Source organism: Fictibacillus sp. 26RED30 (genome assembly GCF_015903845.1).
Lineage (GTDB): Bacteria > Bacillota > Bacilli > Bacillales > Fictibacillaceae > Fictibacillus > Fictibacillus phosphorivorans.
This window is the reverse complement of sequence record NZ_JACZDV010000008.1, coordinates 1-57,671: the sequence shown is the minus strand read 5'-3', so window position 1 is coordinate 57,671 and position 57,671 is coordinate 1. Positions and strand designations below refer to the sequence as shown.

Genomic DNA, 57,671 nt, shown 5'->3' with positions numbered 1-57,671 from the left:
AATCAAAAAGCCAGCACAGTGCTGGCTTTTTGATCTTAACTATTTCTCAGAATGACGCATTTGCGGGAATAATAGTACGTCACGAATGGATGGTGAGTTTGTTAACAGCATCACTAGACGATCGATTCCGATTCCTAGTCCACCTGTAGGAGGCATACCGTATTCAAGTGCTTCTACAAAGTCTTCATCCATCATATGCGCTTCATCATTACCTTCAGCGCGTTCTTTTAATTGTTCTTCAAAACGCTCACGTTGATCAATCGGGTCGTTTAGCTCAGAGAATGCATTCGCATGCTCACGGCCAACGATAAATAGTTCAAATCGATCAGTAAAGCGAGGATCTTCAGGATTCTTCTTCGCTAAAGGTGAGATTGCAACTGGGTGACCGTACACGAATGTAGGTTGAATCAGTTTTTCTTCTACAAAGTGCTCAAAGAATTCATTTACAACATGACCGTAAGACATGTTCTCCTTTACAGGTACATTATGTTCTTTAGCTAGAGCGCGTGCTTCTTCATCTGTCATTTCTGGCCAGAAGTCTACGCCAGCTGCTTCTTTAATCGCATCGACCATGTGTACTCTTTTCCAACGCGGCTTAAGATCTACTTCATAATCTCCGTAAGTTACAGTTGTTGTGCCTAAGACATCTTCTGCGATGTGTGCGACTAAATTCTCCGTTAATTCCATGATATCAAGGTAATCTGCATATGCTTCATACAGCTCGATCATCGTAAATTCAGGATTATGACGAGTTGACACTCCTTCATTACGGAATACACGGCCGATTTCATACACTTTCTCTAGTCCACCCACGATAAGGCGCTTAAGGTGAAGCTCGATTGCGATTCGCATGTAAAGCTCCATATCAAGTGCATTATGATGCGTAATGAATGGTCGTGCTGAAGCTCCTCCAGGGATTGAATGCATAGTTGGTGTTTCTACTTCTAGATAACCATTGTCGTCTAAATAACGGCGCATTGAACGAATGATTTTAGAACGAGAAATAAACGTATCTTTTACTTCCGGGTTCATAATCAGATCTACATAACGTTGACGGTAGCGCTGTTCAACATCTTTTAGTCCATGAAACTTATCAGGCAGTGGACGCAGGGATTTTGTTAGTAACTGAAAGTCCTTCGCTTTAATAGAAAGTTCTCCTACTTTCGTTTTAAAGACAAGTCCTGTTACGCCTACCCAGTCACCAATATCGATCGTATTGAATAGTTCGTATTGCTCATCACCAACAGCATCTAATCTTACATAGATCTGAATCTTTCCAGACAAGTCTTGAATGTGAGCAAATCCAGCTTTCCCTTTTCCGCGTTTTGTCATGATACGACCCGCAAGAGTTACTGAGATCTCTTCATTATCAAGTTCTTCTTTTTCTTTTTCTCCGTATTCAGAAACAAGATCCGCTGCAGTATGTGTACGGTCGAACTTTGTACCGAAAGGATCTACTCCTTTTTCAGTTAATGCAGCTAATTTTTCTCTTCTAACACGAAGCAAGTCATTTAATTCTAATTCTTGGCTCATGGGAACACTCCTAGCTTTTAGCAGTTTTGAATATCAAGTATGGTATAAGATAAATCTTCGCCGAAAGGAACAGTAACAGTAAATGTCGCGTGTACAGTTTTTCCAATCGCAGCTTTTGCAATGAGAGACTGAACAGAAATCATATTTTCACGGGGGTCAGCTTCAAAAGGATGTACGATCGTATACGTGTACCGTTCTTTGTAAACTGTATCTTCTATAGTAATGGTTGAGCCGGGTTCTACATGGTAACCCGGTTCCCTAACCATTGGCCATGTGACAGATTGAGCTAAAATATCTTTTATCTCAGACACCCGCTTATGAATGAATTCTTTTTCTGACGTGTTTCGGCATTCCTTTTTACGTTTTGATAGGTATTGTAGTTCTTTTTCTAGATTCCTAGTGCCTTCTTGGGTGAGTTTGAGCATAGCCATAAGCTATTCCTCCTCCATTATAATAAAAAACACCGTATGCTGAATCTGTTGTATTTAAGCAAACAACAGCCAGTCATCTGATGATCTGGCTGTATGTTGCTAGTGTTAGCTGATTTTTTGTATTTCTTCTAATTGATCTACATAACCAAACAATAGTTTACTCATTTCTTCACGAGTAGTCATCTGGTTGATCTCATTTCGAACAGAACCCGTTTGAGGCAAGCCTTTAAGATACCAAGCGGCATGCTTTCTCATCTCTCTCGCAGCAACATCTTCACCTTTAAGGTCGATTAAACGATCCATATGAAGCATGCAGATGTTCATCTTTTCACGAGCAGTAGGTTCAGGTGCGATGATTCCGTTCTCTAAATATTGAACGGTGCGATAAAGCATCCACGGGTTACCAAGTGCAGCTCTTCCGATCATAACTCCGTCTACTCCATATTGATCCATGCGGTCTTTCGCTTCTTGAGGGGAAGAGATATCACCATTACCGATAACCGGAATAGATACATTCTTCTTCACTTCACCGATGATGTCCCAATCCGCTACTCCTTCATACATCTGAACACGCGTACGGCCATGTACAGCAACAGCGGCTCCTCCGGCACGTTCAACTGCTTGAGCATTTTTAACAGCATAGATATGATCTTCATCCCAACCGATACGCATTTTAACAGTTACCGGTTTTTGAACAGCATCAACCGTAGCCGCTACCATCTCATAAATCTTGTCTGGGTCCAGCAGCCACTTTGCTCCCGCATCACATTTTGTGATTTTCGGAACCGGGCATCCCATATTGATATCTATAATGTCTGCGTTCGTATTTTTATCTACGTATTTAGCCGCAGCAACTAAAGATTCACGTTCTCCTCCAAAGATCTGCAGGCTAAGTGGTTTTTCACGTTCATCTACATAAAGCATCTTTAAAGATCTTTCGTTCTCATGGAGAATCCCTTTGTCACTTACCATTTCTGCGCAAACGAGCCCGGCACCGAACTCTTTTGCGATCAAACGGAAAGCAGGATTACACACACCAGCCATCGGTGCTAAAACTACTGGATTCTTCAAAGTAATATCTCCGATTTTCAAGTTAACGATCACCTCGTTCCTTTTACTGTCTTTATATATCGATTACTTATTGTAATTCTTCTACGTTAATGCTGAATTGATCTGCTATTCTTTTAAGCAGATCTCCTTTAGGCTTTCGGCTGCCCCTTTCCACCTCACCAAGAACCGAAACTGAGATTCCGATGTCTTTAGCAAGCTGTTCTTGGGTATAACCTTTTAACTTTCTGAACGCACGGATGCGTCTTCCCAGTCGGTCTTCTTCCATATGCGTACACCTTCTTTATCTCTTTGTTCGCAAAGGACTTGATGTAACGAAATTGAATTCTCCGGGTAAATATCATCTGGAGCAATTTCACTTAGAGGTATGAGAACAAACGCCCTTTCAAGCATACGTGGATGCGGAATGGTTAACTCTTCCGTCTGTATACTTACACTATTATACAATAAAATGTCAAGGTCTATTGTTCGCGGTCCCCATTTTTGAACCCTTTTCCGGTCTAGTTTCGTCTCTACGTCTTGCAGTTTACTCAAAAGCGCCTGTGGAGAAAGGGAGGTTTTGAGTTTTAATGCTAAATTTAAGAATAATGGCTGATCAGTCACACCTACTGGATCTGTCTCGTAGATCGAAGAAACAGATTCAATACTTATGTCGGCAAGCTCTTCTAATAGAGAAATGGCTTGTTTCAGCAACCCTTCTCTATCTCCCATATTGGAACCGACAGATAGATAAGCAATGTTGTTACCGACCATCTATACACGTCCCCTTGTGATCTCAACGGCTACCGATTCATAATGCCCAGGGATCGGAGGATCTGGTTTGATCACTCTGACCATCACTTCGTCAACCATAGTAAACTTTCCAAGTATAGAAGCAGAGATCGCTTCAGCCAATGTTTCTAAAAGCTTGACCGGCTCACCTTCTACCATTTCTTTAACAGCTTCGTACACTTCTCCATAGTTGACTGTATTGTCTAGTTCATCGGACAGTCCCGCTTGGGAAAGGTCCATTGATAATACTACGTCCACATTAAAACGCTGTCCAAGCTTTTGCTCTTCCTTAAACACACCGTGATAGCCATAAAACTTCATACCGTTCACATACATTTTATCCATGAGACACCGCTCCTTTTTTGAGCATGATGTCCATCATCTTTGTCATTCTGCTCATTTCTTTTACATCATGAACACGAACGATCGAACAACCGCGTTCAATACCGAGGCAAACTGTCGCACCTGTTCCTTCCACGCGCTCTTCCACTGGCAGATCAAGGGCCTTGCCGATCATCGATTTACGTGAAGTTCCTAATAAAACAGGATAGCCCATCTGAACAATTTCATTCAGTCTTCTAATCGTTTCAAGGTTTTGTTCGAACGTTTTCACAAAACCAACACCTGGATCTAGGATGATATTGTCAGGATTAACGCCTGCCTTAACCGTAATCGCAATACTATGCTCTAAATCTGCAATTACATCCGGCATGAATTCTTGGTAGTTCGTATCAAAACGATTATGCATGAGGATGACTGGAACATTCGTCTCGGCCATCACACCTGGCATATCCGGATCAAATTTGGCTCCCCACACATCGTTGATGATATGAGCACCTGCTTTTATCGCTTGATAGGCAGTTTCTGCTTTATACGTATCAATCGACAACGGAACGTTCACTTCTTTTCTTAATGCTTCTATCACAGGAATCACACGTTCCAACTCTTGTTCGAGCGGAACTTTATCTGCACCCGGCCGAGTAGATTCTCCACCGATATCAATCATATCAGCGCCGTCTTTCACCATCTGCTTCGCGTGCTGGATTGCCTGTTCGATTCGGTTGTGATGCCCGCCATCTGAAAACGAATCCGGAGTTACATTAAGAATACCCATCACATATGTTTTTTTTGAAAAATCAAGTACGTACTCACCGCAGTTCAGTTTTTGCTGCTTTAGCATCATTTCGTGCATGGAGGATCTATCCTTTCAAAAAACATCAAATACTTCTATATTGTTTCTTCGTATGTTTCATGTAGAGTTCCCTAAACTTCTGATACATTTCACCTTCAGCTCCAGAGAACGTTGTATCTTGAAAATGACTGACCGGAACGAGCTCTTGTATCGAGTTCGTCAGGAATACTTCATCGGCTTCCGTTAAGGTCTCTATAATATAATTCCCCGTTTCTAGAGGAATGTTCAACAGTTTAGATGCGTGCATGACCCATTTTCTTGTAATCCCCTCTAAAATCCCAGTGGACGTGTGGGGGGTAAAGAGCATGTTATCTTTGTACCAAAAAAGGTTAGAAACTGTCCCTTCACTGATATAGCCTTCTCGAGTCAGGAAAATGCCTTCTTGATTCATGTTAGAAAGCTCTCTTTTGCCCAAGATACTGTTTAAATAATGATGAGACTTCAGCCGCTTTTCACCTTCTGGCGTATTGCGTCTCGTTTTAAGAAGAACCAGCTCTTTTTCGGCTACTGCACTAGTTTTCATGAGAGGCTTTGTATACAGAATAACAACAGGTTTCATATATGGCTCCGTCTGCAATCCGATATCACCCACGCCCGCTGATACATTAAGTCTAAAATAAGCGTCATTCATCTTATTTTTAGCGAGGAGTGTCTCCACCATCCCAATAACTGTGTCTGCATCTAGCACAAGGTCGATATTCAACTCGTCTAACGCTTCACACAGCCGGTTCAAGTGTTCGTCGATTAAAAAAGGAAAACCGTCATACGTTCTAAAGGTTTCAAACGCTCCTAAACCATACATGAAGCCATGATCATATGGTGAGATCATAGCATCATCTTTGGAAACCACTACTCCGTTTAAATAGATGTACATGAAACTTCCTTGCCTTTATAGTAATCAATAAAATTTCTAAGCAATTTCTTTCCGTCTTCCGTTAGGATGGACTCCGGATGATATTGAACGCCTTCGATTGGAAGCTCTTTATGGCGAATCCCCATGATTTCTCCTTCACTTGTCCAAGAAGAAATCTCAAAGCAATCAGGAAGTGTTTCTCTTTTTACGATCAATGAATGATAGCGTGTTGCTGGGAACTCTTGCGCGAGTCCGTTATATACCGTCTTCCCGTCATGAAGGACAGGGGACACCTTACCGTGCATTAATCGCTCTGCACGCACCACATCTCCGCCGAATACTTGCGCGATCGACTGATGACCTAAGCAAACTCCGAAAATGGGAATCTTCCCTGCAAAATGGGAGATCGCTTCTAGGGAGATACCTGCTTCATTCGGAGAACATGGTCCCGGAGAAATCATTAAGAAATCCGGATTCAATTGCTCGATCTCCTGAATTGTTATCTCATCGTTACGTTTTACGACTAATTCCTCACCCATCTCACCTAAATACTGAACGAGGTTGTACGTAAAAGAATCGTAGTTATCAATCATTAAAATCATCTCGTCTCATCTCCTCTCATGTGCTGTCTTATACCAAAATTGACCCGAGCTCACTCTGCTCTTTGGCACGCCACAGCGCCTCTGCTTTTTTTAGACTTTCCTTGTACTCACTTTCAGGTATGGAGTCAATAACGATACCCGCACCCGCTTGAACGTGTGCAGTTTCATTTTGACATACCATCGTCCGAATTGCGATATTCATTTCCGTATCGCCGTTAAAACCAATCCATCCGATACTTCCAGTGTATACACCTCTTCGCACGGGTTCTAACTCTTCGATGATCTCCATCGTTCTCACTTTTGGAGCGCCCGTGATCGTACCACCTGGGAATGTCGCTTTGATGCAATCAAACGCATCAAATTCTGGCCGTAATGTGCCCACTACATTCGAGACAATATGCATCACGTGTGAATACCTTTCGATCACCATGAACTCATCTACATTCACACTTCCATATACCGAAACTTTACCAAGATCGTTTCGTTCAAGATCGACGAGCATCACATGTTCAGCTCGTTCTTTTTCATTTTGGATCAGCGTATTTGCAAGCTCGATATCCTCTTCTTCTGTTCTACCGCGTGGTCGTGTTCCGGCGATCGGACGGGTGCTGATGTGATCACCTTTTTTCTTTACTAAAAGTTCAGGTGAAGCACTAACAAGCTGAAAATCTGGTGTTTCTAAGTAACTCATATATGGAGAAGGATTGATTCTTCTCAATTCTTCATAAATGTTTATAGGCGTTGTTCGTAGCGCCTTTGACTGACGAACAGAAAGGTTCACTTGGAACACATCGCCATCAGAAATATATCTTTGAATCTTTTTAACCGCATCTACAAAAACATCTTCTGTCATTGAAACGTGTTTAAAATCTTCAATTGAATAGTTCTGAATGTCTTCATTTCTGTCTGAAGCTGCAGATAACGGGGTTTCCCACATTTCTCTATATGCACGAAGCTTGTCTATGCTGTAAGAATCATCCTTGTTCTCAGTTAAAGTTACAATCCATAACATACTCGATTCATGTTCATAAACGAACACATCTCTAAACAGCAGGAAGTATAAATCCGGAAGACCTAGATCATCTTCTGATGTGACGGGCAGTTTTTCAAACTCGCGCGTCAGGTCATAACTTAAGTAACCGATTGCTCCTCCAGTAAAGTCGGGCAACCCTTCAACTCGCTCCACATCAAAATCTTTGAACCAGTTCTGAAACTGCTCATATATAGGGCCTTGTAAAACAGTCGAGCCTTCATCTGTTTTTATTGTTAATACTTCTTGTTTTCCAGTGACTTCGGCAAACGGAGAAAGTCCGATGATGCTATACTTTCCTGTTCTCCCGCTCTCCAGCAAAACGTGGCGAGGTTCAGTTGCCGCTAATGATTTATATTTGTAAAACCACTCTTCTTTAGATAGAGGTATACATGAATGCATGACATGCCATTTTTTGTTCATCCCCATACGGTCACTCTCCCAAAAATCTTCTGCTTACATTGTACATGAGGTGTTTCACTTTGGCACACCTTTCTCCCAATTTCCTGCATTTACATGGGTATTATCTCCACTTCGAATGTCTTTAAGAATGATGACCATGTATAGTAAGGAAAAAAATGTGAATTGTTTTAGAAAAAAGGTCTATTAATGAGTGAAAGATATCAAAAGTATGAGTTTGCGGACTGATAACACAAAATTAATGTGCTTTTTGAAAGATATGATTGTTTCAAGTCTATACAGGTCGGGGTATACTAGCCGCTAATTCAAAAAATCTTAGCCACAATTCAAGAAATTTTGGTGTTAATTCAGCGAGTTTCCCCATTAATCCGGCGAGTTTTGAACATATATCGGCGAGTTGACAATATTCGACTACCTTCAACCACTCATATACCCCACACATAATAAAAAAGCCCCCCAAAAAGGGAGGCTCACTTAAAGAATTAGTCTTCAAATTGGTATAGCGGCGTACTTAAATAACGTTCTCCGTTACTTGGGATGATGGCTAATACCTTTTTGCCTTTACCAAGCTTTTTCGCAACTTTTAACGCTGCCGATATGGCTGCACCTGAAGAGATGCCACCCAAAAGCCCTTCTTCACGAGCTGCTTTTCTCGCCCATTCGAAGGCTTCATCGTTTGAGATGGTTAACACTTCATCATAGATGTCTGTTTTTAAGATATCCGGCACAAAACCTGCACCGATTCCTTGAATCTTGTGCGGACCTGGCTTTCCGCCAGACAACACGGGAGAATCCGTCGGTTCAACCGCATAGATCTTGATGTCTGGGTATTTCTCTTTTAAAACCTGACCTGCACCTGTGATTGTTCCACCCGTGCCGATTCCAGAAACGAACGCATCAAGTCCATCTGGGAATTGTGAGACGATCTCTTGACCTGTCGTGTTTCGATGAATAGCAGGGTTCGCTTCATTCTTAAACTGCTGTGGCATGAAGTAGCCTTTTTCTTTCGCTAATTCTTCTGCTTTTCTAATCGCTCCACCCATACCCTCAGGTCCCGGTGTTAGGACAAGCTCTGCACCATAAGCTCTCAAAAGGTTTCTTCTTTCTAAACTCATCGTTTCAGGCATGACAAGAACTGTTTTGTATCCTTTTGCTGCAGCAACCATCGCTAAACCAATTCCTGTGTTACCGCTAGTAGGTTCAACGATCGTATCTTCTGCTTTTAAATTTCCGCTTTTCTCTGCCTCATCAATCATTGCTAATGCGATACGGTCTTTTACGCTGCTTCCCGGGTTCATGAACTCTAACTTCAAATAAACATCTGCCATATCCTCTGATGTGATGCGATTCAATTTCACTACAGGTGTTTGACCGATCAAATCTGTAATCGATTGTGCCACTCTTGCCATTTGCCATCACTCCTAAAACCGAGTATTTTTATTGGATTAATTGTAGCAACCCTGGAAATACTCTGTCAATTTTATTGCATACGTAGATCGTCTATTACCATGGTACGCAGATATTTTTATTTCATGTATAAAACAAAACCCGGAGAAAAGTCCGGGTTTACGCTTTTGCTTGATCCAGCAAGGTTTGAAGTTCTTCTTTTGTAAAGATATATGTGGCGTTACAGAATTGACAGTTCGTTTCTGCTTGGCCATCTTCTTCTATAATATCTGAGATTTCTTGTTCACCCAGACTTACAATCGCCTGTCCAAAGCGCTCATGTGAGCACGTGCACTGAAAACGTACCGGAGATTTCTCAAGGATTTGGACTTGATCTTCTCCTAAAAGCTCAAATAAGATTTCTTCTGGTGTCATTCCTTTTTCAATCAATCGAGAAATAGGAGGAATCGCGTTGATTCTTTCTTCTAGCAAGTCAACGATTGCATCCGAAGCGTTCGGCATCACTTGTACGATAAAACCACCAGATGCTTTTATCGAATTATCGGGATTCACGAGAACACCAACACCTACTGCAGAAGGTACTTGTTCTGAAGAAGCAAAGTAATACGTGAAGTCCTCTCCTAGTTCACCTGAAACCATCGGCACTTGTCCTGTGAACTTTTCGCGCATTCCGATATCTTTTAGAACTGATAAGTATCCGTCTTTTCCTACCGCTCTTGCTACATCCAGCTTTCCTTTGCTGTTCAGTTCAAAGTGAGTATGCGGATTCGTAACATAACCACGTGTCTCACCTTTTGTATTGCTGTCTACGATGATTACTCCGATTGGGCCGCCGCCTTCAACCTTCACCGTTATGCTGTTGTTCTCACCCTTTAACATCATACCCATCATGGTCGATGCAGTCATCGCTCTTCCTAAAGCAGCCGAAGCTGTCGGCCATGTGTCATGTCTTCTCTGTCCTTCACTTACCATCTCAGTAGAAGAGATCGCATAAGCGCGGATCTGCCCATCATACGCAAGGGCCTTTATTAAATAATCATTCATTAAAACTCACCCTTTAACCATTCTTATTTTTATCGTATATCATTAATAGACCTTTTAATGTTAAAAATGAATCAACGTGATCAATCACATTGCTTTCCGCTGCAATTAAATTTGCAAGTCCTCCGGTCGCAATTACTTTCGGTTCAACCTCAGACTGTTCTTTCATTCTTTTTACAATACCCTCTACTTGTCCTACATATCCATATAGAATACCTGCTTGCATAGCGTTAACCGTGTTCTTCCCGATTACACCTTCAGGCTTAGCGATCTCAATACGCGGCAACTTTGCAGCTTTCGTATAAAGAGCTTCTGTAGAGATATTTATTCCAGGCGCGATCGCTCCACCCATATACTGTTTGTTTTCATTGATATAACAATACGTAGTAGCTGTCCCGAAATCAACGATGATCAGTGGTGAATCATATTCATGAATAGCAGCAACTGCGTTAACGATCCGATCGGCTCCAACTTCTCTTGGGTTTTCATACTTAATATTAAGACCCGTTTTAATTCCAGGTCCCACCACTAATGGACGCTGGTTAAAATATTTCACACACATGCGTTCTAAGGCAAACATGATTGGTGGTACGACTGAAGATATGATGATTCCTTCAATCTGTTCTTTATGGATATTAACGTGACGGAACAGATCGAGTATAAGCATGCCATACTCATCCTCTGTTTTTTCACGTGATGTATGAATTCTCCAATGATGCTTTAATTCATCATTCTCGTAGAGTCCTAAAACAATATTCGTATTTCCGACATCAAACACAAAAATCATGGAATTTGTCCCCGCTTCTTATCTTAAGTTTCTATAATAGTTATAACACAAAACGTATAGGAGTAAAGCAAGGTGGCTTATTGGGAATTTTTCGCTTATTCAAGGGGGCGTTGAAAGTGGTTGATTTACGTTACAGGTACTCGCTTTCCGCGGGGCAGACGGTGAGCCACATTCGTACGTTTCACGTATAAGTGTCTCACCTGCCCGCCTGTCCCGCAGGAGTCTCGCACCCTACACTCCAATCAACCTGTCAGTGGAGGAAAAGAACAAAATAATTCAAAATACCCGCTGCCTCTCTAGTAGTATCAAATCTTTCACTCCTATTAGCTTATCCTTGCAGATAAAGGACAAAAGTACGAAATCATAAGAGTTAAACTTTCTTTTAAAAAGATGTTTTCTAAAGGGTTGTTGCTTATGGATGTTTTCACATTATCTTCATTGACAAGTTGATTGAAGTGGAAGGTTGCCTGCCTGCCACATGAAAAGCTTACCTGCAAGGCATGCGACGAGGAAGCTCACTACGAAAGCATTAACATGTAGACGCAGGAGCAAGGATGCAACCTTGAAGCGGTCAGGTGAGACCCTTAAGGGCGCAAAGCGGCAAGGGGCTCACCGGTCGCCCCATGGAAAGCGTGCAACCTGGAGCGGAAATCAACTACTATCAAGAGCACAAGTAATACAAAAAAGGACACCTCATCACTGAGGCGTCCTTTTAGAAATTAATCTTGTTTTGGCTCTTCATCTTTTTTGTTAAGTGTTACTTTAACATCATCAGATGGGTTAGAAATCGTTTTTCTGTCAGGTAGTTTACCTGTTTTAACGAGTTCTTTGATTTGTTCTTCATCAAGCGTTTCTACAGTTAGCAATGTTTGAGCGATGATTTCTAACTTAGAATTGTGCTCAGTAAGGATCTGACGGCAGCGCTCGTAAGATTCTTTAATGATACGCTGAACTTCTAAATCAATTTCATGCGCGATTGCATCACTATAGTTTTGCTCGTTATTGAAGTCTCTTCCTAAGAAGACTTGACCGCCTTGTGATGAACCGAACTGCATCGGCCCTAGGCGTTCACTCATACCAAACTCTGTTACCATGCGGCGAGCGATTCCAGTCGCACGCTGGAAGTCATTATGAGCTCCTGTACTAACTTCCTTGAACGTGATCTCTTCAGCCACACGGCCTCCAAGAAGTCCAACGATCTTATCTTCTAATTCAGGTTTTGTCATAAAGTAACGATCTTCTTTCGGAAGCATTACTGTGTAACCACCTGCTTGACCACGAGGGACAACGGTAACTTTATGAACAGTGTCAGCTCCTTCAAGAACTAAACCGATAACAGTGTGACCTGCTTCATGATAAGCAACAATGTTCTTTTCTTTTTCAGAAATCACACGGCTCTTTTTCGCAGGTCCTGCAATAACACGGTCGATCGCTTCATCAACGTCATCCATATCGATCTTCTTCTTATTCGTACGAGCGGCTACTAACGCAGCTTCATTCAATAAGTTTTCTAGATCCGCACCAGAGAAACCTGGAGTGCGCATCGCGATCGTTTTCAAATTAACATCTTCTGCAAGCGGCTTGTTGCGCGCATGCACTTGAAGTACTTCTTCACGTCCTTTTACATCTGGGCGGTTAACCGGAATCTGACGGTCAAAACGTCCCGGACGAAGAAGGGCTGGATCTAGAATATCAGCACGGTTGGTAGCTGCGATAATGATAATTCCTTCATTAGCACCGAAACCATCCATTTCAACTAGCAATTGGTTAAGTGTCTGCTCACGCTCGTCATGACCTCCGCCAAGACCAGCTCCACGCTGACGACCTACCGCATCAATCTCATCGATGAAGATGATACAAGGTGCGTTTTTCTTAGCATTTTCAAACAAGTCACGAACACGTGATGCACCGACACCGACGAACATCTCAACGAAATCAGAACCTGAGATCGAGAAGAACGGAACGCCAGCTTCTCCAGCTACTGCACGTGCAAGAAGTGTTTTACCAGTACCCGGAGGTCCTACTAAAAGAACACCTTTTGGAATACGTGCACCTAGCGCAGAGAATTTACGCGGATCTTTTAAGAATTCTACAACTTCAACTAGCTCTTGTTTTTCTTCATCTGCACCAGCTACGTCTTTAAACGTAACCTTTTTCTTTTCTTCGTTGTAAAGTTTTGCTTTACTCTTACCAAAGTTCATTACTCGGCTTCCGCCGCCTTGTGCTTGGTTAAGCAAGAAGAAGAATAAGATAAAGATAATGACAAACGGAATTATTGAGGTGAAGAACGTCACCCAGCCACTCGTCTGTTCTTGCTGTTTAAATTCTACGTTTGATGAATCAGCAAGCTTTTCAATCTCAGCCAGTGTGTTGCCAGTCAGCGGAGCATTCGTTTGGAATACTTCTCCTTCTTTAGCTCCTTCAAGCTGGCCGCGGACAACATATACGCCACCCTCAGGCTGGTAAACGATGCTTTCCACTTTGCCTGATTCGATGTACTTAGTCAGCTGATCATAACGAATTTCTTTGACTTCGTTGTTGTTGCCGTTAAAAAAGCTGACAACCCCAACCACAACTAAAAAGATTAATAAATAAAATATAGTATTACGGAAGATGCGATTCATTCCTTACCTCCTTAGGCGAACAATCAAATCTTATGCGGTTTTTTAGTCTTTCTTTTCGTAGATCTCTGGCTTTAAAACGCCAATGTAAGGCAAGTTACGGTATCTCTCGATGTAGTCCAACCCATAACCAACAACAAAAGCATCAGGAACGATGAAGCCAGCAAGATCTGGAGCGATATCAACCTTACGTCCTGTAGGCTTATCCAGTAAAGTTACGATCTTAACCGATTTTGCTTTACGCGCCTTAAACAGTTGAACGAGATAACTGAGCGTTAAACCACTGTCAATAATATCTTCTACAATGATAACGTCTCGACCTTCTAAGGAAGTATCTAAATCTTTAACAATTTTAACTTGACCAGAAGAAACGGTAGATGCACCATAGCTGGACACTGCCATTAAATCGATCTCAAGATGGATATCCATACGTTTGATCAAGTCTGCCATAAAAGGTAGAGCACCCTTTAAAACTCCGACCACCAATGGAAAGCGTTCCTTATATTCCACAGAAAGCTCTTTTCCAAGTTCTTTAATCTTGTTTTGAATAGCTTCTTCGGAAATAAGTGTTTCTAAAATTTCATCATGCATGTTCAACAAGCCTCCTAGACGTCATGGCGATTTTTTATGAAAGCGTAGGATAACCCAAAGTTCTGATGGATTTATTTGATGACGTGTAATGTGTTTTAGCTCCGGAAGCCAAATGATCTTTCCGTTTGCATCAACAACAACCGGCCAAACGTTTCTTTCTTCCTGCGGCACTTTAGCATCAATAAATATATCTTTTAATTTCCGAGAACCGACGCCGGCAATCGCCATCCGGTCACCTGGTTTTCGGGTGCGAACTCGTAACGGGAGATCTACCTCTTTCATTGAAAACACAAAAACATCTTTTCCTCTTTGTAGAGCGGGTTCACAATCTGTTATTTCAGCAGTTATACGTCCATTCGGCAGTTCTACATAACCGGGCAGCTCTAGTGAAAAGTCATATGACTCTTCCTCATTTTTGACGACGATATGCTCAAAACTTAACAAACATCTGTCATAAGTTCGGCTGACAACTAAACCTGACGGAAAATGCAACATTCCGGATGGATGCTCACTTCCGAGCAAACTAAGAAAGTTTTCCTTATGTACAGAGGAAAGAGATGAAGGATTAATTTTATACAGATAGTTCAATATTAGTGTAATTCCTCTTTTTTGTAAAGGAATAGGCATCTTGTTAAAAGCGGATACAGATAACTCTATTTTCCCCTCTGTTTGCCTGATTAAAACCTTTTCTAACTCTATTTCAGCCAGTTTCAATATATACGCTTCATCTTCTGAAATAGTTTCACTTAAATACTGAAATCTTTCATGCACGTTAGGGTTTTCTTGTTTTAAAAAAGGCAGAATTTTTTTTCTGAAACGATTTCGAACATATTTGTCACTTTCATTGCTCGAATCATAAACAGGAAACAGGTTTTCTACTTTACAATAATGCTCGATTTGGTCTTTTGTTATTCCTAAAAATGGACGAATTATTTTACCGGTAGCAAACGGCCGTTTCACAGGAATCCCTGCTGCACTAAAACCTTCGCTGCCCCTCGTCATTCTCATGAGCATCGTTTCCACTTGGTCATCACCATGGTGCGCCAATGCAAGCGCTTCTGCATGATGTTCTGTCATCACTTTTTCAAAAAAGTTGTACCGACAGATTCTAGCGGCGGTTTGTAAGGACAGGCTATGTTCTTTTTGAAACCTTGCAACATCCGCACTGTCACTTTCAAAAATAATATCTCGTTCGTCACAAAAACTTTTAACAAATGCAACTTCTGATGCCGACTCGTCGCCCCTTAAGCGATGATCGAACGAAGCTGCCACGATCTTGATTTTGTAATACGAAGACCTTCTCCATAAAAAATGAAGCAATGCCAAAGAATCTGGTCCTCCGGAAACACCGATCACAACAGTTTGGGCGGCTGAAAGAAGCTGGTGTCTTTTAATAAAATTCTCCACTTCCTGCAACGTAAACCGCTCCTTCATTTTCCGTATTTTAATAAGGCCTGTTTCGTTGACTTGTTAATCCAAAAGACTAGGCTGAATATAAATATTCTTCTCTGTTAGATCGTTCATTTGGTCTCTTTAATAACAAGTTGATTGAAGTGAAAGGTGCGAGACTCTTGGGGAATCAGCGGGACAGGTGAGACTCTTAACAGCGCATAGCGCTAAGAGGCTCACCGCACGCCCCCCGGAAAGCGAGCAACCTGTAACGGAAAGCAACCACTACCAAGAGCAACGAAGTTCTACGAAAATGCCTTTTAAAATCATAACAAAGAATTGCAGGAACGAACACTATTTACATCGTTTGACCGAGCATGTAAAAAAAGTACACAACAAAAACAAACGTGAATACTAAAAATGTTTCTACGATAAAGCTGCTTTTCTTTTTCTTTTGCGCTTGTCTTGATGCAGGTTTTTGCGTCGAATTCCTATGCGCTTGAGGAGTTTTCGCTTTATCGTTAGCATTCAACAAAAGAACAAGCTCGTTTCTCATCTCTTCTGCATATCGGTATTTTCCGTTCCATGCTTTTTGTAAGATAGGTGCATACGGTTTAAGCATTGGATTGCCTGCAATTTTGGCTTGAAACTGTTTATCAGCATCTCCATTTTTCGTAAATCGGGAAGGATAACCTAAATTCACCATCACCATGCCTGCTGAAAATAAATCATACGATGGCTCGGCTTTTCTCGTTCCTTTCCCCCAATATCCTCGATCATAGAATTCGGTATATTCTTTGATCGATCTGTCCATCACCGTTGTTCCTCCGACATCGATCCAGCGAATTCGGTAAGGAGGGCCAGTCACAAGAAGGTTATCTGGCTTTAAGTCACCGAACGCCCATCCCGCTTGATGAAGGGTATGCAGATCCGTAAGCAGCTGTACGAGAAGGATTCCAGCCCATTCTGGAGATTTTGTCTTCATAAAGTCAAAGAGCGTCTCTCCTTTTAAATACTCCATCGCATAAAAAGGGTATGTGGTACTTTGCTTTACCCAGTCATCCACATCGATTAAAGAAGGTCCAAGGACTTTCCCCTGGACCTTAGAAAAACGCTTCAGTACATTTACTTCAGATGTGATCGACATCTGATCATGCCCGATCTTAAGAGCAACCACTCCTCGATCTGAATCAGCTAAATAGACGGCACCTGTTGCTCCATAACCTAAACGGCGCCGAATCCGATATCTGGAGTGATTCCACTTACCGCGTATTTCTTCACCAGCAACTAAGTTACATACCGGACTCGTTCGAATATCCTGGGGCATCATCGGACAAGAATCTCCTTTTTGACGATCGTTTACGACCAAAAGCCGCTATAGCTTCTTTTATAGCTGGACCTGTCGGTGTGATCCCGCCAAGTGATATCTTTGAAAATGTTTTACCGATCGATTCTAGTTTAGAAGACCAGCTTAAAAGTTCTTCTGCCTCTGTTCTCTTGCCCGGAAAAACATAGAGTGCAAACTCGTTATCTCCAATTCTCGAGTTCAACGAGATAGACAGATCAAGCAGAGACTCTTGAACCGTTAGCATCTTGTCTTCCATCGATCCTGAAGCATCAATCAAAACTAAGATCTCAAGGTTCATGGTCTCTCCCATCTCATCGACAACTTCAATAACTTCTCCTCGTTTGTCTGGAGGGAGGTCTTCCATCGAAGACTGACTTCCAAGTATCTGTTGCAGCTCTGCATTTACAACACCTTTTATCGTTTGAGCCATCGCTTTTTGAGTCACCATCTTAACCGTATGTGCGAGTTGCTTCGTATAAACAACCTGACTTATGCCACCGCCAGCCATCGCGATCTCTTCTACTTCTTTTAGACCTTGTCTATGATACTCAGGTGCATTCTCATTCAGTACGCCAATCACATTTACAGCTATTCCTTGTTCGTTAGCAAGTGCCGCCATTGCGATCGGATCTTCACCTTGGTTCGAGCACCCATCTGTAATAAGCAAAATTTGACGCAGCGTTCCTTTGTTTCGCATAACGCTAACCCCTCTCAAGTACGAATTTTAACTATTACCATCTTCGTCAAGAAAGCGGTGGTTTATACGCAGAAAACCCCGCGAAACATAATCACTAAAGGAAGTCGGATTGTGAATACTGTCTACTTTTACATAAATACTGTCCAGTCTTCCCCATTTACTGTCCACTTATTGAATTTTACTGTCCACTTTTGCCAAAATACTGTCCACTTACAACAGCGAGGGACTACAAACAAAAAAGACCGCTCTTTTTTCACATAAAAGAACGGCCTCTTATTCTCATAAACTATTGAGCTTTCTTCCGGTTGATCGCGACTTTCGGATATTGAGGAACAGTTGCCCACTTTGGAATGTTCTTTTCAATCTTCGTCACAGCGACCGTCATGTCATCCTCGATCCCGTTATTCCCTGAACGAATCACTTCTTCCATGATGATATCTGCTATCTCTTGCGGGTCTTCGGTGTCGATCTCTCTGATCTTACGCTTTAGCCAAGCATCGATATTCTCGATATGACGGGGAGCTTCGTAGATTCCGTCACTCATCATAATGAGTATATCTCCCGCTTTTAGCTGTTCATCGACAACGTCTACATCAAAATCCCGAATGATGCCCATCGGAAGGTTGCTTGCTTCGACTGTCTTGATCTGGTCTCCTCGTTTAATAAAACTTGGTGTCGAACCGATCTTTAAGAACTTAGCAGATGCATCTTGCAGATCGATCATCGCAAGGTCTAGTGTTGAGAAGATTTCATCTGTTGTACGTAAGGAGAGTACAGAGTTAACTGACTTAATAGCAACTTCCTCTTCAATTCCGGATTGAAGAATCTTTTGAAGAAGCTGCAGCGTTTCATTGCTTTCGATGAATGCTCGTTCTCCGTTACCCATTCCATCTGCAATGGCAACAGCAAACTTTCCAGCACCGATCTCTATCGTCGAATGGCTATCCCCCGAAAGCCATGCCCCGCCTTTAGCTGCTGAAGCAATTCCTGTCTCAACCACATATTCTCGCGCTGAATGAAAGGATAGATGACAGAAGCCAGTCGGATAGTTCGCGCAATCTTCATGCGTCACAAGAATCGTCTCTTCCAAAATGTCAGATAAGATCGGTGCGATCAGCTTCTCAGCGATTCCGGAACCATTGCAAGAAGGAATCGTCATTTCAATATCGACGTTAGATGTTTCAAGACTGTAAATATCCACGTGACCTATATCAATTCCAGCTTGAGCAAGAGAGTCTTTGATCTGCTCTTCTTGAATTTGATGGTTTGCTTGTTCACGTTGGATCTCTTTTGCAAAATCACCCATCACTTGTGAAACACCCATCAGCTGATCTGCGACTAACCGGCGGCTTTCTTGAACTTGTATCTTCAATTTTTGAGAAGCTCGATATTGCGTTAGTTCTTTTTTCATTAAGTCGGTTATCTTTTCTGGCTTGATACAATGCTTTTCCCATTCTCGCTTTAATTTTCGATCCTTAATGTCACTATAATCTTCTTGTTCCACCATGAGCCTTGTCATAAGGTCGTAAGTCGTTGTGAAATTCTGCGCCCAGCATTGTTCCTTCTTAAAACAAGTCTGGCACGTTTTCTCTGTAATATTACTTAAGAAAAGATCCACCTCACGCGTACTATCCTCCTCATTTAAAGAAGAACCGACAGATTGGAACGAATGTGAGAGCGCTTGGAAGAGGCTTGAGAACCGTTCAACGCGACTCGCGGTAACATCACGAATCTTCTTCAAATATTGCTGTTGGTGCATGGAATGTTCTCTTGTACCTGGTACATATTTTGAAATATTGCTGATGGCCGTCTTCGGTGTTAACAAGAAGAGCAGAACAGCAAATCCTGATTCCATCAATGTGGATGTAATCTCAGATCTTCCTTCACCATACAAACCGATCATGACGGTTCCGATGATAAGACCGAGACTTACACCGAATCGTTTCCCCTCTTTCAAAAGTCCGCCAAGAAGACCAGAAAATGCTAATAAACTCATCTGAGACAAGCTTGCTACTTGCGCGAGGCTCAGGATAAGACCTGTCACGACACCAACAGTAGAACCGATCGCTGCTCCTCCTACAAAGGCGAACAGCAACACTAAGTAACGAGAAACTACATGCTCTACGGCAACGTCATTGATCTGCCAGCCGATCGTCCCGGTCATGACAGAAGCAAGAAGGATCATCAAGCAGACAATCTCTTCGTTTTTTAATGATTGTGGAATCTTTTTATTCGTTAATAGCGGTATGCTTTGAAGAAAGATTAACGTAAGGACTAAGCTTAAGCCTCCTTCAACTAACGCAAGCATCGTATCGACCCGCTCTAATCCTCCTTCACCAAACATGGAGAACACGGTTCGCGTGATTAAGGAAGAACCGAAAACCAATAGAGGAAGACTTTGCATCCGATTCTTTATGAATAAATCTGCTCCTTTTTGAAGACTTGCATAGACGAGTAATGCACTAATAAAAAACAAAGCGTTCATCGGTTGGTGTGACATCGCCCCTGCCAAAATGGCAAAGACAGCAATGCCTGTCCGCTCTTTTCTCAAAACGAATACACTAGCTGCAAAAGGTAAAGCAAATGGAGACATCTCAGCTAGAATCATAGCTCGTCCTAACAAAAAACCAATTCCAAACAACAGCATTCTCCAGTTAAAAATGCTCTGGTTCAAAATCTGAAGCCATCTCTTACTCGTCTTCGTTACCGCCTGCTGGCTCTTTTCTACCCATACCATTCCTCTAATCGGTTCGAGTACTTCTTGTTCCACCTTTTGCCACATCCCATACACCACCCGTTTCCAATTTGTGTAACCATTATAAACAGGTTTAGAACAAAGATTTTGTCAAAAGAGCAGTTAAGGTTTTAAAAACTTATCGACGGACTTCTCCACTATTTCACGAAAGAAGAGCAAAAGCGGACAACATTTTTACAAAAAGAGAAAAGGAAGTTTCATTTTTGAAGTTATTAAGGAGAATTATGAAGAAAAAAATAAAAGGATAGATGTTTAAAAAATTATTGAAGGGAAGCAAATAAACAAAATAAAAAAGAGCACCCGCTAGCGGATGCTCTTGTACGTTTGTATGTAGATGTCAAAATTAAAAATGGTAGCGGCGGAGGGAGTCGAACCCACGACCTCACGGGTATGAACCGTACGCTCTAGCCAGCTGAGCTACACCGCCATTTGTAAAAGACACAAGTAGTATATTACATCTATCCGGATACTCTGTCAACGGTTCTTTGAAAATTTGTCGAAAAAGTTTTTTGACGCGTTTTTTCAAGACTGTTTTAGTACGCTTTGTTGCTCTTGAAAGTAGTTGATTTCCGCTCCAGGTTGCTCGCTTTCCACGGGGCGTGCGGTGAGCCTCCTGCCGCTTTGCGCCATTAGGAGTCTCCACCTGACCGCTCGTCCCGTAGGAGTCTCGCACCTTGCGCTCCAACCAACTTGTCAAAGAAGAGATTTTTAAACATTCGTAAGCAAAAATCTTTGAGAAAAACTGGCTTCGTAAACTTTGTTACTTCTAGAAGCAGAGGTTTCCGTCCCAGGCTACTCTCTTTCCGCAGACAGAATCTTCGCACCTTCCACTACAATCAAACTGTCAAAGGAGACAAAGATTTGAAAACTACAAACTGTTAGAAAAGAGATTTTGTTATTGATCATTGAAAATTGATGGCATCCTGACATAAAGATTAACGACTAACTACCGCAAACAAAAAAGCACTCTATTCTTGAAGAATAGAGTGCTAGCCATATATATAGATGAATGAGCATTAAAAATGCAACAATTATCCTCTTCGGCCGCCGCGGCCACCTCTTTTTGATTCAGTACTACGCTTTAAAGTAGTGAGTCGATCTTCACTATCTTTAAGGAATTTGTTCATCTTATCCTCAAAAGACAATGCCGTTGAATGGTTGTTACCGCCTCGGTTAGGACCTTTGCGAGATTTGTTAAATCCGCCTCTTGCAGGAGCTGGTCTACTAGCAGATGCAACATTTTCTTTTGCTTTCTTGATAGATAAACCGATCTTCCCGTCCTTTTCGACGCTCATAACCTTAACTTCGACTTGATCACCAACTTTAAGAAATTCGTTGATGTCCTTTACGTAATTATCCGCAACTTCGCTAATATGCACGAGTCCTGTTGTACCCCCTGGCAGCTCTACAAACGCTCCAAAATGAGTAATCCCAGTAACTTTACCTTGCAACTTGCTGCCTACTTCAATTGACATGCAAAAAATGCTCCTCCTTAAAAAATCTCCTAAGATATCATTACTTATTATACAATCGAAAAAATCTGCGTGTCAATCTACGCTTAATGCTTTATTCTGGAAGTTTAAAGATTGTTTCACCAGGTTTTGACATAAAAAAGTCGCGTCTGGCGATTTCTCCAATGTATTCTTCGTCTTTTAGTTTATTCACTTCATCTTTAAGTTGTGACTTTTCTTCCAAAAGAGCTTTGTATTCGTCACTTAACTCTTGTTGTTCCATCTGTTTTTCATTTAAAAGGGAGAGCTGTTCTGCAATACCCGTAATAATTAAAAAAGCAAAAAAGGAAAATACGATAAAAGCCCCCGTTAAGCGCCTGTATAAACCACGCTTACGCTTAGCGATCACTTGCTCATGACGCTCTTTATTCTGGATGTATTGTGAGTGAATCTCTGTTATTTTTTTCTGGCGCATTTGTTCGCTGTTCCCCTCCTTTACTTCTTTTTTCCCTTCCAATTGCTGACTTTATTCTTCGCAGAAATTAAAAACCCTGCAAATTTTAAATATTTCTCTTTTAAATTATACCATTTTTGCTTTGGTATGAAACGCCATATGAGTCTTCCAACCCACTTAAAAGGAGAAAAAAGAATCATGAATAGTACCATAATAATTTTTCGCAAGATGTTAAGTACATATAAAAGAATTGCGGATATGAGCATAATTAACCATTTTATCGGCATAACGATTAAAGAGTTAAGCAAACGGTATAAAAAACGAAAAAGTGACGCAACCGCTGAGACCATCCACTCAAGTATCTTTTTATAGATTCGTTCAAAGAGCGCTCGGTACGCCGCATATCCACAAATAAGAGCAATAAAAATATAAAATCGAATCTCCGCGTGGTTCACGTGCAGAAGAACGTAAAAGACCAGCAAAGCCTGTACCAGCCAAAACATCAGATCGTTAAAAAAATGAAGCCAATGCCACTTTCGTTTTTCATGGATGAATCGGCTGTACGTATCGACAGACATCCCGATCCAGATTCCCATGAAAACCATAGAAAGCATAGTTTCAAACTGTACAGTTAAGGTCATTTGAACAGTTTGCCGAAGAAGCCTTTAGTCTTTTCGCCTGTCTGCTGGTCCAGGTAAACGAGGTCGAATACTTTGCCTTCAATATTTACAACACCTGACTCCACATCAAGATTCTTCATCTTCAAGTTTGTCCCGCGGATCGCTAAAAAGCCCATCGTTGTTTCAAGCAAAAACTCTTCATTATCAAAGCTTTCAACTTGCTTAACACCCGTTATCTCTAAATTCTTTCTTCCTATCATTCTTACATCGTGGTTTGGTGTGCTCACTTTTTGATTATATCCATTCAGATCATATCGTTGGTCCATACATTCCCCTCCTCTATTCCATACAAATGTATGAAACATTGAAAGAGAATAGAACAAGCTGTGTGAATTTGGAGCAACCCAAGGTGTTTTTCTAAAAGGTTGTTACCTTTGGGTCTTGTTTCATTCACCTCATTGCAAGTTGATTGGAGTGTAAGGTGCGAGACTCTCGGCTAGGACTGGCCGGCAGTCCTTAAAGTTGAAGTGGCTCGTTCAGCCCCGACAAGCAGAAGATGAATGGGTTTGAAGGCGCACTTTGCCTTCTTAGCCATTTAACTTTTGACCTCGAGGGGCTAGCCACTGCAACTAGACAGGTGAGACACTTATACGTAAAATGTACGAATGTGGCTCACCATCTGCCCCGCGGAAAGCGAGCACCCTGAAACGGAAATCAACCACCTTCAGGAGCAACAAAGATTGCGAAAACAGCATAAAGAAAAGAACCTGAAAAAAATCAGGTTCTTCACTCAGTCGTTTCGATGCGGTTTTCTTCAAGGACGGTATACATGTTATCCGCGTCCTCTTTTCTTGTCGTATCTTTGAGCTCGTTGATCTTAACTTTTACAAGCTTTTGACCAAAACGGATCGCAAGCTCGTCCCCTACTTTTACATCAGAGGAAGCCTTCGCCTGCAAACCGTTAATGGAGATACGACCTTGATCTGAAATCTCTTTCGCCACGGTTCTCCGTTTGATCAGGCGCGAGACTTTCAGAAATTTATCTAAGCGCATGCTTACTTAACAGCTTCTTTCAGCTTGTTTCCTGCTTTAAATGCCGGAACAGTCGCTGCTGGAATTTGAATTTCTTTACCTGTTTGAGGGTTGCGGCCAGTACGGCTAGAACGCTCACGAGTTTCGAAAGTTCCAAATCCAACAAACTGTACTTTGTCTCCGTCTTTTAAAGCAGAAGTAATTTCATCGATTACGCCATTAACGACTGTTTCTACGTCTTTCTTAGTAAGTCCTGACTTTTCTGAGATATTTGTTACCAATTCATTTTTGTTCATTTTAATTACCTCCTAAGGTTTCTATCAAAGATTTCGCTAGAAACCCCTTATAGTTAAGGGTTTCATGATATTTCTCGAGAAAATATTCTCTATTTTTCACTATAATCCTTCTTTGTTGAAAAAAAAATTATTTTGCCTCGTTCCAAAAACGGTCCATTTCCTCTAAAGTGACGTCCTCAAACGAAAGATCCCGCTCCTTAAGTGCCTGCTCGATGTAGTTAAAGCGCTTCTTAAACTTACGATTCGTTTCATTTAGAGCTTCTTCAGGATCAATCTTGTAAAAACGCGCCAAGTTTACGACCGAAAACAACAGATCACCTAATTCTTTTTGTTGTTCGTCACCTTCAGCTTCTTGAAACTCTTTTAATTCTTCTAAGATTTTATCGACTACCGGCTCTACCACTTTCCAGTCAAAACCGACTTTCGCTGCCTTTTTTTGAAAAAGAAACGCTTTTTGAATAGCTGGAATGCCCTTTGGCACACCGTCTAGTATGGACTCACGATCTTCTTTCCCTGCTTCTTGTGATTTTATAGCATCCCAATTGGCAACAACTTCGTCTGCATCATCAAGAGAAACATCGCTGAATACATGCGGATGGCGACGAATCATCTTCTCGGTTAACGTCTCAATCACGTCTTCTAAAGCAAAAAAGCCTTCATCCTCACCAATTTGTGCGTGAAGTAGAACTTGAAGCAACACATCGCCTAACTCTTCAGCAAGAGCATCATCGTCTTCTTCGTCAATCGCCTCTAATACTTCATAAGCTTCTTCGATCAAATACTTCTTTAACGTAACATGTGTTTGCTTTTGATCCCACGGACAGCCTCCAGGGCCGCGCAGTCGAGCTATGACACTTTTTAAAAAAGCAAAGTCTCTGTACAGCAGTTCATCTTCTTTTACTGGAGGAACATAGACAGCAGTTAAGTTATTTAGTGTTACAGATTGATCTAGCTCGTATAGAGGGACGCGTTTGATAGACTCCTCTGCACTGCCTGCTGCGGTGACGACAGTTACTTCATAATCATCTGGATACTTATCCATCAGTGTGAGCTTCACTTCAGAAGCGATAAAGTTATCGTATACTTGCACAATAACAAGATGATGTCTAATCTGAACCTCATCTTTTCTTAAAGAGGTTCCATCAAGAATCTGGCACCCCTCGATCGGGTCGATCTTAAGCGCGGTATACATTTCGTCAAGGAAACTCTTTCCGCCTGCTACCGAAACCTCGATCCCTTTACTTTCACTTTGATGAAGCAGAATTTGAACAGCTTGCTCTGCAACTAACGGGTGACCCGGCACAGCATAAAGGACATGTCCCTCTTCTTCTGCCTTATGGAATAAAGTTTCAGCAATTTCTTCATACACCGGTTCGAACTGATCGTGTTTTTCGTAGATTTCATCAAACGCTACAAAGTGTTTTCCTTGTTTCTTTAATTCTTCAACTGCAGGGTGATGAATGGTACGTACATAAACTTTTTCAGCTGATTCTAACATGCGATAGATGCCAAGTGTCATCTGGTCTAGATCTCCTGCACCTAAACCGATAATCGTAATCTTCTTCGTCATCATGGTCTCCTTTTTTTAAGACGTTTAAACACTTTTTGAATAAAACCAATAGAATGAAAGACTGAATTCCATTCACTTTGAGAAAATAGTTTGAACAGAAAGATACATAGGATGTAAATTACTGCACCAATAAATGAAGCACTAGTACTTATCAGCATCGCTTGAAACCGAGTGTCAGCCAAGAATAAATAGTTCTCAGCCATATACATCCATGTCCATACACCTGCACCCATCAAGCTTAAAGATATCAATAGTTTGAGTGGTGTTGTTATTCTGCTTCCGTTTAAAAACTTCGTAACGAACTGAAGCTTCAACAGTTGAGCAATCGCTGCAACCATTGTAGCAGATACAGTAGATACTGCCGCCCCCTCCATGCCGAAAGAAGGAATAAGAAGCAAGTTACCCGCAATCTTTATCAATACTGCTATAAGAACGGTGTAGGCCGCAAATCTTCCTTGACCGATCCCTTGTAAAAGTCCTGTTGTCGTATAGATGATCGATACAAAAATAATTGATATACAAAGGATAGCTAGAGCTAGTGATCCATTATCATTTTTAAACAGCATAAAATTGAGGGGTTTCATAATACAGATCAGCCCTACTGCAGCCGCTCCACCAAAAACGACTGAAATTTTCACAGCGAGTTTTGCAAGAGATCGAATCTCTTTTTGCTTCTTTTCTGAAACGAGAGATGCCATCTCCGGTACGACAGCAAGTGCTACAGATGCCGCTGCTACTGTTCCTAATTGAAGAAGGGGTTGTCCACGATCAAAAACTCCTTTTAGAAGTTTCGCGTCATAAGCATCCATACCGCTTTCTATCCAGACATTAATGAAAAGAAAGGCATCAACAAGCTGCATTAACGCTAAGATCAGCGCGCTTAATGACAAATAGATGCTCGTCTTCAACAGCTCTGCGGCATATAGGAATCTGAATCTTGCTTCAGTACTAAAAGTACCCGCAGCCCTTTTTTTCCAAAAGTATAAAAGAAACAACCCTGACGCGAGTGCGCCAATGACTGATCCTGAGAGAGCTGCTGCTCCTGTTTCGTAACTCGAATACTCTTTTAAAACGAAATAATAAGATAAAAGTAAAATGCCTGAAACTCTAATGGTCTGTTCGATCAACTGCGAAACAGCAGTCAGTTGCATATCGCCAAGCCCTTGATATGCCCCCCTAAAAAATGCGGAAAGTGGAATGAACAGAAATAGAACGGAGATTACCTTGATCGGCAGCTCAAGATGCCGATCTCCCATCCATTCTGCCATAAACGGTGCCGCGAAAAACAAGAATACGAACGACAATAAACCTAACATCACAGAAGTCCATGCTGCTGTTTTGATTAAATGATCATCGTTGTTCTTCTCTGAAATGATCATTTTTGATAAAGCCATTGGAAATCCTGTAAACGCAATAGCAACCGCAATCGCATAAAACGGATAAGCTTGCTGAAACACATAAAAACCAAAATCACCGGTCATGTTCTGATAAGGTATCCGATAAACGACGCTAAGTAATTTTACGATAATGGCAGCTGCAGTAAGCAGCAAAGCCCCTTCCCATACGGAATATTTCTTTGATTTCATGAAGTACCTCAAAATTTATAGCATTTATATTTCCCGGGACGACAATTGTCGACACATTCTGTTTTGGTGAACATAATTTCAAAGTATTATACCATAGTCCGTGTATATCGCCTTGCGATATGAGATTCACCACAGGAACGTAAAGAGGGCACATCATTAGGAATATAACTCGTTCCAACAGCGCAAAAAAAAGAAAGAGCAGAATCGCTCTTTCTTATTGCTCCATCTGTCTTGCTAAAAATCCAGCTGCAGTTTCAGCAAGTTTTTGCTCTAGTTCTGTAAGCTTCTTGCCTTCTTTTCCAATCATAACGACTGCTCCGATCGGGTCTCCACCTGCGATGATCGGCGCGATAACATGGGATGTGTTTTCTTTGATCCCATCGATTAGTTCAGCATCAGCTCCGTTGGATTCAACCAAAGTTTTTCTGTCACTCATGGATGCTTCCACTACTTTACCGATGCTTTTATTATGATAATCTTTCTTGGATCCGCCAGCTACCGCAATGTATGTATCACGGTCAGCAATTAACACGACATGACCTGTACTGTCTGCAAGGCTCTCTGCATATTCTTTTGCAAAATCACCAAGCTCATTGATCGGAGAATATTTTTTTAAGATAACCTCTCCATCTCTGTCTACAAAAATCTCAAGCGGGTCTCCCTCACGAATCCGAAGTGTTCTGCGGATTTCCTTTGGGATAACAACGCGCCCGAGGTCATCAATACGTCGAACAATACCAGTTGCTTTCATATAAATAAATGCCCTCTCTTTCGGAAGATGATGAATCATTGATGCAACAACAAAATGGTTCCTTCACTGAAAGAATGTTCCATTTTCTAGGTTTATTATTTGTTACATCTCCTGTTCTATTCACGAATGAGAGGGTTATTATTTTTTAAGGTGTATTTGTTGTCTTTTCTTTCCTTGCATGCTTCATTTCTTTTAGGAAAAGATCAATCTGCTTCAACAAATCCAAGTCCTTCACCCGTTTGCGGTTAATGATAACTTTCATCAGGTTACCCTGCATCCCGAGATTTACATGTCGCCCTATCTTATTGGCGATCTCGAACATCTTTCCTCCATCAACCAATGAAGTCGTCTTTTCATTAAGAATCATGTTCACTGTATCCTGCTTCTGTTCGATCGACTTGATGCCTTCTCGTTTAGCACGGAGTTTAATGCCCGCCACTAAGAGCAGACATTCTACTTCTACAGGATAATCGCCGAAACGGTCGATAAATTCCTCTTGCAAGTCGGAAATATCTTTTAAAGCTTTCGCAGCACGTACGTGTTTGTACATCTCGATCTTTTGCTTTTCGTCACCGATATAATTAGTTGGAATATAAGCATCCACCTCAATATTGAGATCAACATCTTCTTCCACTTCTTTCGGCTTGTTGCCTTTTCTTTCTTGAATCGCTTCTTCAAGCATCTGGGAGTACAGATCGAAACCTACCGAATCGATGAATCCATGTTGCTGTGCACCTAGAAGATTACCAGCACCACGAATAGAAAGATCTCGCATCGCGATTTTAAAACCTGATCCTAACTCGGTAAATTCTTTGATCGCCTGCAGACGTTTTTCAGCGACTTCTGTTAACACTTTATCCCGTTGATAGGTAAAGTACGCATAAGCAACACGATTAGAACGCCCTACACGTCCTCTTAACTGATAGAGCTGTGAGAGACCCATTTTATCCGCATCGTACACGATTAATGTATTTACGTTAGGAATGTCTACACCCGTTTCAATGATCGTTGTAGATACTAACACATCATAGTTTCCTTCTAGGAACTCTAACATGACACTCTCAAGCTCATTCTCAGACATCTGACCGTGAGCATAAGCAACACGGCAATCAGGAACAAGCATAGAGATTTGCTCTGCCATTCGTTCGATTGAATCTACACGGTTGTATAAGAAATACACTTGACCACCGCGACCCATCTCTCGCTCGATCGCTTCTCGAACAAGAGAACCATTATAGTCCATCACATACGTCTGAACCGGGAAACGATTCTCAGGCGGTGTTTCAATGACAGATAGATCCCGAACACCTAGCATCGACATGTGGAGTGTACGCGGTATAGGTGTTGCCGTTAACGTAAGCACATCAACGTTTGATTTTAGCGTTTTAATCTTTTCTTTATGTGTAACTCCAAAACGCTGCTCCTCGTCAATGATGAGCAGGCCTAGATCTTTATATTGAACATCTTTAGAAAGCAGGCGGTGTGTGCCGATAGCTATATCGACCGTGCCTGCTTTTAATCCTTTAAGCACTTCATTCTGCTCTTTTTTGGATCGAAAACGGCTTAAACTGCCAATGGTAATCGGAAACTCGGAAAAACGCTCACGAAACGTTTCAAAGTGCTGCTGAGCTAAAATGGTAGTAGGAACAAGGAACGCCACTTGCTTGCCGTCCATGATCGCTTTAAACGCAGCACGGATGGCCACTTCCGTTTTTCCGTAACCTACATCTCCACAAAGCAGCCGATCCATCGGACGGATGCTTTCCATGTCTTTTTTGATCTCTTCGATAGCACGAAGCTGATCGTCCGTTTCTTGATAAGGAAAGCTTCCCTCAAACTCACTCTGTTCTGCACCATCTTCTGCAAAAGCATATCCTCTACTTGCTTCACGCTCTGCATAAAGCTTGATCAGATCATCTGCAATATCTTGAACAGAAGACTTAACCCTGCTCTTCACTTTCTTCCAATCACTACCGCCTAGAGAATAGATCTTAGGTTCTTTGCCTTCAGATCCTACATATTTTTGAACTTGATCGATCTGCTCAACCGGTACATAAAGGTTATCATTGCCGGAATATTTAATATGCAGGTAATCTTTATGAACCCCTTTGATCTCAAGCGTTTCAATCCCTAAATACTTACCGATCCCGTGATTCACGTGAACGACGTAATCGCCTACTTTTAATTCTGAGTAGCTCTTGATCCGCTCTGCGTTCGTCATCTTCTGTTTTCTTGCAGGACGCTTCGCCTTTTTCGTAAATACTTCTTCTTCTGTGATAACAACAAGCTTTTGCTTTACAGATTCAAATCCACTTCCAAGATCTCCAAGTAAGATCTGACTCGTCTTCGGCTGAATGTTTTGATCTGGCCCCATGATACCTGCATCCATCTCATAATCCGCAAGTACGCGTTCAAGCCGGTTCGCCCGCTCTTTGTTCATCGCTATAAAAACGATCGCAAATCCGAGCTTCTTCCACCGGTCCATCTCACCTTTTAAAACGTTCATCTGACCGTGGAAATTCTGCATGCTCTTACATTCTACGTTCAAAATATTTTGAGGCTGTGTGTGAGGCACATGTCTTAAAAACAGCGATAGATAAATAATAGGAAATGCTTTTTTATCACCTAGCAAGCCATTCGTATCTGGCGAGATCGTAAGGTCCTGAACAAGCTCCCCATGCTCAAGAAGTGCCGTCTGCCATTCTGCTTCTTCTTTATCCAGCTGCTGACTTGTTTCTTGTATTCGGCCGATCTCATCCATAACCACTAAACTATCAGGGGATATGTATTGCAAGAGGCTCGCAGGTTCATCGTAAAAGAGCGATGCGTATTTATACATGCTTTGAAACTGCTGCTTCTCACGCAATCTTCCTGTTTCATAGCTAATATTTTCAACGAGTGTTTCTTTAAGTGCATCATCTTTAATATTTTTTAAAGTAGATGCCAGCTTCGCATCAATGCGGTCTGCAGCATTATTATAATGTTCATCAAAAAGAATAAGTTCTTCAGCTGGTGCAATAGAAATTGTTTTTACCTTATCCTGCGAACGCTGTGTTTCTGCTTCAAAATATCGAATAGAATCGATCTCTGTATCAAAGAGCTCGATCCGAACAGGATTTTTTTCTGTAAGCGGGTAAATATCGATGATCCCCCCGCGAACGCTAAACTCACCAGGTGTTTGGACCATCGATGACCGTTCATAACCCATCGCAACTAGTTTCTTTAATATTTCATCCGAATCGATATCTTCCCCTATCTGAAAAGAAAGACCTGCTTTTTCCCATACCTCAACTGGTGGCAAGTATCGCCTTAACCCTGCAACAGGTGTAATGATGACACCTTTAAAAGATCGACTCAGTTGATTTAAAGCCTCGATTCTTTGGCTTTTTAATTCAGGACTCGATATGGCCATCTCAGATGAGATCAGATCATTTACAGGATATAAATAAACTTCATCTTCAGATAAAAGAGAAGTTAGATCTTCATATAGTTTTTGTGCTTGAAACAAATTATGGGTCACGATGAGTTGAGGTTTTCCTGTATTTTCGTGAAGACTGCTGATGAGCATCGTCCTGGCAGAGCCCGAAAGACCAGCGACGAGCTGCTCTTTCAGCCCCCCATTAATGCCATCCATTATGGATTTAAGGTCCTCTCCCTGACTAAAATATTTCTTCAATCCAAGCATTTCTTACTCCCCCTCTCACATGAGCTAGTCATTGGTTCTATTGCTTTGAAAGTGGTTGATCTCCGTTCCAGGATGCTGGCTTTCCGGGGGGCGTGCGGTGAGCCTCTTAGCGCTATGCGCTATTAAGTGTCTCGCCTGTCCCGCTGATCCCCCAGGAGTCTCGCACCTTGCACTCCAATCAACTTTGCTATAATGAAGCAAAATCTAAAGCATAGAATCTATTTTGTATCAGCATTTTAAACAGAAAAAGGCTTTGGCCCGCTTAGATAGGCTGTGGCCAAAGCATTACTTATTGAATAAAGGATTTCAGCGTATGATACTCCGGATTACGTTCTAGCGTATCCTGACAATCCTCACATGTCGTTGTTACTTCTATATCTCCATTCTCTTTATAGGAGAGTAATTCCTGCCGTTCTTCGTTACTTAATGTTTCAAATCCAAGCTGTGCCGCATTAACAGTATGATGGTCTATTGAGCCAACATGTGTTTTACAATGCCTGCACCGGTAATGAATAGCCATGCACAGTCCCCTTTCGGTTAGCATTATACTAACCATTATGAGCGGAACATGTGTAATCTATTCTTTAGCCGTTAAACTTATTCATAACTTTATCAAACGATGTGTCTAGAAAAGCTTCACAAGCTTTCACAGATCGGTCGATACCATGTTCGATATCTACGAGTTCCTCTTTAGAAAAACGGTTTAATACAAAATCTGGAACTGGCTGTTGATTCGTCGGGCGTCCGATACCAAATCGGATCCTTTTGAATTCTTGCGTGCCAAGGTGAGCGATCATAGATTTAATACCGTTATGCCCACCCGCACTTCCCTTTGTACGAAGTCTTAATTTTCCTGGTACAGTATCAAGATCATCGTACACGACGATCATGTTTTCTAAAGGGATCTGAAAATAATCCATGAAAGGCCCTATACATTCTCCAGATAAATTCATATACGTTAGTGGTTTTAACAAGAATACTTTTTCTCCTCCAACCACACCGGTTCCGTAAATTCCTTTGAATTTGGTTTGCTGCATGGGGATATTTAAGGAGTCTGATAATGTATCGATCACTTCAAAACCTATATTATGCCGGGTGCCATCAAAACGAGAGCCAGGGTTCCCGAGCCCAATAAACAATTTCACTCTATGTTCACCTTACCTTCAATTGTCTTATAAACATTATACACAATTGGGATAACAGAATAAAAACGCAGCGGCCGCTGCGTTTTTATATTCATTTATTCTATTCGACTTACTTTTCTTCTTCTTGACTGTCATCAGCAACAGATTCAGAGGATTCTGGAGCATCTCCTTCAGCATCCGCTTCTTCTGTTTCTTCATCCGTTTCTTCGTCCTGAAGTTTTGGAGGTGTTACACTCGCAATCACTTCGTCTTCTTCATGAAGAATTTCATATTTCTTACCTGAAGGCAAATCCTTAACAGATAAGGAATCACCAATATTTAAATCGTCTACAGAAGCTTCCAATTGTTCTGGGAAATCAGCAGGTAGAGCTTTAACATTTACAGTTGCAAGCACACGCTGAAGAACTCCGCCTTCTTTAACACCAACAGATTCACCTGTTAGTACAACCGGCACCTCTGCTTCTGTTTCTTTATTTAAGTCAATTGCTAGGAAGTCTACGTGCGTAACAGAATTTTTCAAAGGATGAACTTGCATATCCTGTACCATGACAGAATAATTCTTTCCATCTACTTTTAATTTAAGTACGCCATTCTTACCAACTTCTCTGTAAGCTTTAATAAATTCTGGCTCATCAACAGATAGAGCTACAGCTTTAGTCCCATAACCATATAAGTTTGCTGGGAAATGCCCTTTACTTCTTAATTCCGTTAAAATCGAACGTTTGTCTGTATTTCTTTTTTCGACTGTTAGATTCGTTGCCATAATGAGATCCACCTTTCCTATTTCGAGTCTCTTTAAAGCATTACCCGAACTGAAAGATTTTAAAACGTGAAGTTAGAAATCGATTAAGCAAGCACTTCTTAAGCGAAAGTTGATTAGTGTTTTACTGGTTGCTCTTGAAAGTCGTTGATTTCCGTTTCAGGATGCTCGCTTTCCGGGGGGCGTGCGGTGAGCCTCTTAGCGCTATGCGCTGTTAAGAGTCTCACCTGTCCCGCTGATCCCCCAGGAGTCTCGCACCTTCCACTTCAATCAACTTTTCAAAGATGAGAGTGAAAAAATCTCAAATGCAACGATTTCTATAGAAGAGCTTTATAAGATCTTAATCAAACAATTTAGATACAGATAGTTGCTCGTGAACGCGAATAATCGCTTCTCCTAATAAAGGAGCTACAGAAAGCTGTGTTACTTTATCGATCTTCTTCTCTTCAGGAAGTACGATCGTGTTTGTTACAACAAGCTCTTTAATAGAAGAGTTCTGGATACGATCCATTGCAGGTCCTGAAAGTACAGGGTGCGTACAGCATGCATAAACTTCTTTCGCGCCGTTTTCTACAAGTGCATTAGCTGCTAGAGTGATCGTACCAGCCGTATCGATAATATCATCGATTAAGATCGCTGTTTTTCCTTCAATGTTACCAACGATGTTCATAACTTCAGATACGTTCGGGCGAGGGCGACGCTTATCAATGATAGCGATTGGTGCTTTTAACCGATCTGCCATCTTACGTGCTCTTGTTACTCCACCATGATCCGGTGAAACGATTACGATATCATCTAATTCTTTGTTTGCAAAATAATTTGCTAAGATCGGCACACCAAGTAATTGATCAACCGGGATGTCGAAGAAGCCTTGAATTTGAGTCGCATGAAGATCGATTGCAATAACACGAGTTGCACCAGCGGTTTCAAGCAGGTTAGCTACAAGTTTAGCTGTGATCGGCTCACGGGCACGAGCTTTACGGTCTTGACGTGCATAGCCATAGTAAGGCATTACTACGTTAATCGTTTTTGCAGAAGCACGCTTTAAAGCATCAATCATGATTAACAGTTCCATCAAGTGTTGGTTAACCGGGTCACTCGTTGATTGAATAACGTAAACTTCACAACCACGAATACTTTCCTCAATGTTAATCTGAATTTCCCCGTCACTAAACTTGGTTACTGAACTTTCTCCAAGCTCAATTCCAATGTGCTGAGCAATCTCCTTTGATAATTCCTTGTTAGAATTTAACGTAAAAACTTTCAATGTAGGATCTACATACGTACTCATTGATGGCTCCATCCTTCCCCACTCTTAAAATTATTGGTTTTGCTTTTCGTTTAACTTTTGAACGTAGTTTTCTTTTACAGTTTGACGCGATCTTGCAATGGATAATGACTCTGCAGGAACATCGTTTGTGATTGTTGAGCCTGCTGCAACATAAGCATTTTTGCCAACGGTAACCGGAGCAACTAAGTTAGAGTTACAACCAATAAACGCCCCATCTTCTACTTTTGTTAAGAACTTATTCTTACCATCGTAATTCACTGTGATAGATCCGCAGCCTAAGTTTACATCTTTTCCGATCTCAGCATCACCGATATAGCTAAGATGAGACGCTTTACTTCCTGTACTCATCACAGATTTTTTTATTTCTACAAAGTTTCCGATCTTTACTTTGTTCTCAAGTACGGACTTCGGACGGATGTGAGCAAATGGACCGATAGCTGTCAGATCTCCAACTTCACTATCGTGAATAACAGATTGACGAATCGTGTTTCCATTTCCAATAACACTATCTTTGATCTCTGATTGAGGGCCGATAATGTTTTCTTCGCCTATTTTCGTTTGTCCTAAGATTACAGTCCCAGGATAGATGACCGTATCACTACCGATTACCGCGTCATCTGAAATATAGGTTTGATCAGGGTCGATCAAAGTAACACCATTTCTCATGTGGCGTTCGTTGATTCGTTTCTTCATATAACGTTCAGCTTGCGATAATGCCACTCGATCATTTACACCAAGTGTTTCATTGAAATCTGATGTTTGATAAGCAGCTACTACTTCGCCTGCATTTTTTAAGATCTCTATAACATCTGGCAAATAATATTCACCTTGTACGTTTTCGTTGTTTACTTGTTTAAGCGCATCAAATAACGCTTTATTATCAAAGCAGTAAGTTCCTGTATTGATCTCAGTTACTTTACGCTCTTCTTCTGAAGCATCTTTGTGCTCGACATTGCGTTCTACAGTTCCTTCGCTGTTACGGATAATACGTCCGTATCCAGTAGGGTCTTCCGCCTTAGCTGTTAGAATCGTTGCTTTTGCACCAAGAGATTCATGTTCAGCAATCAGCTTTTCCATTGTTTCCGAAGTAATAAGAGGTGTATCACCACAAACAACAAGTGTGATTCCTTCTTTGTTTGCTAGGGCGTCTTCCGCCTGCATAACAGCATGTGCTGTACCAAGCTGCTCTTCTTGAAGCACGTACTGAACGTCAGAGCCTAGTTGATCCTGAACTTTTTCAGCACCATGTCCGACAACAGCCACCAACTGTTTCATTTGAAGAGAGTTGATCTGATCAACAACATGTTGAACCATCGGTTTCCCACAAACAGGATGTAACACTTTATATAACTTGGATTTCATCCTTGTTCCTTGACCCGCAGCAAGAATGACCGCATAGCGATTTGTCATTGTGAACCTCCATCCATTTTTCCTATATCTTTAATAATTCTTAACATACCATTACGAATATATCTTAAACCCGTATTCATTTCAAGAAGTGACGCGGGATTGTCAATGGTTTGATAAATTTTATTTAAAAAAGAGGTGATTTTTATGAATGTAAGGGGTATATATAGGAAGGTTCTTTCTTATGAGGAAAAAAAGAGCAAATAAAAAGAACCCAATCATTCTGACCAGGCTCTAAATTCTTATTGAGATATTAAGAAGCTCCTGCTTCTTCTAAAGCAGACTCCATCTCTCCCATACGGTGATATTCTGTTAACACCGCGTTTTGGATCTTCTCACGTGTACTAGACGTGATCGGATGCGCGATATCACGGAACTCTCCATCTGGTGTTCGTTTGCTTGGCATAGCTACGAACATTCCATTATTGCCATCAATTACCCTAATATCATGAATGACAAATTCATGATCGATTGTAATGGAGGCAATCGCTTTCATACGGCCTTCTGTATTTACACGGCGTAATCTTACGTCAGTCACTTCCACTTACAAACACCACCTTTTTCCAAAATAAGAACGTAATACTACAATTCTGCAGATTTTTACAAAATCCTTCTTGGAATAATAAAAATTTTTAAAAAATTTGTGATGCCCCATCTAGTCTAGTGTTTTGAAGTTCATATAGAGTATTTTTATTACCTTTTAGAGGTCATTTTTTTAGGTTACAGCGAAAATGGCTTGTAGAAATAAACAAGCTAGATCCTTTTTTGCTCAATGATCACCAATTTAAGGTTCAATATTATTTTTTGAATGAAAAGAACCCATTCCAAGAGTGAAATGGGCAGGATTTAAGAGAAAAAATAGGTGAATTTCAGCTATTTTAAATTATTCAAAATCGGCACTACCTATATCTAATAGGGTATTTAGCAAGGTGATTCAAGAAATATTAAACTTAATTCTAGAAATTTTGAAGATAATACAGCGAAATTTTCATATATTCCGGCGAGTTTACAGATTTCGACAACTAAAAGGCATTCCTATACCCTCAAGCCATTAAAGAGCAGCGGTCTTCCAGTTGCTACATAAAGGGACCTATTAAAAAAAGGTAAAAAAACAAGCCCCATAGGGACTTATTTTGTAAGTGCGATTACTTCGATTTCTACTTTTGCATCTTTAGGGAGACGCGCAACTTCTACGCAAGATCGTGCTGGCTTATGCTCGCTAAAGTATTGACCATATACTTCATTAATATCTGCAAACTCGTTCATGTCGCTTATAAAAACCGTTGCTTTCACGACTTGATGAAGTGAAGATCCCGCTTCTTTCAAGACCGCTTGCAGGTTATGAAACACTTGATGCGTCTGTTTCTTCACATCTCCGTCAATCATGACTCCTTCTTTCGTAAGAGGAATCTGACCTGAACTGAAAAACAACTGGTCGATTACAATTCCTTGAGAATATGGGCCGATTGCTGCAGGTGCTTCTTCTGTATGAATTTTTTTCATCACGCTTGACCTCCGTTTAGAAAATAATTACCTTTTTCTACTTCGATGCGATTTTCCTTTTCGTTCACTTGTGCAAGTCGTGCAATGGAAACATAATCATCTACAAGTCGTTCTGAAACCTCTTGCGCCTCAACCAGTACACCGATTCCTTCAATGTGCGCCTGAAACTCTTCGATCAAGCTGATCATTCCCTTGATCGTTCCGCCCGCTTTCATAAAGTCATCGATGATGAGTACACGTGAGCCCTGTTTGATGCTTCTTCTTGCAAGAGCCATCGTCTGGATACGTTTTGTTGAACCCGAAACATAGTTGATACTCACGGTAGATCCTTCTGTTACCCTGCTGTTGCTTCGAACAACGACTACGGGAACGTTCAAATGTGTCGCTACTGCGTAAGCAAGTGGAATCCCTTTAGTCGCAATCGTCATGACGACATCTATTTTTCGTGAAGAGAATGCAGATGCGAACAGCCTGCCGATCTGGTTCACCAATCTTGGGTTTCCGATGATATCTGTTACGTACAAATATCCTCCAGGTAAGATACGGCTCGGATCTTCGAGCAACTCAACGAGTTCTTTCACTGTTTCTTCAGCTTCTGCTTGGTCTATGCCTGGAATATATTTAACACCGCCGGCCGCACCCGGGACCGTTTGAACATGTCCTAAACCGTGTTGCTCAAAGTGTTCTTTAATAATAGCAAGATCTTCACTTATAGATGATTTAGCCGATTCGTACCGTTCTACGAAATAAGACAAAGGGATGAGTTGGTGGGGATGGTGAAGAAGGTAACCTGTTAAATCTACCATTCTTCCGCTTCTTTTTAATTTCATATTATCCTCCAAAACCGAATGTTTGAAGATAATATACCATTTTTATACGGATTTTATCAATCATTCCCCTAATAAACGAACAGCATAAACTTCATGACAGAAACCTCTTAAACCGTTGTACACTCTTTGGAGGCGAGATTCGTGCTGAAACAGCCCAAATACAGTCGGTCCGCTTCCACTCATAAGAACAGCGTCTGCCCCGAGTCGCATCATTTGTTCTTTAATATGTTTAACTTCCGGATACATCTTGAGCGTAACCGATTCTAGAACATTTCCTAAAAGGCTGCAGATCTTATCATAATCTTTCTCTTCAATGGCTTTAACCATCCCTTCCACATCAGGATGCTTGATTCCTTGAAGTTTTAAGTTACGATACACTTCACCTGTTGAGACTCCAATCGGCGGCTTAGCTAAAAGCACCCAACATGGCGGTGGCGAGGAGATGTGATGAATCTTTTCACCTCTGCCCGTCGCTAGTGCAGTTCCTCCGTACACGCAAAAAGAAACATCTGAACCTATCTTCGCACCAAGCTCAGCCATTTCATCTAGTGACAGACCTAGTCCCCAAAGTTCATTGAGCCCTTTTAAAGTAGCCGCTGCATCACTGCTTCCACCAGCTAAGCCAGCTGCAACAGGGATGTGCTTTGATATATGTATATAGACACCTTTTGAAATGTTAAATGTTTTCTTTAAAAGCAATGCTGCCTGAAACGCAAGATTGCGTTCATCGAGTGGAACAAACCCACCTGAACTTTCAATTTTAATTTCATCTGCCTCTAATAAAGTGAGTTCGATCCGGTCAGCTAGATCTACCGTTGTCATTACCATAGCCACTTCATGAAAACCGTCTTCTCTTTTACGCAAAGCATCAAGAGAGAGATTAATTTTTGCTGGAGCTTTAATGGATACTTTATTAATTGTCATCATTATCCCTGCCTACCATCTTGCACAATTTTGATATTTTTAATAGTAACACAGTATGTGGAATGAAATATAGAAAAAATCAAACCATCTCTGTAGAGGAAAACCGGAGACACAATGGCCTCCGGTTATAACTACCACATATTTATCTGTTTTCGTTGTTATAGCGTTGTTCAGCAATCTCTAAAGCGCGTTTAACCATGTTTCCTGCGTCTTTAGAGCGGATTCCGCCCCAGCCTTCGCGCTGGACCGTATCGTAAAAGCCAAGTTCTTTTGCGATTTCTGTCTTTAATCCTTCAGACATCATTCCGTTTTTTCTTCGTCCCATAAGAAAACCCCTTTCATATGCGATACATCATAGTATCTCCAAAAGGGGTTTTATCTTACGTGATGATGCTGATTATATGTATTTATTATGCCGATCACAACCAGCAAGTAAAAAAAATAGCAGTAAAGATTCTTACTGCCCGATTGCTGCTTGTGTATCTTCTAAGAATGTAAGTTCTACTGTCTCTGTGAGTACATCCGCGTAACTATAAGAAACACGTTCAAAAGCGTTGGTGTCCTGATCTAATTTGATAATAAAAACTGCCGGGTATGTTTCTTCCAGTGTTCCAAGTCGTTCGATTGTTTTGCGTCGACCGCCGTTCGCACGTAAAGAAAGTCTTCTACCCACGTTGGACTCTAAAGAGCGTCTAATGTCCACTATTGTTTTACCCATTTTAGGCTCCACCTCACTTAGACAAATTATAACACAAATCGTGTTTTTTTGTCAAATTAAAATTTTTATTATAGCAAGCAAAGCATTTTCATGTCAATGACCAAATATACTTTTTTTGCTTTTTTTAGTATGCCAAATTTCCTGTACATTATGTATAAAATGAGTATTTCTTACAAATAATTGTTTAATTCGGGCACTTTTGATATAAATTTCTTTTATTTATCTTTTCAAAAAAACGACAGAAAGCGCGTTGCAGCCAAGCATCTTTCACGTTAGCTTCAGTTGGATTTTCACGCAAAAAAACTCCGAAATTTTTCGGAGTTTGACGGTTCATGGCTTTCCTTTTATCGGCATCCCTGTTCTAAGGAACCCCTTTGTTTCGACACCGCCTAATCCTTCTTTGCCTGTTAAGGTGTTCCGGAGGACATCCATGACGTTTACACGGTCCATAAAAGAAGTCAAACTGATCTTAGAGACAATATAGACTGGATCGAGCGCATGGATATTAATACGAGCGGGTGAGCTGGCAAAATTAGAGCCTACCTTTATTAAGGATTCAAAATGAGACTGACAAGCACCTGCAAAGATCATTAAATGGTCTAGGTGCGTATATTTTCTTCTCACTTCACGAACGGTTCTAACGAAATATTTCGTATGACGATAGGCATTTACATCAGATACATCGCCTTTTGACTTCATATACGCATCATGCCCCGTAATGACCAGGATGTCAGGCCTTACCTCATCTACGAGCGCAGGGACTTTCTCAGGCATCTCTGATTCCTTCATATGAATGCCATACACAGGCACCCCAAGCTTTTTATAAAGCTCCAAGCATTTATTTAAGTATAAAGGGTCTCCGTCAATATGAAGTACTCTACCAGGAAGCTCAAAGTAGGATTGATCATATTGATATCCGTTCGTCGATAAATACTCTCTCTTTTGCCTTAATAAATAGTAGTCCTGTCTGAATAGTTTTAATGAAGACTCTTCTTTTTCTTTTTCAACTTGCCTATGTTCAGACATATGCTTGTCATCAACGACAAATAAGTCATCGACAGGAGCATCTGCCCATAGTCTGAGCTCTTCTCCAGCGAGTTCAGCAATCGTTCGATCCTCACTGAATCCTACAACTCGAAATAGTAAATCTCGTTTGTAAGAGTTTCGGCTTACAATTGATCCAATCTCTAGTTTCATTTTACTCCCCCTATTCGGAGTAACAAGCTCCATAGCTCCCTCTGTTCCTTTTATAAGGTTATGTGAGAGACGGGGGAAAAATGAGGTTTATTTTACAAGAGGTAAAAGAGCATCTGCCAATTTTCCAAATTCCTCAATAGAAAGGGTTTCTCCTCTACGCTTCGGATCAATATCGATCGATTCTAGGATCGTTTGCAGCTCTTCTTTCTTATCTTTTGGAACGAGCTGGCTTGTTAGGTTGTTCCAAAGCGTCTTTCTTCTTTGTGCAAAAGATGATCTTACGACATGAAAGAAGAAATCTTCATCCTTTACGGAAACTGCTGGTTCTTTTCGAAGCGTCAGCTTAATGACAGATGAATCAACATTTGGAGCTGGTACAAAAACGGTCTTAGGTACCTTGATCATCGTCTCAGCTGTTGCGTAATATTGGATGGCGATAGATAACGAGTTATAATCTTTCGTCCCTGGTGAAGCTGCAAGACGGTCTGCAACCTCTTTTTGGATCATACATACGATTCCTCGAATCGGAAGTTTGTCTTGAAGAAGCTTCATAATGATCGGTGTTGTAACGTAATAAGGCAAGTTCGCGACAACCATCAAATCTTGTCCTTCTTCAAAGTGTTCATTAATGACAGCATGTATATCCGCTTTTAAGACATCTGAATGGATGACATCTACATGGGGATAAGGAGCTAATGTTTCTTCTAATATAGGTAGAAGGCGTTGATCAATTTCAAACGCTACCGCTTTTTTTGATGATCTCGCAATAAACTCCGTTAATGCTCCGATTCCAGGACCGATTTCAATGACCCCTGAATCCTCTGTTAAGTCTGCCGCATTTACGATATTGTTTAAGATATTACGATCGATCAGGAAATTTTGACCTAGACTCTTTTTAAACGTAAAGCCATGCTTCTCCAATATGGCTTTCGTCGATTGCGGAGTCGATATATCTTTTCTCATATGTTTTTATTCCTCCTCATTGCTATAAAGCGCCTTTAACGCCTGCTCAAATTCCTCTGGTGTGACTCTGAACATATTAAGACGTTTATGTAATTGTTTTGCATTCATATAACCCAACCGCAGCTCTCGTCCTATCACTTCACGTCTATGTTTGGAATCAGGACCGCCCGTTAATCCTGCAGCCATCAGATCTTCCCATGAGATCATCTCATCTTCCACTTCTAAGAGTTCTTCTCTAACATGTTCGAGCGCTTCCACTATGGCTTCTCGTGATGCATGCTCCACACCGACACCTTTGTCGCCCTTAGCAATCGCGTCAGCCTTTTCTAAGTAAGCGTGTTTACATCCCGGCACATACTCCGAAATGATTTCACGAATTCTCTTACCTGGAAAATCCGGATCGGTAAAAACAATGATTCCTCGAGTTTCATGTGCTCTTTTGATGCGATTCAATGTATCTATGCTAATTTCTGAACCATTTGTTTCTATTGTATCTGCTAATACAGATCGTTTTATGGCAAGCGTATCGCTTTTTCCTTCGACTACAATAATTTCTTTAATCTTTTTCATGATTTCCTCCAAAACGGTGAAACCTTTTTAGGTATTGCAACGTCTAATGTATTGAACGACAAAACATCTTTTACTAGTATACCCCAGGCGTCAAGAAAGTCTAGGTCTCTACAGTATTGAGGGTGTTTGTTTTCTAGTTGTCCCGCGCACAAAAAAAGCACAGGGATTTTTTCCCCATGCTCTTAATATTAATTAATGATGCGAATTTTAACTGATTTTCTTCCCCAAGACTCTGCTCGTGACTGCGAAGAAAAGAATACGTCAATCTTATTACCCTTAATCGCTCCCCCAGTATCTGAAGCAATGGCATATCCATATCCTTCAACATACACTTTTGAGCCAAGCGGAATCACACTAGGATCGACTGCGATAACTTTCGCATTTGGATTAGACTTTAAATTAAATCCAGTAGCCGTAATTCCTGAGCAACCAGCACAATTAGCCGTATAAGCTGTACTTGTTACCGTTATTTCTCGCCCGCCAGAACTGCTTGATGCGGATGCGGATTGGCTACGAGATACAACAGGCTGTGGCTTTGGCTGTGCCTTCGTCCCAACAGCAACAATTTTATCCGAGCTATCTGATAACGTTTTTTCGCTGATCAGTTTTCTGGAAATCTCTTTGCCATTTTCCATAACAACTTCAAAGCGCTTTTCACGTTTTCCTTTTTTTCCATCTTGCACGACACGCTCTTTACCTTTCGTTAACCCGCTATCTTTACGGTTAACAACAGCAAACGGTGTTTCTTCTTCCACTACATCGGTGACCTTTTCTACTCGGATGACTTCAACCTGCGTTTTGCCAGTAATTTCATCTGATTTTGCAGGTGTTACTCGATCAATTTCACCTAAAGATACCTTTTGTTGCTTCAAAAGGTCAGCGACGGTAGTCGAAGTGGTCCAAACTTGCTGAGCTTTTCCGCCTACAACAAGCTTAACCGGGAATGCTGATTCAATTTGGATCGTTCCTTGATCCTTAATATCAGCAGTCAGATTTGGCTTAATAGAATCATGCTCTTTTAACGTTAGCTGCTGTTCTTGAACGAATTGTTCAACAGTCTTCGCTGTCGTCCATATCGTTTTTTCCTTGCCGTTCACGGTAAGGTTGATCTCTTTTGCTTGTAAATAATCAATCTTCATGTTGTCAGTCACCTTGGCATCAAGACCCGGTTTAACTGAATCATGTTGAGTTATGTTTATGTTTTGTTCGCTTAATAGTTCTCTAACTGTGTTAGCATGCGTCTTCACTTCTGTTTTCTTTCCGTCTTGGATTAGCGTTACGTCAGCTTTCGTAGTTTCATAACCTACGAAGCCACAAGTTACGGCTAAGACGAAAAGAGCAACGATCGAAAGATATACTTTCTTGTTCGTGAAACGTGAGAACAAAGCTGTAATATTCCTATTCATTCATTTTCCTCCCCTACAAGGACTGCATTATAAATATCTTTTTTCTCTCTGTCAAATCACCCTCCTTTTCGCCATGAATTGACCCAAGGCCATTATGAGCGGAAAAGAAGAAAAAAATAAAGGAAAACCGTTTGACAAATTTCCTTTACCTTTTGTCAATTCTTGAAAGATTAACGCGATATTTCTTATGCTTTGATAGTTTCCGACAACATCCCCTATCGGTTCATGTTAAAAATTCGGAACGCGTTGTCGGATGTTTTCTCTATGATGTCTTCAAGTGGAAGATCTTTTAACTCAGAAAGTGTTTCTGCAACATACTTTACATAAGATGGTTCATTTCTTTTCCCTCTTAACGGATGAGGGCTTAAATAAGGACAATCTGTTTCAATCAAGAGCCGGTCCATCGGAATTTCAACAGCGACTTCCTTAACCTTTTTTGCATTCTTGAACGTTACTGGTCCACCAAAGCTTATGTAAAAATTCATATCCATGCATTGACGTGCAACCTCTATGCTACCGCTATAGCAGTGCATGATACCGCCAACTTCATGGGCTTCTTCCTCTTTCAATATGTCTACAACATCTTGCGTTGCTTCACGGTTATGAATAACAATCGGAAGCTTCACTTTTTTAGCAAGTCGAATCTGGCGTCGGAATACCTCTTTTTGAACATCTGCAGGCGACTTGTCCCAATGGTAATCCAATCCCATTTCGCCAAGGGCGACAACTTTTGGGTGTGCTGCTAGTTCTTCAATCCAATCCAGATCTTCATCCGTCATGTCAATCGCATCTACTGGATGCCAACCTACACAAGCATAGATAAAGTCGTATTGCTCTGCCAGTTGCATCGCACCTTCAATGGTTTCACGATCAAAACCGACAACAACGATATGTGTTACACCTTCATCTAACGCTCGCTGAATTACTGCTTCGCGATCTTCTTCAAACTGTGTAGCATTTAAATGTGCGTGTGTGTCAAACATAGTGTACATCCTTTCAACTTTACAAATCTTATCACATTTTCCATTCATTCGGGTAACAGTAGCATTACAAGTTAGTTACAACGTAGGTTAAAAGTCCTATCTTTGACAGTAAAATTACAGGAAATGACTGCCAAATGGACTAAAAATGACAAAAAAGCGGGGAAATTCTCCCCGCTTTTTGTGTTTATTTTACTTTTGAACCGTTTGGAAGTAACGGGTCAACAGTAGCTAGTGTTAACTGACCATCAGAAGATCCCGCCAGGATCATTCCTTGAGAAAGTTCGCCACGTAATTTAACTGGTTTCAGGTTTGTTACGCAGATCACTTTTTGTCCAACAAGGTCTTCTGGCTTGTAGTGCTGCGCAATGCCAGACACTACTTGACGCTTCTCATAGCCTAGATCTAATTGAAGCTTTAATAATTTATCTGCTTTCTTTACAGGTTCTGCTTCAATTACAGTTGCTACACGTAGATCCACTTTCATAAAATCATCGATTGAGATTTCTGGTTTCTCGTCAGCAACCGGAACTTCTTCTTTCTTCGGTTCTTCTGCTACAGGAGCAGAAGAGCCCCCCATAGAATTTTTAATAAATTCTACTTCTACCTCTGTCTCTAAACGAGGAAAGATCGGATCACCCTTCTCAACCTTCGTTTTCGCAGGGATTGCACCGAACTCTTTTAGAGAATCCCATTCTGTAAGACTCTTGTCAGTAAGACCTAACTGACTCCAGATCTTCGCTGGCGTTTCTGTCATGAATGGCTGGATCAACACAGAAACAATACGGATAGACTCTGCTAAATGATACATAACACTTCCGAGTTCAGCTTTTTTAGCTTCATCTTTCGCTAATACCCATGGTTGAGTCTCATCAATATATTTGTTCGTACGGCTGACTAGCTGCCAAATCGTTGAAAGCGCGATGGAGAACTCGAGTTTTTCCATTGCTTCTTCTGTTTTTCTAACTGTTTCTAACGCAAACTCTTGAAGTGTTCCGTCAAACTCAGTTACTTTTCCTTCATATGAAGGGATCTCTCCATCAAAGTATTTACCGATCATCGCAATCGTACGGTTTAGCAAGTTGCCTAGATCGTTTGCAAGATCAGCATTTACTCGATCTACGAAGCTCTCTGGAGTAAACACCCCATCTGAACCAAATGGAACTTCACGAAGCAAGTAGTAGCGAAGTGGATCTAATCCGTATCGGTCGATCAGAACATTAGGGTCCACTACATTTCCTTTGGACTTAGACATCTTGCCATCTTTCATAAGTAGCCATCCGTGTGCAATAACTTGCTTTGGTAAAGGCAAATCTAACGCCATCAGCATGATTGGCCAATAGATCGTGTGGAAACGAACGATTTCTTTACTCATCAAGTGAACATCAGCCGGCCAATACTGTTTGAATTTCTCTTCGTTATCACTGCCATATCCTAGTGCCGTAATATAGTTAGACAGCGCATCGATCCACACATAGATCACATGCTTCGGATTTCCTGGAACTTTTACTCCCCAATCAAAAGAAGTACGTGATACAGCCAGATCTTCTAACCCAGGCTTGATAAAGTTGTTGATCATCTCACGCTTACGGGACTCTGGGAAAATAAATGAAGGATTTTCTTCATAATAAGCTAATAAGCGATCTGCATATTTACTCATGCGGAAGAAGTAACTTTCTTCTTTGACTTTCTTCACTTCACGGCCGCAATCTGGACATTTTCCATCTTCAAGCTGACGCTCTGTAAAGAAGGATTCACAATCCGTACAATACCATCCTTCATATTCACTTAAATAGATATCATCTTGATCAAGAAGCTGCTGAAAAATCTTTTCGACAGATTTCTTATGTCTGTCCTCTGTTGTACGAATGTAATCATCATAAGATATGTCCATCTTTTTCCAAAGCGCTTTAATATCATCTACAATACCGTCTACGTATTTTAGAGGATGAAGGCCTTGTTCGTTTGCTTTCTTTTGAATCTTTTCACCATGCTCATCCGTTCCTGTTAGGTACATAACGTCAAAACCTTTAAGACGCTTGTATCGAGCCATCGCATCTCCAGCTGTTGTTGTGTATGCATGACCGATATGAAGTTTGCCACTTGGATAATAAATAGGTGTAGTAATATAGAATGTTGGTTTCGCCATTCTAGCCGCCTCCTCAAAATAATAACCTTATAGTAAAGAAAACTTGGCTGACGCCAAATCTTTCGCGTCAGCCTTAGTTACGCTTGTACTATTTAAACTTGTGCAACGTCCAAAAACATCGTGCTAACAAGTTACACTTTCTGATAGTGGAAAAATAGCCCCTCCATTTAGGGGCTATTTGTGTTTCTGTTAGGAAAAATCTAACTGCAACGGGAAATGTATCTTTTTACAATATTATAAGAAACTGTTTGCATTAGGACATAAAAGTAAAAAAGTAAGCGAAAGATTTCTATGTAAATACTTTCATTATTCTCTTTTCTTCCTTCAAAATATACCTAATGCATGGAAAGCGTGTCAAGGCATACTAGCTGATGGACGAAAAGGAAAATTGGATAGTATTTTTTCGTTGTTAGTTTTGTCGAAATTTGACGTATTATTTTAGCGATATTTCCAGTTAAATTTTTTCATCTTTTACACATTCTTGAATTTTTTATGACAATATATGAATATATCTTCCAATTCAGGGTTTTGGAAGTATGATAATATGGGTATAGTCTAGTAAATTCAATGGTAAAAGATAATAAAATGTTTAAGTCAAAACTATTGACGACAATTGGAAATCTTGGTAAGATGTTCTCGTAGGATTTTGTCGAATTCTGACGATTTAAATAGATAGGGAAATCTTTTATATATTTGAGAGGAGAGATTTTATTATGAAATCTACAGGAATTGTACGTAAGGTGGACGAACTAGGACGTGTCGTTATTCCAATCGAATTACGCCGTACTTTAGGAATTGCAGAGAAGGACGCTTTAGAAATTTATGTTGATGACGACCGCATCATCCTTAAGAAATACAAGCCAAACATGACTTGCGCAGTAACTGGTGAAGTTTCAGATGATAACTACACAGTTGCAGGCGGAAAGATCATCCTTAGCCGTGAAGGTGCTAAAGAAGTAATGGACGAGCTTCAAAAGCAACTTCAAACATCAAAATAAGCTTAAAAAACAAGAGCCTTCACTTTAGAAGGCTCTTTTCCTTTTTTTAAGTTATTCTTCGGTGCTTTTGGAAGTGGTTGATTTCCGTTTCAGGTGCTTCGCTTTCCGGGGGGCGTGCGGTGAGCCCCTCGCCGCTACGCGCCATTGAGTGTCTCACCTGGCCCACTCGTCCCCCAGGAGTCTCTCACCTTTCACTTCAATCAACTATTCAATGAAGAAAGAATTCTTAAAAAGTTAAGGGCTTTAAGGTGTGATTGATATTGTAAGCTGCGCACTTTTAAGATCTTTTGTCAGAGAGCATATAGCCTACAACCCGTGATATTCTTGGTAGACTTCGCGCTTTGGTACGTTTCTGTCTACTGCAGCTAATTTTATGGCTTCTTTTGGTTTTTCGCCTTTTTCGACATAGTGTTCTACATGATCTTTTACGGATAACGGTTCCCACCATTGTTCTTCGTCTTCTGCTTCGAACTCTTTATTGCCGCTGCCTTCTACTACTAAACAGAACTCTCCCCGGATTTCTGTGTCTCCTTGGCTAAAGAACTCTGATACTTCTTGTAAGGTTCCACGAGTGATTTCTTCGTATTTTTTTGTAAGTTCACGAACGACAGCGATGTTTCGATTTTCTAGTACGCCGCTCATGGCTTGAAGTGTTTCTTTTAGTCGGTGTGGTGCTTCATAGAAAAGAAGGGTGGATGGAAATCGTTTCAGATTTTCAAGTTCCAGCTTTTTTTCTTTTTTTCCACGTGGCAGAAAACCGTAGAACGTAAACAATTCGGTATTGAGTCCTGATGCAACAAGGGCAGGCAGGGCAGCGTTTGCGCCTGGCAATGGGATAACGGGTATGCGCTCTTCTACGCATTGAACGACTAATTCATATCCCGGATCTGAAACACCCGGCATTCCTGCGTCTGTAACAAGAGCAACCTGTTTTCCTTCTTTTAATTCTTCTAAAAGCTTCTTGCCACTCTGTTGTTTGTTATGATCATGATAACTTGTTAGAGGTGTGTTGATTTCAAAGTGGTTGCATAGTTTTTTTGTTTGTCTTGTATCTTCCGCTGCGATCACATCGGATTCTTTTAGTATTCGGATCGCGCGATATGTCATATCTTCCAAGTTGCCGATCGGTGTTGGAACTAAGTACAGCATGCCGCTATCTGTATCATTACTGTAGCTCTTTTGCTGCCACATACGAAACACTTCCCTCTTTTATCAATCGTTCTTTTTGAGCACGGCTAAGCTTCTTTACAGCAAACTCCATGCGCATCGCTTCTTGTTTAGTAGAAAAGACCGCTTGAAAGACGAGCTTTAAAGGCCCTCTTCCTCTTGTATACTTTGCGCCTTTTCCTTCTTCATGTTTTTTGAGACGCTTTTCTATATCATTTGTATAGCCTGTGTAATAGCTTCCGTCTTTACATTCCAGAATATATATATAGTGCTTGTTATTTTCCATCTTCGCCATAGAACATCTTTTTTAATTGCTCGGTGTATTGGCCGTCTTCCCCATAGACCGTTACAGGAGGCAGAATGTGCAGATCGGGTTTACCGTTCTTCATTCCTTCTATTAAAAGCATGTTAGCTTCACTGCCTGCTTTCGGATAGATGAGCTGCAGCTTCTTTGGTTCAAGTTTATATTGTCTCATATAAGCTAAAATTTCCATGAGCCTGTTCGGCCGGTGAACCATAGCAACTTTTCCGCCTTGTTTCACGAGTTGGCTGCTTACCCGGATAACATCTTCTAGCGAACAATGTATTTCGTGACGAGCGATTGCTAGGTGTTCATTCTGATTAAAATCTTCTTCATTTATAGATGCAAAGTACGGTGGATTACAAGTAAGGGCATCGAACGAACCATAACCATATGTAGCTGGAGCGTCTTTAATATCTGCCAAGTCCATCTGAACCTGTTCCTCCAAATGGTTTAAAGCTACACTTCTCGTGGCCATACTGTGCAATCTTTCCTGAATTTCTACTCCAGTAATCTGTGCTTTTGACCGCTTGCTTAACAAAAGAGCAACTGCACCGTTACCACTACACAGATCAATAATCTTACCCTTTTGAATCGGAACCCATGCGAAACGACTTAATAAAACAGCATCTAGTGAAAAAGAAAAAACAGAGGGACTTTGTATGATTTTTAAATCTTCGTGTACTAAAAAATCAATCCGTTCATCTTGTATTAGATCACTCACAGTCTTCCCTCTCTTTCTTCTATATAATAGGTAGATTTTTAATGTTTTTTGATTTACAGCTGTTAAAACTGAACCTGAAACTTGTCATGTATGTATACTTAGGTGGGTATTTTGCTCGTCCAATCCAGAAGTTTTTGGCTTCAATCCAGAAGTTTCGGCCGTTTATCCACGAGTTTTGGCTCTCAATCCAAAAGTTTTTATCGTTTATCCACGAGTCTACAATCGTCGACAAATTCCGCAAGCTACTTCCTCTCGTATACCCCTATATGAATGTTCATCATTTGGGACTCGCCGCCTTACGCACAAACACTGCCATATAAAAAGAAGCCTTCCCATTTGGAAAGGCGTTTATTTCTTATTTAAAAATGAAAGACAAAACAAACAATCTCCCTCTGAGCGTACACTGCCATAATGAAGGTTGCAAATGTGGAATCCTTCTTGGTAGAGCCGCGCCAGGTTATCATAACCTTCACCTATATCAGTAGGTTCCTTTTTGGCTTTAGAGGCTACAGACTTTTTAACAGAACTCCGTTTATGATCGGCATTCAGCTTGTTTCGCAGATTTTCATTTTCCATCACGAGATGGTGGTTTTCTTCAATTAGTGCAGCCAAATGAGTCTTGAAATCTTCCAGTTGCTTTGACAGCACCGTGATTTGCTCTTCCATCTGTACTACGCGGGAAAATATTGTTTTCTTTTCCACGAATTCCACCTCTTTTACTCTGTGGCCTGACTGAATAATTCCTCTCTCTTACCAGCAGCAAGCTCGTCCAATGTGAACTCTGTCGTTCTTTCCATTGCAGGAATGTTCACTTGAATGACCTTTTCTAGCAAGTTCAAGCCGACAACGCGACCAACACCATGAGGGGTCATAATCTCTTCACCAACATCAGGCATTTCTTCTTTAGCTTCTTCATAATAGTCGTTCTCATACTTCAAACAACACATCAAACGGCCGCAAAGCCCTGAAATTTTAGCAGGATTCAAAGATAGGTTCTGATCTTTTGCCATCTTAATCGACACTGGTTCAAAATCTCCAAGGAACGTTGAACAGCAAAGCATCCGGCCACACGGACCTATTCCGCCAAGCATCTTCGCCTCGTCCCTAACACCGATCTGCCTGAGTTCGATTCTAGTACGGAAGATAGAAGCCAGGTCTTTAACCAACTCCCGGAAATCGATTCTTCCGTCTGCTGTGAAATAAAAGATAATCTTGTTACGATCAAACGTATATTCAACATCGACAAGCTTCATATCCAGCTTATGCTCGATGATTTTTTCCTCACAACTTTGAAACGCTTCCTTAGCGGCTGCTTTATTTTCTTCTACAGACAATATGTCCTTCTGTGTCGCGAGCCGAACGACTTTTTTTAAAGGAAGAACAACATCATTCTCCCCGACTAGTTTCTTATCGATAACTACCTTGCCATATTCTATTCCACGCGCTGTTTCCACAATGACAAACGCGTCTTTTTTCACTTCAAGGTCGCCGGGGTCGAAATAATATACTTTACCCGCTTTTTTAAAGCGGATTCCCACTACCTCATACAAGGTTTTATCCCTCCCGTAATCGTAAAACCAACTGCTCCATCACCATCAAGGGGCTGACGTTGCTCCTGAGTCTAGCTTGAGCAGTCAGTATCGCTTGCAGGGCTTCACCCGTCTTTTTGTGCGAAGTGTGAAGAGCCTGCTGCTCTAATGCTTGAAGCTGATCGAAAAACACAACGTTTTCCGAGTTTGATAAATGTATAGATAAAAGATCTCGATACCAGATCAAAAGTAGGTTTAAAGCTAAACGTAGCTGATCTTTTTCTTTAAAAAAACTTAAATACTGATCTTGCAGTACAACAAGACAGTAATCAGGCCGGAGCCTCAAGTCCTCCGTTAATTGTATCACTTTGGCTCTTGCTTGTGCAAACCACTCTTCCCTACAAATTTCGAGTGCTTCCGCATAATCCGAAGTCAGAGAGGACGCTAACATGGCTACCGGTTTTGGAATATCGTCTTGTAGTAATTTTTCTAAAATCCCTTGTGGGGGAAGGGGTGAAAAGGTTAATGTCTGTGCTCGCGAACGGATCGTATCAAGCAGACGATGGACCTGTTCTGTTAAAAGAAGTGCGATCGTATCGTTTCCTGGCTCTTCTAAAAACTTTAAGAGGCTGTTCGCCGCCTGAACGGTCATCTTATCAGCATGCTCAATAATGTAAACCTTTTTCGAAGACTCCATCCCACTGTATGCAAACTCTTTTTGAAGTCCTCTTATCTGGTCGATCTTAATGTTTTGGCCATCTGGTGCGATGATATGCACATCAGGGTGGTTGCCAGATGTGATCCTCTTGCAGTTCGGACAGCTTTCACAAGGGTTTCCATCCTCACTATTTCTGCAAAGAAACGTTTTAGCAAGAACCGTTGCAGTCGCCATCTTTCCTGTCCCATGAGCCCCTTCAAAAATATATGCATGAGCAAGGCGCTGTTTTCGTATACTGTTTTTTAATAATTTCACAACTCGAGGCTGTGTTTTGCTGCACTCTTCCCAGCTCACCATATCGTACTCACCTACTACGTATATAAATTAACTAGCAAACCTTTTATTTCTCCGATTCGATCAAGCAGAGTGATCGAATCCTTCTCTTGACTGAGAACGGCTTCTGTTAGCTGAATCAAATGTTCATCTACTTCTTTTACAAGTTTAAGGGTGCGTGATCTTCCTTGTTCGTTCCAGCTTTTGTTCTGCTTAAGCTGCATACCGAAATCAACGGCTTCTTTTACGAAGCGTTGAACCAAGTTTTTATATAGCTGCAGATCTCGTACCGTTTGTGATTGAAGCAGTCTCTTGCCTTGATTTTCTATATCACCTAACAGTCTTGTTAACTGTTCAGAATGTAATTTCTCACTTTGTTTGGATACCGCTTCACCAAATGAAAGAGACGGCTTTTTCCCAATCTTTCCATCGATTTGTTTCGTATCCAGAATGGGTCTTATATCTTGGCCAATTTTCATAATAACCCCTCAATATATTTAAAATTGCTGAAAGCTTTCAACGGGTAGAACAAATACAGTCGCCCCACCTACTTCAACTTCGACCGGGTATGGAACATACGCATCTGCATTGCCTCCCATCGGTGAAACAGGTGCCACCATCTGATTGCGGCTCTTGCAGTTTTCCCGGATAATCTCCATAACATCATCGATTTGAGCATCTTCCACACCAATCATAAACGTTGTGTTCCCTGCTTTCAAAAATCCTCCTGTAGTTGCGAGTTTTGTAGCACGGTAGTTTTTATCAACAAGCGCATCTTGCAGTCGGTTGCTGTCTTTATCTTGAACAACGGCTATAATCATTTTCATGGCGAATGCCCCTCTCTACTTTTTCTTATGATTCGATAAAAGTTGATCTAAATCCTTTACGATCTCTTCAAACACTGCATCAGGGCTCTGTTCACCATTAATTCGAACGATTCGATCAGCTTGTCTTGAAAAGATTTCAGCAAATCCTTCTCTCACTCGCTCATGATAAGAAAGGTCTTTTTGCTCGATTCTGTCTAAATTCTCTGTTCCATAGCGAGCTTTCATTCGCTCTTTTCCAACTTGCGGTGATACATCTACAAAATAACTGCGGTGGGGAACAAGTCCACTCGTTGCTATGTTATTAACTTGAAGCACTCGTTCTTCTCCAACTCCAAGTCCAAATCCTTGGTAAGCGAGCGATGCGTCCACAAATCGATCACACAGTACGACTTTTCCTTCCTCTAATGCAGGAATGATTTTTTCATGTACATGCTGTGCACGCGAAGCCGCATAAAGCAGAACCTCTGTTAGATCATGCATTTCTTTATGCTCTGGATCTAAGACAAGTACTCGTATTTTATCGCTGATACTTGTACCGCCTGGTTCACGCGTTTGGATAAAATCCACCTGATGCTTTCGTAAATACTCAGCAACCTTCTCGATCTGTGTTGTTTTTCCTGACCCGTCCGGTCCTTCTAAAGTTATAAATAAACCTTTCACAATTACTGCCCCTTACCTATGATCAAAAACATATATCATGTGGTCCTCGGTAATTCCTTGGAACCGAGCACCCTTCTTTTTTAATGAAGAATACGCTTCTATATGTTTCGAAGTAATTTGTTCTCCTTTTGCAACAAGTGGAATTCCTGGGGGATAGGGAATAACAGCTTCTGCTGCAACCTTTCCTTCTGAATCCTTTATCGACTGAGGTCTTGCTTGTAACCCTCTCATTTCTCTATAAGAAAGTGATAATCTGCTTACTGACGACAGCCCTCTTAGAGATTGATACGTTCGTTGTCTCGTATCATAAAGAGCGAGCTGATCTGATATCTTTTTAATTACCTTTTGCAAGTCCTTCGTATCATTTAGCGGACCTAGCGGCATTACAAATAAGACATTTCTGTCATCTGCCAACTCTGTATACAATCCTTCTTTTTCAAATAATTCCTGAAGCTCATATCCTGATATTTCCCTATCTGACTGAACGGTAATCTTTAATGGATCAAGCTGATAGCGACCTGGAGCTTTCATAACCTTAAGATGAGGAAGAGACTCGATATACATTCTTAGTTCTTCAGATTGAGACAAAATACGTTTGATTTCAACGCTGCTCAAATTTTCAAGGTATAGTCGGCTAAGATCGAGTGAAGCCATGATCAGATAGGATGGAGAGCTAGACTGCACCAACTGCAGTGCATGTTTTAATCGGTGAATATCCACTCGTTCGCTGTTTACATGTAAATAAGCGCCCATTGTCAGTGCAGGGAGAGTCTTATGCGCAGATTGCACAACCATATCTGCCCCTTTATGTATCGAGCTGATCGGCATATCTTTTAATCCGAAATGTGCTCCATGAGCTTCATCGACTAATACAACACCACCCAAACTATGTATAAAATCAGCAATTTCTTGAATGTCTTGCTGCATTCCATAATAAGTAGGGTTAGTTAGAATGATACCTTTCACATGTGGATGATTCTCAACCGCTTGTTTGACCGTTTGAAGATCCACACCTAATGGATATCCTCCCTCTTCATCCATTTCGGTATGAAGAAAAACTGGAGTAACACCAGCCAGCTCTAATCCATTCAGCACAGACTTATGACAGTTCCGTTGTACAAGTACGATATCATCATCATTAAATGAAGAAAGGATCATCGCATGATTGCCACAAGTGCTTCCATTTACTAAAAAAAAGCTTTGCTTCACTTTGTAGTAGGAAGCTAACAGAGCTTGTGCCTCTAAGATCACACCTTCAGGGTGATGCAGGTCATCAAGTCCTGAAAGCTCAGTAACATCAAACGGTAAAACAGATTGAAAGTGGGCTCTAGCTTTCTCTTCAAAAATGTGTCCGTTCTTATGTCCTGGTACGTGAAAAGACCATTTATTTGTACGATTATGATTAATTAATGCTTCGTAAAGCGGTGCATATTTCATCACATAATTCCTTTATTTTTCAAACATTTTTTGCTTTGATTGCTATCTTTATTCTATCACAGTTTCCCTTCCTACGAATTTACAGCAACAAAAAAACAGGCTGATGAACAGCCTGTTTTCTTATGAAGACGCATTTACTAACTTTAATTTTCTTAGTTGTGATAAGTAATGTTTATAATATTCGTCATTGGTTTTCGCGGTCAGAATTTTATGCTCACATTCTTGGCAAATAAACTGATGAAGAATGTGTAATCCTCGATCTTTCTTCTCTTCACATACCATACAAATTTCCCCGTACTGTCGTGTCGCTTTCATTCTTCCACCTCCATAATTGCCATTGTAGCCAGAATTATTTATTCATATACGTCTATTCAGATTATTTTGGATACTCTATAAAATGTATGAGACTCTGGGCTTTGTTGTGTCTGTCTTCATTCAATTCATGAAAATAAACCAAGTTCGCGCCTTCATGGTCCATTAATCCCCCCTGTGACGCGGTTTAAAACTATTTGATGTGCTGGATAGGCAAATAATTTGCTTTTCGGGAGGTTTTGAGGGTTTGGCGGGTTTTGGGCAGATTATAGCGAGTGGTAACGGGTAGCCGTCCTAACTGGTGGTAAGTTTGTTTGTTGAAAATCGGATAATAAGGTTTATCTACGGAATTATGACGGAGTTTTACGGATATATTCAGAATTACCTCGTATAAAAAGCAGTTTACCTCGTAATTGTGTGCGGTGGAGTTGATAGGAAGAGCTGATTAGGGGTTTTGTGTGTGGCATCTGAGGTGTTTATGTTGGTTTTTGACTTGGGTGATGGTTGTGAGGTCTGCTTGAGGGGATTTTAGGATGGAATTTGGAGCTTTTGCTGAAGAATATCGCGAGGTGGGAGATGGCTCTGGCCATCTTCTTCGTATTTTGAGGGTTGTGAGGGGGTTTGAAGCGTTAAAGAGTGCGTCCCGGGAATACCACTATGGGTATCTCCTGCTCTAATTAAGTCTAAATTAGAAAAATTAAGTCAAAATGAGAGCGAATTAAGTCGGAACGGACCTCTATTAAGTCTAAAAGCAAAAATATAGGTCGTTCGCTAAATCTCGACAACCGCTCTCAGCCTGATCCAAGCGCTATACCCCCAAGCCTTCCATCCCCAGCCCCCATAATCAGAAGTTTGGCACTCGCCAAACCACCTTTCTTCTTTTCTATCTTAAAAAAAACAC

General features: G+C 41.1%; 57 protein-coding genes, 1 tRNA gene and 1 pseudogene. 1 reads left to right on the top strand and 58 read right to left on the bottom strand.

The features are described from left to right. Nucleotides 1–39 precede the first annotated feature (39 nt). From lysS to metG, 47 genes and pseudogenes are all read right to left on the bottom strand, one after another. Nucleotides 40–1,533, bottom strand: a complete 1,494-nt coding sequence (gene lysS / locus IHV11_RS20495; protein ID WP_197196054.1) for a lysine--tRNA ligase — start codon at nt 1,531–1,533, stop codon at nt 40–42. Nucleotides 1,534–1,550: 17 nt separating this feature from the next. Then, nucleotides 1,551–1,964 carry a GreA/GreB family elongation factor gene (locus tag IHV11_RS20490; protein ID WP_197134403.1) on the bottom strand — a complete coding sequence of 138 codons (414 nt, stop codon included), beginning with the start codon at nt 1,962–1,964 and terminating at the stop codon, nt 1,551–1,553. A 105-nt stretch (nt 1,965–2,069) separates the two neighbouring features. After that, entirely contained in the window at nt 2,070–3,056 is a 987-nt protein-coding gene (dusB, locus tag IHV11_RS20485; protein WP_255520121.1) for a tRNA dihydrouridine synthase DusB, read from the bottom strand. A 46-nt stretch (nt 3,057–3,102) separates the two neighbouring features. Then, nucleotides 3,103–3,300 (bottom strand): helix-turn-helix domain-containing protein, encoded by a 198-nt coding sequence (locus IHV11_RS20480; RefSeq protein WP_197134406.1) that lies wholly within the window; start codon nt 3,298–3,300, stop codon nt 3,103–3,105. Next, nucleotides 3,252–3,785 (bottom strand): 2-amino-4-hydroxy-6-hydroxymethyldihydropteridine diphosphokinase, encoded by a 534-nt coding sequence (gene folK, locus IHV11_RS20475; RefSeq protein WP_197134409.1) that lies wholly within the window; start codon nt 3,783–3,785, stop codon nt 3,252–3,254. The genes IHV11_RS20480 and folK overlap by 49 nt, the downstream gene beginning before the upstream one ends. Continuing rightward, nucleotides 3,786–4,148 (bottom strand): dihydroneopterin aldolase, encoded by a 363-nt coding sequence (folB, locus tag IHV11_RS20470; protein ID WP_197196053.1) that lies wholly within the window; start codon nt 4,146–4,148, stop codon nt 3,786–3,788. Next, a complete protein-coding gene (gene folP / locus IHV11_RS20465) occupies nt 4,141–4,986 on the bottom strand; it encodes a dihydropteroate synthase (protein ID WP_370568726.1) in 846 nt (281 codons plus the stop codon). The genes folB and folP overlap by 8 nt, the downstream gene beginning before the upstream one ends. Before the next feature lie 34 nt (nt 4,987–5,020). Next, nucleotides 5,021–5,869 (bottom strand): aminodeoxychorismate lyase, encoded by an 849-nt coding sequence (pabC, locus tag IHV11_RS20460; RefSeq protein ID WP_197196051.1) that lies wholly within the window; start codon nt 5,867–5,869, stop codon nt 5,021–5,023. Then, entirely contained in the window at nt 5,854–6,450 is a 597-nt protein-coding gene (gene pabA, locus IHV11_RS20455) for an aminodeoxychorismate/anthranilate synthase component II (protein ID WP_197196050.1), read from the bottom strand. Before pabA ends, pabC begins: the two co-directional genes overlap by 16 nt. Before the next feature lie 28 nt (nt 6,451–6,478). After that, entirely contained in the window at nt 6,479–7,903 is a 1,425-nt protein-coding gene (locus IHV11_RS20450; RefSeq protein ID WP_197196056.1) for an anthranilate synthase component I family protein, read from the bottom strand. Between the two features lie 479 nt (nt 7,904–8,382). Then, nucleotides 8,383–9,309: a cysteine synthase A gene (gene cysK, locus IHV11_RS20445; RefSeq protein ID WP_197196049.1), complete on the bottom strand. Its 927-nt coding sequence runs from the start codon at nt 9,307–9,309 to the stop codon at nt 8,383–8,385. Nucleotides 9,310–9,466: 157 nt separating this feature from the next. Beyond that, nucleotides 9,467–10,351 (bottom strand): Hsp33 family molecular chaperone HslO, encoded by an 885-nt coding sequence (gene hslO, locus IHV11_RS20440; RefSeq protein WP_197134424.1) that lies wholly within the window; start codon nt 10,349–10,351, stop codon nt 9,467–9,469. 13 nt (nt 10,352–10,364) lie between these two features. Beyond that, nucleotides 10,365–11,135, bottom strand: coding sequence for a type III pantothenate kinase (locus IHV11_RS20435; protein WP_197196048.1), 771 nt, complete (start codon nt 11,133–11,135; stop codon nt 10,365–10,367). Between the two features lie 719 nt (nt 11,136–11,854). Beyond that, entirely contained in the window at nt 11,855–13,759 is a 1,905-nt protein-coding gene (gene ftsH / locus IHV11_RS20430; RefSeq protein ID WP_197134428.1) for an ATP-dependent zinc metalloprotease FtsH, read from the bottom strand. A gap of 42 nt (nt 13,760–13,801) precedes the next feature. Continuing rightward, complete coding sequence (hpt, locus tag IHV11_RS20425; protein WP_137792156.1) at nt 13,802–14,347, bottom strand: hypoxanthine phosphoribosyltransferase; 546 nt, start codon at nt 14,345–14,347, stop codon at nt 13,802–13,804. Between the two features lie 21 nt (nt 14,348–14,368). Then, nucleotides 14,369–15,754, bottom strand: coding sequence for a tRNA lysidine(34) synthetase TilS (tilS, locus tag IHV11_RS20420; RefSeq protein ID WP_370568724.1), 1,386 nt, complete (start codon nt 15,752–15,754; stop codon nt 14,369–14,371). A gap of 340 nt (nt 15,755–16,094) precedes the next feature. Next, on the bottom strand, nt 16,095–17,066 hold the full coding sequence (locus IHV11_RS20415) for a serine/threonine protein kinase (protein WP_197196046.1): 972 nt from the start codon (nt 17,064–17,066) through the stop codon (nt 16,095–16,097). Then, the gene (locus IHV11_RS20410) at nt 17,029–17,781 is read right to left on the bottom strand and encodes a vWA domain-containing protein (RefSeq protein WP_197134447.1); all 753 of its coding nucleotides are present in this window, start codon (nt 17,779–17,781) and stop codon (nt 17,029–17,031) included. The genes IHV11_RS20415 and IHV11_RS20410 overlap by 38 nt, the downstream gene beginning before the upstream one ends. Before the next feature lie 286 nt (nt 17,782–18,067). Continuing rightward, nucleotides 18,068–20,563 (bottom strand): stage II sporulation protein E, encoded by a 2,496-nt coding sequence (gene spoIIE, locus IHV11_RS20405; protein WP_197134449.1) that lies wholly within the window; start codon nt 20,561–20,563, stop codon nt 18,068–18,070. Between the two features lie 323 nt (nt 20,564–20,886). Further along, a tRNA-Met gene (locus tag IHV11_RS20400) sits at nt 20,887–20,963 on the bottom strand. A 604-nt stretch (nt 20,964–21,567) separates the two neighbouring features. After that, nucleotides 21,568–22,011 carry a S1 domain-containing RNA-binding protein gene (locus tag IHV11_RS20395; RefSeq protein WP_066390538.1) on the bottom strand — a complete coding sequence of 148 codons (444 nt, stop codon included), beginning with the start codon at nt 22,009–22,011 and terminating at the stop codon, nt 21,568–21,570. Nucleotides 22,012–22,102: 91 nt separating this feature from the next. Next, the gene (locus tag IHV11_RS20390; protein ID WP_197134451.1) at nt 22,103–22,462 is read right to left on the bottom strand and encodes an FtsB family cell division protein; all 360 of its coding nucleotides are present in this window, start codon (nt 22,460–22,462) and stop codon (nt 22,103–22,105) included. A 20-nt stretch (nt 22,463–22,482) separates the two neighbouring features. Then, nucleotides 22,483–23,082 carry a spore cortex biosynthesis protein YabQ gene (yabQ, locus tag IHV11_RS20385; RefSeq protein ID WP_197134453.1) on the bottom strand — a complete coding sequence of 200 codons (600 nt, stop codon included), beginning with the start codon at nt 23,080–23,082 and terminating at the stop codon, nt 22,483–22,485. Continuing rightward, the gene (yabP, locus tag IHV11_RS20380; RefSeq protein WP_066390532.1) at nt 23,079–23,387 is read right to left on the bottom strand and encodes a sporulation protein YabP; all 309 of its coding nucleotides are present in this window, start codon (nt 23,385–23,387) and stop codon (nt 23,079–23,081) included. The genes yabQ and yabP overlap by 4 nt, the downstream gene beginning before the upstream one ends. Before the next feature lie 460 nt (nt 23,388–23,847). Further along, complete coding sequence (locus tag IHV11_RS20375) at nt 23,848–24,114, bottom strand: RNA-binding S4 domain-containing protein (protein WP_197196045.1); 267 nt, start codon at nt 24,112–24,114, stop codon at nt 23,848–23,850. Between the two features lie 2 nt (nt 24,115–24,116). Next, entirely contained in the window at nt 24,117–24,389 is a 273-nt protein-coding gene (locus IHV11_RS20370) for an HU family DNA-binding protein (RefSeq protein ID WP_066238167.1), read from the bottom strand. A 127-nt stretch (nt 24,390–24,516) separates the two neighbouring features. Further along, a complete protein-coding gene (gene mazG / locus IHV11_RS20365) occupies nt 24,517–25,959 on the bottom strand; it encodes a nucleoside triphosphate pyrophosphohydrolase (protein ID WP_197196044.1) in 1,443 nt (480 codons plus the stop codon). Then, a complete protein-coding gene (locus IHV11_RS20360) occupies nt 25,959–27,545 on the bottom strand; it encodes a putative polysaccharide biosynthesis protein (RefSeq protein ID WP_197196043.1) in 1,587 nt (528 codons plus the stop codon). The genes mazG and IHV11_RS20360 overlap by 1 nt, the downstream gene beginning before the upstream one ends. Before the next feature lie 214 nt (nt 27,546–27,759). Further along, nucleotides 27,760–28,296, bottom strand: a complete 537-nt coding sequence (spoVT, locus tag IHV11_RS20355) for a stage V sporulation protein T (protein ID WP_197134462.1) — start codon at nt 28,294–28,296, stop codon at nt 27,760–27,762. 145 nt (nt 28,297–28,441) lie between these two features. Then, on the bottom strand, nt 28,442–31,981 hold the full coding sequence (gene mfd / locus IHV11_RS20350; RefSeq protein ID WP_197134464.1) for a transcription-repair coupling factor: 3,540 nt from the start codon (nt 31,979–31,981) through the stop codon (nt 28,442–28,444). A gap of 289 nt (nt 31,982–32,270) precedes the next feature. Further along, entirely contained in the window at nt 32,271–32,501 is a 231-nt protein-coding gene (locus IHV11_RS20345) for an anti-sigma-F factor Fin family protein (RefSeq protein ID WP_191755355.1), read from the bottom strand. A 64-nt stretch (nt 32,502–32,565) separates the two neighbouring features. After that, nucleotides 32,566–33,126, bottom strand: a complete 561-nt coding sequence (gene pth / locus IHV11_RS20340; RefSeq protein WP_197196042.1) for an aminoacyl-tRNA hydrolase — start codon at nt 33,124–33,126, stop codon at nt 32,566–32,568. A gap of 109 nt (nt 33,127–33,235) precedes the next feature. Continuing rightward, on the bottom strand, nt 33,236–33,889 hold the full coding sequence (locus tag IHV11_RS20335; protein WP_197192201.1) for a 50S ribosomal protein L25/general stress protein Ctc: 654 nt from the start codon (nt 33,887–33,889) through the stop codon (nt 33,236–33,238). Nucleotides 33,890–34,226: 337 nt separating this feature from the next. Next, nucleotides 34,227–35,177 carry a ribose-phosphate diphosphokinase gene (locus IHV11_RS20330; protein ID WP_066390512.1) on the bottom strand — a complete coding sequence of 317 codons (951 nt, stop codon included), beginning with the start codon at nt 35,175–35,177 and terminating at the stop codon, nt 34,227–34,229. A 30-nt stretch (nt 35,178–35,207) separates the two neighbouring features. Next, entirely contained in the window at nt 35,208–36,587 is a 1,380-nt protein-coding gene (glmU, locus tag IHV11_RS20325) for a bifunctional UDP-N-acetylglucosamine diphosphorylase/glucosamine-1-phosphate N-acetyltransferase GlmU (RefSeq protein ID WP_197192200.1), read from the bottom strand. A 250-nt stretch (nt 36,588–36,837) separates the two neighbouring features. After that, on the bottom strand, nt 36,838–37,128 hold the full coding sequence (spoVG, locus tag IHV11_RS20320) for a septation regulator SpoVG (RefSeq protein ID WP_066238133.1): 291 nt from the start codon (nt 37,126–37,128) through the stop codon (nt 36,838–36,840). Nucleotides 37,129–37,712: 584 nt separating this feature from the next. Then, nucleotides 37,713–38,087: a RidA family protein gene (locus tag IHV11_RS20315; RefSeq protein ID WP_197196041.1), complete on the bottom strand. Its 375-nt coding sequence runs from the start codon at nt 38,085–38,087 to the stop codon at nt 37,713–37,715. Further along, entirely contained in the window at nt 38,087–38,917 is an 831-nt protein-coding gene (gene purR / locus IHV11_RS20310) for a pur operon repressor (protein WP_144704810.1), read from the bottom strand. Before purR ends, IHV11_RS20315 begins: the two co-directional genes overlap by 1 nt. Before the next feature lie 60 nt (nt 38,918–38,977). Continuing rightward, nucleotides 38,978–39,841 (bottom strand): 4-(cytidine 5'-diphospho)-2-C-methyl-D-erythritol kinase, encoded by an 864-nt coding sequence (ispE, locus tag IHV11_RS20305; RefSeq protein WP_197134536.1) that lies wholly within the window; start codon nt 39,839–39,841, stop codon nt 38,978–38,980. Between the two features lie 142 nt (nt 39,842–39,983). Next, nucleotides 39,984–40,166 carry a small, acid-soluble spore protein, alpha/beta type gene (locus IHV11_RS20300; RefSeq protein WP_197134475.1) on the bottom strand — a complete coding sequence of 61 codons (183 nt, stop codon included), beginning with the start codon at nt 40,164–40,166 and terminating at the stop codon, nt 39,984–39,986. 132 nt (nt 40,167–40,298) lie between these two features. Further along, nucleotides 40,299–40,559 (bottom strand): biofilm formation stimulator Veg, encoded by a 261-nt coding sequence (gene veg / locus IHV11_RS20295; protein ID WP_066238125.1) that lies wholly within the window; start codon nt 40,557–40,559, stop codon nt 40,299–40,301. Nucleotides 40,560–40,889: 330 nt separating this feature from the next. Continuing rightward, nucleotides 40,890–41,756, bottom strand: coding sequence for a sporulation peptidase YabG (gene yabG / locus IHV11_RS20290; protein ID WP_197134478.1), 867 nt, complete (start codon nt 41,754–41,756; stop codon nt 40,890–40,892). Nucleotides 41,757–41,843: 87 nt separating this feature from the next. Next, nucleotides 41,844–42,719 carry a 16S rRNA (adenine(1518)-N(6)/adenine(1519)-N(6))-dimethyltransferase RsmA gene (gene rsmA, locus IHV11_RS20285; RefSeq protein WP_197134482.1) on the bottom strand — a complete coding sequence of 292 codons (876 nt, stop codon included), beginning with the start codon at nt 42,717–42,719 and terminating at the stop codon, nt 41,844–41,846. A gap of 6 nt (nt 42,720–42,725) precedes the next feature. Continuing rightward, on the bottom strand, nt 42,726–43,289 hold the full coding sequence (gene rnmV / locus IHV11_RS20280; RefSeq protein WP_197134485.1) for a ribonuclease M5: 564 nt from the start codon (nt 43,287–43,289) through the stop codon (nt 42,726–42,728). A gap of 188 nt (nt 43,290–43,477) precedes the next feature. Then, the gene (locus IHV11_RS20275) at nt 43,478–44,695 is read right to left on the bottom strand and encodes a G5 and 3D domain-containing protein (protein WP_197196040.1); all 1,218 of its coding nucleotides are present in this window, start codon (nt 44,693–44,695) and stop codon (nt 43,478–43,480) included. Nucleotides 44,696–44,910: 215 nt separating this feature from the next. After that, a complete protein-coding gene (locus IHV11_RS20270; RefSeq protein WP_197192196.1) occupies nt 44,911–45,678 on the bottom strand; it encodes a TatD family hydrolase in 768 nt (255 codons plus the stop codon). A gap of 184 nt (nt 45,679–45,862) precedes the next feature. Next, a pseudogene (metG, locus tag IHV11_RS20265) lies at nt 45,863–47,830 on the bottom strand (methionine--tRNA ligase); the annotation flags it as partial. 707 nt (nt 47,831–48,537) lie between these two features. Between metG and IHV11_RS20260 the strand changes: the two are divergent. Next, entirely contained in the window at nt 48,538–48,822 is a 285-nt protein-coding gene (locus tag IHV11_RS20260; RefSeq protein ID WP_066285380.1) for an AbrB/MazE/SpoVT family DNA-binding domain-containing protein, read from the top strand. 306 nt (nt 48,823–49,128) lie between these two features. On the opposite strand, the gene rsmI is transcribed toward IHV11_RS20260, so the two are convergent. The 11 genes from rsmI to IHV11_RS20205 form a co-directional block, all read right to left on the bottom strand. After that, entirely contained in the window at nt 49,129–50,013 is an 885-nt protein-coding gene (gene rsmI / locus IHV11_RS20255; protein WP_197196038.1) for a 16S rRNA (cytidine(1402)-2'-O)-methyltransferase, read from the bottom strand. Further along, a complete protein-coding gene (locus IHV11_RS20250) occupies nt 49,988–50,275 on the bottom strand; it encodes a GIY-YIG nuclease family protein (RefSeq protein ID WP_197196055.1) in 288 nt (95 codons plus the stop codon). Before IHV11_RS20250 ends, rsmI begins: the two co-directional genes overlap by 26 nt. After that, the gene (locus IHV11_RS20245; protein ID WP_197196037.1) at nt 50,265–51,014 is read right to left on the bottom strand and encodes a tRNA1(Val) (adenine(37)-N6)-methyltransferase; all 750 of its coding nucleotides are present in this window, start codon (nt 51,012–51,014) and stop codon (nt 50,265–50,267) included. The genes IHV11_RS20250 and IHV11_RS20245 overlap by 11 nt, the downstream gene beginning before the upstream one ends. 348 nt (nt 51,015–51,362) lie before the next feature. Beyond that, nucleotides 51,363–51,716, bottom strand: a complete 354-nt coding sequence (gene yabA, locus IHV11_RS20240; RefSeq protein ID WP_197196036.1) for a DNA replication initiation control protein YabA — start codon at nt 51,714–51,716, stop codon at nt 51,363–51,365. A gap of 14 nt (nt 51,717–51,730) precedes the next feature. Beyond that, nucleotides 51,731–52,564 (bottom strand): PSP1 domain-containing protein, encoded by an 834-nt coding sequence (locus IHV11_RS20235; RefSeq protein ID WP_197134515.1) that lies wholly within the window; start codon nt 52,562–52,564, stop codon nt 51,731–51,733. 4 nt (nt 52,565–52,568) lie between these two features. Further along, complete coding sequence (gene holB, locus IHV11_RS20230; RefSeq protein WP_197196035.1) at nt 52,569–53,558, bottom strand: DNA polymerase III subunit delta'; 990 nt, start codon at nt 53,556–53,558, stop codon at nt 52,569–52,571. 14 nt (nt 53,559–53,572) lie between these two features. Then, nucleotides 53,573–54,013 carry a YaaR family protein gene (locus IHV11_RS20225; protein WP_197196034.1) on the bottom strand — a complete coding sequence of 147 codons (441 nt, stop codon included), beginning with the start codon at nt 54,011–54,013 and terminating at the stop codon, nt 53,573–53,575. An 18-nt stretch (nt 54,014–54,031) separates the two neighbouring features. Next, on the bottom strand, nt 54,032–54,361 hold the full coding sequence (locus tag IHV11_RS20220) for a cyclic-di-AMP receptor (RefSeq protein ID WP_066390471.1): 330 nt from the start codon (nt 54,359–54,361) through the stop codon (nt 54,032–54,034). Between the two features lie 15 nt (nt 54,362–54,376). Further along, nucleotides 54,377–55,021: a dTMP kinase gene (tmk, locus tag IHV11_RS20215; protein ID WP_197196033.1), complete on the bottom strand. Its 645-nt coding sequence runs from the start codon at nt 55,019–55,021 to the stop codon at nt 54,377–54,379. A gap of 12 nt (nt 55,022–55,033) precedes the next feature. Continuing rightward, nucleotides 55,034–56,458: an aminotransferase class I/II-fold pyridoxal phosphate-dependent enzyme gene (locus tag IHV11_RS20210; RefSeq protein WP_197196032.1), complete on the bottom strand. Its 1,425-nt coding sequence runs from the start codon at nt 56,456–56,458 to the stop codon at nt 55,034–55,036. A 120-nt stretch (nt 56,459–56,578) separates the two neighbouring features. After that, on the bottom strand, nt 56,579–56,773 hold the full coding sequence (locus tag IHV11_RS20205; RefSeq protein ID WP_066390463.1) for a sigma factor G inhibitor Gin: 195 nt from the start codon (nt 56,771–56,773) through the stop codon (nt 56,579–56,581). Between the last annotated feature and the right edge of the window lie 898 nt (nt 56,774–57,671).

Excerpts from the sequence above, each read along its gene's own strand:
- IHV11_RS20415 (WP_197196046.1), bottom strand. The coding sequence starts at position 17,066 with ATGATGCCCCAGGATATTCGAACGAGTCCGGTATGTAACTTAGTTGCT.
- folB (WP_197196053.1), bottom strand. The coding sequence starts at position 4,148 with ATGGATAAAATGTATGTGAACGGTATGAAGTTTTATGGCTATCACGGT.
- yabP (WP_066390532.1), bottom strand. The coding sequence starts at position 23,387 with ATGGACCAACGATATGATCTGAATGGATATAATCAAAAAGTGAGCACA.
- IHV11_RS20275 (WP_197196040.1), bottom strand. The coding sequence starts at position 44,695 with ATGAATAGGAATATTACAGCTTTGTTCTCACGTTTCACGAACAAGAAA.
- pabA (WP_197196050.1), bottom strand. The coding sequence starts at position 6,450 with ATGATTTTAATGATTGATAACTACGATTCTTTTACGTACAACCTCGTT.
- IHV11_RS20375 (WP_197196045.1), bottom strand. The coding sequence starts at position 24,114 with ATGCGCTTAGATAAATTTCTGAAAGTCTCGCGCCTGATCAAACGGAGA.
- yabG (WP_197134478.1), bottom strand. The coding sequence starts at position 41,756 with ATGAAACTAGAGATTGGATCAATTGTAAGCCGAAACTCTTACAAACGA.
- cysK (WP_197196049.1), bottom strand. The coding sequence starts at position 9,309 with ATGGCAAGAGTGGCACAATCGATTACAGATTTGATCGGTCAAACACCT.
- spoIIE (WP_197134449.1), bottom strand. The coding sequence starts at position 20,563 with ATGTGGCAAAAGGTGGAACAAGAAGTACTCGAACCGATTAGAGGAATG.
- glmU (WP_197192200.1), bottom strand. The coding sequence starts at position 36,587 with ATGACAAATCGCTATGCGGTCATTCTTGCTGCGGGTCAAGGAACAAGG.
- IHV11_RS20330 (WP_066390512.1), bottom strand. The coding sequence starts at position 35,177 with ATGAGTACGTATGTAGATCCTACATTGAAAGTTTTTACGTTAAATTCT.
- yabQ (WP_197134453.1), bottom strand. The coding sequence starts at position 23,082 with ATGACCTTAACTGTACAGTTTGAAACTATGCTTTCTATGGTTTTCATG.
- IHV11_RS20205 (WP_066390463.1), bottom strand. The coding sequence starts at position 56,773 with ATGAAAGCGACACGACAGTACGGGGAAATTTGTATGGTATGTGAAGAG.
- rsmI (WP_197196038.1), bottom strand. The coding sequence starts at position 50,013 with ATGTGGCAGCAAAAGAGCTACAGTAATGATACAGATAGCGGCATGCTG.
- ftsH (WP_197134428.1), bottom strand. The coding sequence starts at position 13,759 with ATGAATCGCATCTTCCGTAATACTATATTTTATTTATTAATCTTTTTA.
- IHV11_RS20250 (WP_197196055.1), bottom strand. The coding sequence starts at position 50,275 with ATGGAAAATAACAAGCACTATATATATATTCTGGAATGTAAAGACGGA.
- IHV11_RS20335 (WP_197192201.1), bottom strand. The coding sequence starts at position 33,889 with ATGGCAACGAATCTAACAGTCGAAAAAAGAAATACAGACAAACGTTCG.
- IHV11_RS20345 (WP_191755355.1), bottom strand. The coding sequence starts at position 32,501 with ATGGCTATTCATTACCGGTGCAGGCATTGTAAAACACATGTTGGCTCA.
- spoVT (WP_197134462.1), bottom strand. The coding sequence starts at position 28,296 with ATGAAAGCAACTGGTATTGTTCGACGTATTGATGACCTCGGGCGCGTT.
- hpt (WP_137792156.1), bottom strand. The coding sequence starts at position 14,347 with ATGCATGATGAAATTTTAGAAACACTTATTTCCGAAGAAGCTATTCAA.
- purR (WP_144704810.1), bottom strand. The coding sequence starts at position 38,917 with ATGAAATTAAAAAGAAGCGGAAGAATGGTAGATTTAACAGGTTACCTT.
- holB (WP_197196035.1), bottom strand. The coding sequence starts at position 53,558 with ATGGTGAGCTGGGAAGAGTGCAGCAAAACACAGCCTCGAGTTGTGAAA.
- hslO (WP_197134424.1), bottom strand. The coding sequence starts at position 10,351 with ATGAATGATTATTTAATAAAGGCCCTTGCGTATGATGGGCAGATCCGC.
- IHV11_RS20395 (WP_066390538.1), bottom strand. The coding sequence starts at position 22,011 with ATGTCAATTGAAGTAGGCAGCAAGTTGCAAGGTAAAGTTACTGGGATT.
- folP (WP_370568726.1), bottom strand. The coding sequence starts at position 4,986 with ATGATGCTAAAGCAGCAAAAACTGAACTGCGGTGAGTACGTACTTGAT.
- IHV11_RS20225 (WP_197196034.1), bottom strand. The coding sequence starts at position 54,013 with ATGAAAATTGGCCAAGATATAAGACCCATTCTGGATACGAAACAAATC.
- pabC (WP_197196051.1), bottom strand. The coding sequence starts at position 5,869 with ATGTACATCTATTTAAACGGAGTAGTGGTTTCCAAAGATGATGCTATG.
- IHV11_RS20390 (WP_197134451.1), bottom strand. The coding sequence starts at position 22,462 with ATGCGCCAGAAAAAAATAACAGAGATTCACTCACAATACATCCAGAAT.
- IHV11_RS20270 (WP_197192196.1), bottom strand. The coding sequence starts at position 45,678 with ATGTTTGACACACACGCACATTTAAATGCTACACAGTTTGAAGAAGAT.
- IHV11_RS20260 (WP_066285380.1), top strand. The coding sequence starts at position 48,538 with ATGAAATCTACAGGAATTGTACGTAAGGTGGACGAACTAGGACGTGTC.
- IHV11_RS20490 (WP_197134403.1), bottom strand. The coding sequence starts at position 1,964 with ATGGCTATGCTCAAACTCACCCAAGAAGGCACTAGGAATCTAGAAAAA.
- mazG (WP_197196044.1), bottom strand. The coding sequence starts at position 25,959 with ATGACGAAGAAGATTACGATTATCGGTTTAGGTGCAGGAGATCTAGAC.
- IHV11_RS20370 (WP_066238167.1), bottom strand. The coding sequence starts at position 24,389 with ATGAACAAAAATGAATTGGTAACAAATATCTCAGAAAAGTCAGGACTT.
- IHV11_RS20300 (WP_197134475.1), bottom strand. The coding sequence starts at position 40,166 with ATGGGACGAAGAAAAAACGGAATGATGTCTGAAGGATTAAAGACAGAA.
- IHV11_RS20450 (WP_197196056.1), bottom strand. The coding sequence starts at position 7,903 with ATGAACAAAAAATGGCATGTCATGCATTCATGTATACCTCTATCTAAA.
- ispE (WP_197134536.1), bottom strand. The coding sequence starts at position 39,841 with ATGACAATTAATAAAGTATCCATTAAAGCTCCAGCAAAAATTAATCTC.
- veg (WP_066238125.1), bottom strand. The coding sequence starts at position 40,559 with ATGGGTAAAACAATAGTGGACATTAGACGCTCTTTAGAGTCCAACGTG.
- IHV11_RS20480 (WP_197134406.1), bottom strand. The coding sequence starts at position 3,300 with ATGGAAGAAGACCGACTGGGAAGACGCATCCGTGCGTTCAGAAAGTTA.
- IHV11_RS20410 (WP_197134447.1), bottom strand. The coding sequence starts at position 17,781 with ATGCGAAACAAAGGAACGCTGCGTCAAATTTTGCTTATTACAGATGGG.
- IHV11_RS20360 (WP_197196043.1), bottom strand. The coding sequence starts at position 27,545 with ATGAAATCAAAGAAATATTCCGTATGGGAAGGGGCTTTGCTGCTTACT.
- IHV11_RS20315 (WP_197196041.1), bottom strand. The coding sequence starts at position 38,087 with ATGAAAAAAATTCATACAGAAGAAGCACCTGCAGCAATCGGCCCATAT.
- rnmV (WP_197134485.1), bottom strand. The coding sequence starts at position 43,289 with ATGAAAAAGATTAAAGAAATTATTGTAGTCGAAGGAAAAAGCGATACG.
- lysS (WP_197196054.1), bottom strand. The coding sequence starts at position 1,533 with ATGAGCCAAGAATTAGAATTAAATGACTTGCTTCGTGTTAGAAGAGAA.
- IHV11_RS20220 (WP_066390471.1), bottom strand. The coding sequence starts at position 54,361 with ATGAAAATGATTATAGCCGTTGTTCAAGATAAAGACAGCAACCGACTG.
- mfd (WP_197134464.1), bottom strand. The coding sequence starts at position 31,981 with ATGCTTGGATTGAAGAAATATTTTAGTCAGGGAGAGGACCTTAAATCC.
- IHV11_RS20210 (WP_197196032.1), bottom strand. The coding sequence starts at position 56,458 with ATGAAATATGCACCGCTTTACGAAGCATTAATTAATCATAATCGTACA.
- folK (WP_197134409.1), bottom strand. The coding sequence starts at position 3,785 with ATGGTCGGTAACAACATTGCTTATCTATCTGTCGGTTCCAATATGGGA.
- rsmA (WP_197134482.1), bottom strand. The coding sequence starts at position 42,719 with ATGAGAAAAGATATATCGACTCCGCAATCGACGAAAGCCATATTGGAG.
- IHV11_RS20435 (WP_197196048.1), bottom strand. The coding sequence starts at position 11,135 with ATGATTTTTGTGTTTGATGTCGGAAATACGAATATTGTTTTAGGACTC.